Here is a 57,671-nt window from a genome sequence, read left to right on the forward strand (position 1 = left end):
ATAAGAATAGAGATAATTACGGTAAGGCTGTGCAGTAATCTGATCTTTCCACTGTCTGACTTCCTCCGAAGAGAGAGACGGTCTTCCGCCATAGTCAGTGACTTGCTGCAAAAAGTTGCCGGTTGACGTCATACGTTTCTCCTTTCATCGGGACTTAATAGGTAATCCGTTCTACAGGATGAACTCCCGGTAAGGTACATTCCAGACTGTTTCATGCGCGAGGCGGTGCCCTTCGTAGCCGTCTTCGCCGTAGGCTGTGCCATGATCCGAGAAGGCCATGCAAAAAACAGGGTTGCCGCGTTCCCGGAAACGGTCGAACAGGCGGCCCAGCTCCCTGTCGGCATAACGCAGCGCGGCACGCTGGCTGTCCACGGAATCCTTGCGGGCACCCGGCAGAAACATATGGTTGGGCCCGTGTATGGCCGACACGTTCAGGAACAGGAACAGCCGCTCATCCGGCGGTGTATTATCCAGCACCTTAAGGGCGTGGTTCACCTGATGCTCAGTGGACCGCGGGTTCGTTACTCCGAAGGTCATCCGCCAGTAGCTGTGCTGGAAATAAGCAGGCAGGATGCGGGCTAAGGGCACTTTTTTGGTGAAAAAAATAACACCCCCGATGCATACCGTATGATACCCCTCGGCAGCAAGCCCGGATACGAGATCCGGAGTGTCGAACAGCCAGGTGTGGGGATGGGTTTTCAGGCCGGTATTTCTGGAATGGAACAGCCGCACATGTGAAGCCTTATCTGTATTAGCAGGGGTCGGCAGAAAGCCGCCGAAGAAGGCGTGATGCGCTGCATAGGTAAAGCTGCCGGGGGTGTGTCTTTTCTCCCAGGAGCCGGTGCCGCACAGATTGGGACAGTTAGCCTCCTCTAGAACGGCAGCGTCGTAGCGCAGGGTATCAAGTGTAATCATCAGAATGTCGTGGGTGCCGACAATGTCATTCATATCCCTCATAACCGTTAATAGCACCCTTTCTAAGAGGATATAATCCGGTGTTCCATTAGTTTTTTCATTTCCCATTCATAAGTGCTGCAGCCTTCATATTCAACATCGTATAGCAGGTCGCCAAAAGGATTTACGTCAGCAACGTAGGTCCGGCGGCTGCTTCCTGAGGATACGAGAACATCAATCCCGGCGATTGCCGACCCGGGAAAAGCAGCGAGTGCCTGCACGGCTGTACGCCGTACCTGATGCTGCTCCTCGTCCGTCAGTCCGGCTTCAGCAGGTGTCATCCGCTTGCTGCGCAAATGCAGGTTGGTTATCGGTGTTGTGCTGACCCGGGCGACAGAGTGGCCGGCCTCTCCCAGGACGACAAGCTGGCGGATATCAAACGAGACCCCCGCTGATCCGGCCTTGGGAATCCACTGCTCAGTATAAGCGCCGTGGCTGTAGAGCCAGTTGATGATTCCGGATAAGACGGAGGAGCCGGTGTAGCGCCGCAGCTTCCCGGAGTTATAGTACACGGGAGGCCGGGTGATGTACTGCTCGACCCCGATGGTAGTTACGGCCAGCTCAGCCCCCGTGGCAGGATTGATCTGATAAGCGATGACGCCGGAGGCGGCAGAGCCGCAGGCCAGCTTGATAAAAACCCGGTGCATCCGCTCTGACAGCATCAGCCCCCGGAGGGATTCATAGTCCGCCGGGGGCTGTGCGCCGCCCAGCGGCCGCGGCACCGGGACGCCGGCAGCGGCAAGCAGCTGCTGCGTCCGGCGCTTGTCGGTCATCGCGGCAATATCGCCGGGATGATTCTGCCAGCGGGCAGCCGGTAGAATCCTGGCTGCTTCGCGCTGAACCCGGGCCAGCAGCCGGCAGTAGCCGCGGAACCACTGGGACGGATGATGCAGCACGCCGGGCAGCTCCTTCAGCCGGCCGGCAGCCTGGACGCTGAGCGGATAGGGATCATGCTGCTGTCCGAAGGGATGCAGCGAGTCATCCTGCTCCCCGGCATCCGGCGCGCCGAGGGCGATGAGCGCCTGCTCAAGCGCGAAGCTGCCGCCGGGTGATTCCAGCCGGAGCAGCGTCCGGCCCTCTGTCCTCTGCCGCTCCGGCCGCTCCGGCGTAAGTCCTGCCGTCTGGGTCCCCGTCATCGGCTGCTCCGGCACGCCGGAAGGCACAGCACCCGGCAACTGCCGCTCCAGCAGCTCACTGAGCGGGGCGCCCTCCAGCAGCTCCCGGTAAGGGACGATCAGGGCCGGCGGCAGCCCGAGCCTGCTCCGCGCCTGCTGGATGCCGGCCGTACGCTTGTCGCCGGGGCTGCACAGCAGAATCAGCGGCAGCGTACCGTGCATCATTCGGTGATGGAAGGATAACGCCAGTCTTCATCGTCATCGCTCTTTTGCTGGTCGCTGACGTCTACAGGCAAGCCGCTTTTTCTCCAGCGGTCCACCATTTCATCGGACATATAATGATAGCTCAGATTCAGGGCCTGCAGGCCTTTGATCCGTTCGCTGGCCAGCAGCGCTTCGGCACCCGTGTCACTGAGCGTTCCAAGTGATAAATCAAGCGTGTGAAGCTGATCCAGAACCTCTGCATCAGCCACCGCTGCTGCAATCTCATCCTGAATCTCACTGTTTTTCAGGCCCAGATAGGTCAGCTTGGGGAACTTTCCAGGCTGGATCAGCGGCAGAATATCCTCCAGGCTGCCGTCAAAGCCATAGTTATCGACGCCAAGATACAGCTCCAGCTTCCGCAGATTCGGCAAAGAACCGGCGGCAATCTGTGACAGCACTTTTTTGCCGAGGCCGCCTGTAATAATGATCAGTTCCTCCAGCTTGTCATGCTGCAGATTACTCAGTTCCAGGTTTGTTCCGCCTTGAATGGTGAGCGACTGAAGCTCAGGGTAAGCCGGGAGCAGAGGGGAGAGATCCGTCTGGTTAATCCACGAAATCTCACATTCCTCATAGCTCATCTCCCCGATAAAAAGCTTGCGCAAGGACGGAAAGCTTCCGCTGTACTTAACAAGCGCCTCTACAGCCTCTTCCGGGCTGTTCTCGTAGGCCTGTCCCCAATCCCCGATAATAAGACTGGTCAGCTGCGCAGCTTCAGGGCTGGCGCTAAGGCGCTCAATTTCCGTATTCATTCTCTGGCCGTCTTCATATTCGTCGTATCCGACAGCGAGCTTTACTTCCGTCATTAACAATCCCTCCCGGAAAATATTGGCTTCATTGTCACCCTAACATCTGCTGGGAGCGGAGTCAAATGACCTCAGAACGATCTTGCCGGAGGATATATTTTACCGGTAAGACCATAAGCACAAACACCCGGCTCCTCCTGTTATAGAAGAAGCCGGGTGCATAATTCAAGGGTCAGACCCAGCCGAACAGGCGGGCGAGCTGAGCAATAGCAAAGGTGACGGCAATGGCGATGCCAAGCGGAATAACGGCGGAGAGTACCGCCCATTTCAGACTTTTAGTTTCTTTATAAATATTGACCAGCGTAGTGCCGCATGGATAGTGAAGCAGTGAGAACAGCATCATATTCAGCGCGGTCAGCCAGGTCCAGCCGTGGCTCAGAAAAAGCTCCTTAATGCTGCCGATGCCCTGAACGTCAACCATGGCTCCTGAGGACATATAGCCCATAAGCAGGATCGGCAGCACAATTTCGTTGGCGGGCAGCCCAAGGATAAAGGCCATAATGATGAAGCCGTCCAGGCCGAGCAATTGGGCAAAAGGATCAAAAAACGCCGCCATATGGTTAAGTACGCTGTCTCCGCCTACCACTACGTTGCCCAGAATCCAGGTGAGAATCCCGGCCGGTGCGGCTACGATAATGGCACGGGTCAGCACGTTCAGCGATTTTTCCTTGGAGGAGCGGACAATCGTCTTCCAGATCTGCGGGCGCCGGTAGGGCGGCAGCTCAAGCGTGTAGTGGGTCGGGACGCCGCGCAGCATTGTTTTGGACATAACCCAGGACACAGTCAAGGTGACAGTGATGCCAACCAGTACAATCCCCATCAGCACAAGCGCAGTGGAAAAGGTGCGGAGTGCACCGGTTGCCGAGGCACCGACCATGAATAGTGAGGAGAGCAGAATCAGCGTCGGCCAGCGCCCGTTGCACGGAACGAAGTTGTTGGTCAGAATGGCCAGCATCCGCTCGCGCGGCGACTCGATAATCCGGGTAGAGAGAATGGCGGCGGCGTTGCAGCCGAAGCCCATTGACATGGTCAGGGCCTGCTTGCCGTGTCCGCCTGATTTTTTGAATAACCGGTCCATGTTAAAAGCAACCCGCGGCAGATAGCCAAAATTCTCCAGCAGCGCGAATACCGGGAAGAAAATCATCATCGGCGGCAGCATGACACTGATTACCCAGGAGGTGCCGCGGTACAGTCCGAGAACCAGTACGCCGTGCAGCCAGGAGGGCGCATTAACGGCTTCAAAGCCGGCGGTCAGATAACCCTCAATCCAGCTGAAAAAGGATGCCAGCCAGCCGGAAGGATAATTGGCCCCGGCAATAGTGATCCAGAAAACAAGGCCGAGTCCGGCCAGCATGATCGGGAAGCCCCATACTTTGGAGGTGACGATCCGGTCCAGCTTATAGGTGCTGCCCAGCTTCTTTTTATCCTGATAAGAGACAGCCTCCCGGCAGATGCCTGCCGATACCCCGTAGATGCCGGTGACAATCTCATCTCTGATTGCGCCCTTGTCGGCCAGATTCCTGGCTGCTGAGAGCAGGGAGCCCAGTGCGTCCGGACCTTTAATGACATGCGGGGACTCCATGACGGGCTACCTCCTTTGGTACAGGACTTGTGCCGGTTTCCAGATGGGCTTTGAGCGAGGACAGCAGGCTGCTGTCACCGTCCAGCAGGCGCAGGGCAATCCAGCGTGCCGGATAATGTGAGCCTACGGTTTGCTCTACCAGCGGCTGCAGCTCGGCAATGCCCTGCTCGATTTCAGCGCTGTAAATAATCTTCAGCGGCTTGCCGGTAAAGGCGCCGGTTGCCACCCGCTCAAGCTGATCCAGCAGCGCCCCGATTCCGATCTGGTTGCGTGCCGAAATCGCTACAACCGGAACACCGAGCTGTTTGGCGATAGCTTTTAGATTAATATCAATGCCCAGCTTCTTGGCCTCATCAATCAGGTTGATGCACACCACCGCACGTCCCGTTATTTCCAGTACCTGAAGGGCAAGGTTGAGGTTACGCTCAAGCGACGTGGCATCCAGTACCACCAGTGTCACATCCGGCTGCTCAAAAATAATATAGTCTCTGGCAGCTTCCTCATCGGCGGAATTAGAGTACAGCGAATACGTACCCGGAAGATCGACTGCACGGTAGACATGCTGATTGTGGGTGAATTCCCCCTCTGCGGTGGTAACCGTTTTGCCCGCCCAGTTACCGGTGTGCTGGCGCAGGCCGGTCAGGAGGTTGAAAAGCGTGCTCTTACCAGTGTTGGGATTGCCGGCAAAAGCAACCGTGTATCGGCTCATATCCCGTCACCTCCTACGGGTTCCCCGTAGATCAGCGAGCTTTCTTCCCGCCGCAGGGCGATCGTTGTGTTGCTTACCCGAAAAGCGATAGGATCTCCAAGCGGGCTGCGCCGCAGCACCTCCACGGCATTGCCGACCACAAAACCGAGATCAAGCAGCCTTCTGCGCAGCACGCCCTGGACTTCAATGCCGCTGATGCGCAGCGTGCTGCCGTTCGATGCTTCAGACAATGGAATAGCGGCTCCAGCCATAGCAGTTCCTTCTTTCCCTTTAAATATATTGGTATAGCGCTAGATTAAGCGGCTATTATGCACAGATGATAAATAATTGTTCCTTGCCACAATATTAGTATATGTAAACAACTTTGTCCTTGCAACAAAAAAGTTTCCTTAGGGAAAGAAGGGTTGTGAGCATGTAGAGGGAAAGCAGAAAAGTATGGGAGTGTGGCGGAGTGACGGGGTTGATGGGAGTGGAGGGCGGCGGGTTCCTGGTTTCGGGCTTGGTGGCGGAGTGGTTAGCTTAATGTGAGATGTCCGGGCGGGATTTGCAGGTCAGGGGCTACGCAGGCGTTCGGGCATTGGATATGTTCTTGGATAGAATATTAGCGGATATTAGTTGGAATTTCGCCAGCTAATTGTACTTAGGAACAGCGCCAATTGTATTTAGCTGGAAAAATGCCATCTGATTCGCACCAAATGCCGCACTTTGAGCAGATTCGGCGGATTTAAGCAGCAATTTTCCAACTAAAGTATTCAATCGGGCTGGTTTTGGTGATTTAGGTAGCGAATTTCCACTTAGATTGTGATGAGCCTCAGCCAGCGAAGAGGTAGGTTAGCTCTGAAAAGGGCGCGCTTCGTTAATAACCGCGGCCACAGGCTGGTTAGCCCGCAGCCCAAAGCCGGATAACCTTCCTGCCGTCAGCTGCCGAAATCCAGCGTTCTGCCGGTCTCCGCCAGCGTTTTGGTATTGCTGAGAATCTGCCACCACGCGCTGTCGCTCGGCCCGTAAGAGGGATCGTCCGGATGCCAGCCTTCGTGGATCAGCGTCAGCTTTGTGCACCCGCCGGCGGGTGCAAGCAGCCAGCAGATAACAGATTCATAATCTTTACCCTCCTGCACATAGGAAGGACCGGCGTGATGCGTAAAGCGCAGTACCTCCTGCGGCTTGTACTCAAGCACAGTACCATACACATGCACCGTCTCCTCACCGCCGGCACCGGGCCCGACATATTCAAGCTGCTCCCCTTCCTTGAAGCTGGAGCGGATGGTGCTGCCATAATAGATCTGTGCCACCTTGTCGGGCGATACGAGACAGTCCCAGACTGCGGCAGGTGCTGCGCCGATATAGAATTCATACTTCAATGCTTTCATTTGAATCCTCCTCCATTGTGCTCCGGTTGCCCCGGATTTCCGCATGTTCCTCGGTATACTTGCTGCTTGCCTGACTTACACTTACACGGACAATATACTACAAAATCACTGACAGCTGCGGTCAGTGATTCCATTCTTACGGCTCGGCATAATAAGCGGAAATATCGGCAGCAACAGCTGCAAGCTTTTGCTTCAATGCGGCAGGCTCACGGACCGTCAGCGAACGGCCGTAGGGCAGCAGGAAGTAAGGCGCGTAGCGGTACAGCATCGTTTCATCCAGCAGAAACGATGCCTCTCCCGGGATACGCTGCTCCAGCGAATGCCCGAACAGCCAGTGGCTGCACAGATCATTCAGCACCTCTTCGCCGGAGGCAATTACGACCCGGACAAGCACAGCCTGCTGATCCTGAGCGGGCAGAAGGCTGTCCAGCAGGAACTGCCGTGCGGAGAAGCCCGGCGGCCGGATAAAGACGCCTCCCGTCTGTTCAAGCTGTACAATCCGGTCCACCCGGAAGCTGCGGATCTCCCGGCGCAGGTGGCAGAAGCCGGCAAGGTACCAGCGCCCCTTCCAGAGCACCAGGCCGTAGGGATCAATGCTCCGGCTGGAAGCAGCATGCCCGCTGCTCTTGCGGTACTCCAGCTGCACAGTCAGCCCGGCGGCGGCACAGGCCTCCAGCTCCTCCAGCAGATGAGACAGAGGGGCCGGGGGTGCATGCAGCATCTCCATCCCGGATTCATGGCGCTGCATCTGCAGCAGCTGCTCGTCATTGCTGTAGCGCTTGAGCTTGGCGATGGCGCTGCCCAGGGCTTCGATGTACGGGTAGCCGCTGCCCTCGGCGAAGGCGGAGGCCTGTACCAGCGCGCGCCGTTCACCGTCATCGAAGAAGAGGGGGGCGGCGCTGAAATGCTCCGGCAGCCGGTAGCCGCCGCCCGGACCGGCATCGGCAATGACCGGCACGCCGCTGGCGCAGAGTGCATCAATATAGCGGTATACGGAGCGTACGCTGAGTTCAAGTGCCTCTGCCAGCTCGGCTGCGGTTCTTTTGTGCTGCTGCAGCATCCACAGGATGGACAGCATGTAATCGGCTTTGGACATCGGGCAGGCCTCCCGTAATAGAATCCGTTCATGCGGGTACAGTCGGGCTGTCCCGCTGTATCCGTGATGACCTATTATTCCACAGCGGCGCACAGAGTGTCAAAGCCTGCAGCAGCAGGCATGCAGGCATACCGGCCCCTCATTATGCGGAAGGCTTCCGGCTGCGGCTGCGCAGCAGAATCAGCAGAGCCAGCAGCAGCGGGACCGCTACCTGAAACAGCGGATCTAGCTTCAGGCTGGGCCCGAGGCCGACTGAGATATGCTGGGTATAGTCACGTTCCAGAAAGGACGCGCCGTAGATTACTATGCCTACAGGAAATACCCAGCGCTTCACGGATTTGCCGGTCAGCCCGCTGACCCCTTTTACCGCACAGAAATAGAACAGCATCATCTTGATGAGCAGCCCGATGAACAGCTGGATGGTGACCAGAATATCAAGCCGTTCGACAAATTGCAGATTCGATAACGTGCGGACTGTTTTCAGAAAAGGCAGCTGGCTGATTCCCGCAACCGTTGGTCCGAGAACCGCGGCATTGAGCGCATTCATAAAGATAAGGAACAGGCTGATGGTGATATAGGCTATAAGTGTGTTTTTTACCGGCACCCCGGGCTTCTCCCATAAGGACCACAGCATCAGGAATACAAGCATCTGCCCGAAGGGAAAAGAGACGATGTCCGGCAGCGCCGCATTTAGGATCGGCCTGATTCCGCCTTCAAAGACCGGGGCCAGGCGGATGAAATCAATGTTGCCCATGATGCCAAGCAGCAGCACCAGCACCCCATAGAAAAACAGCACCAGCGGCAGCAGCACCTCCGGCAGGCGGAACAGCACTGCTGCCCCTTTCCATATAGCATACAGCGCAATCAGGATAAAAATCAGCATCGTGACCGGCATCGGGGTGGTCTGCAGCAGTGTTAAGGAAGTCAGCTCTCCCAAGTCGCGGACATTGCGCATGGACTGATAAGCGAAATACAGGCAGTATATCCAGCCGATGCCTGAACCGGCGGTATGCCCGAAATAACGCTGCAGCATACCAATCAGGTCAAGCCCGGTTGAACGGTGCTGAATCCACAGCAGAAGCAGCAGCAGAACAAGGCCGGCCAGCGAACCGGCGCACATGGCCAGCCACGAGTCCTGCTTAGCCTTGCTGCCAAGCAGAAACAGCGGCGTGCTGCCGATTTCGAACAGCATGACCATAAAGGCGATTTGCAGGGCTGACACCTGCTCTTTTTTTGGCATAGTGTTTGTGTCACCCTCCCAACCAATCAATGATGACTCTGCCTGCCGGCTGAAACACAGAGGTATAGAATGAAGCAACGCTGATATGAGGCGTTCCGGTTATCCCGCAGATGTTCACGTAAGCGCACCAGGCAAGAATACACCCGTACCACAGCCGGTGCAGCCTGTACCCCTTATCCGTCAGCATCCGGCAGCCCAGGATAAAGGCAAGGATATACAGAAGAAGCGTGATGGCGATTTTCATGGCAATTCCTACTTTTGCTGAACGGACTTGAACGATTTGTTGCTGAGCCCGGTCCGCTCAATTTTGATGGAGACCTGCGGCCGGATTTCAATATCACGGAAGACGCTGTCCCAGCTCTTGTCCTGCTCAATTGTCTTCCAGCGCTTGCGGTCGCTGCGGTGAATCCGGACAGCAAATCCAGTGACATCGGCCCCCAGCTGCCTGACCTCGGTCCAGGAATTGTTGACAAGCTCCAGCACCTTTTGTTCAATGGATTGCTCCATTCCCGTTATGGAGGCCCGGTCATTGAGATCCATGGCACTGCCCAGCTCTGACAATACGCCGCTGCCCTTAATGCGGATATCCATAATATAGTGATCCTTATCCCATACGGGACGGACGGTGGTGCTGGCGTTCTGGAGGACGAATGAAGCATCCGGCGTATCGCCTGCCTTGGGATTGGAGGGGAAGGCGAGGGTGGCACTATTGACTTTGCCGGTCATAAAAGACAGCCCGAAGGCCTGCTCCTGGCTCAGCCAGCCGATAAGCTTGTCCCCTTTCAACACACCCAGCTTGCCAAGCGCCAGGCGTGAGGGCAGATCGGTCCGGCCCGTCTCACCGGTCTCATCCATGATTTGCTTGCCGGTCAGCTGGATCTCAGGCAGCACTGCGCTGCCTGACTCTGAGGCCAGCGCCATTGCCAGCTCATAGAGCCGTACGCCTGGATAGTAAGAGACCAGCCGGGATTCCTGCTCAATCATCAGCTGGATACCTGCGCCCTGGTTCTTAGTCAGCTGCATCAGCTGGTCCAGAATATCTCCGGCCCCATCCTGAGACAAGAAGACATACACTGTTTCCCGGGCGTCCTGCTTGCGCAGAAACATATCAATGAGTTGGTTGATGCCGTGCTTTGCCACCGATTCCCCCAGAACAGTAATTCGCGAGTGGGAAAAAAACATCTCCCGGGTGCTGGTCAGGTTAGTCCGCTCAATTGCCTCCATAATAGTTCTTCCTTTGACGGTAAAGGTGATGAACGGCGGAGAAGTCGTGCTGCCGCCGCCGCTGCCGCCCATGCCGCTGGCACCGGAGGAAGGATTAATGACCTGAAAGGTTGCCTTCCACTCATTATCTTCCCAGTCATAGGCCGAGCCGGAGGTAATGCCGAGCTCATTCAGCTCCCGGTCATCCCAGCAGCCGGTAAGCAGGGCTGAGAGCAGGGGGATGCAGAGCAGCAGCCAGGCGGTCTGCTTCCACAGCTTCATGTTTTACACTCCTTTGCTTTGGCTTTGGAGCGCCCGAACCGGTGAAGGAGAATTGCTGCCAGCGGCACGAGCACATTGAACAGAAAGAAGGTGACGAACCGCCCTTCCTTGTTATACAGGTTCAGCTTGTCCGTATTCTGCCAGGTGAACAGGCACTCCAGGGCAATCACCAGTCCAAGAGCGCCGATAAACGGCCGGCTGCTGCTTACCCGGAAGGTCTGCTTGAAGCATTCGACCGTTACAAACAGGAAGATGGCGAATTTGAGGTAGATGGACATCACCCAATAAGAAATGAACAGGATGTCCAGCTTCTCAAAAAACTTGCCGAAATGCACTACGCCGGCGGCCGAGAAGCCCGGATAGGCATTAAGCTTAATGAACTCAGGGCCGAATACCATCAGGGCGGTAACCAGCGAGAACATCATCAACAGGGATACAAAGAGAAGGCCCGTCCCTCCGGCCAGCCATGCTTTTTGCGGAAACCGGAGATAAGGCGCAAGGAACAGGAGCACAGCTACTTCGGACATCCAGGTGGTAGGCGTAATGCTGGCCAGTGTCAGTGCCGCCAGCGAATGGTCAAACATCGGCAGCAGCTGATGTACATCCATTTCCTGGATCAGGCCGAACAGGAACAGCGGCACGAAGAAAACATACAGCAGCATCACAATGGTGTTCACTCTGGCAATGGATTCGATCCCCTGTCTGACCATGTAGATGGTAATGACTACAATGAGGATGACCGTGACGGTTACGGGAGTGTTCAGCAGCACATTGTCTTTTATAAAATTAACGAACTCCCGCAGGATGGCGGAGGTGGTGTCCAGATAGAAATGCGTCAGAAGCAGGCCTAGTATAACGGCTGCCGCGGGCGAGCTTTTTTCCCCGACCCAAGGGATAAAGGGAGCGCCTTTATTCAGGCGGATCACAGTCCCCACAATAGCGGCAACGATCAGTCCGGCCAGGGTGGCCAGCATGATAGACAGGGGAGCATCCTGCTCGGCATAATTGCTGATAATGACCGGAAGCACCACTGTAGCCGTAGGGAGGATCGTGTTGATTACTAGCATAGCTGCCTGTGCAGTGCCGATTTTTCCGTTCATGGCGTGTCCTCCTCCTGCGGCCCGGTTTGCCGGCCGGTCAGCTGTGCTTTCTTTTGCTGCTCTTCGGGGGATTGCGGCTTCTGGCCCGGCGCCTGCCTGCGGGTTTCTTTACCGAGATATGTCTTGGGACGCAGCGGCATGCTCCAGAGCGGCACACGGATAAATATATCCTTGAGATAGCGGGGGATCATCGGTGCTACCGGAGACAGGTAAGGAACACCGAAGGAATACAGGCCGGCCATATGAATCAGCAGCACCATCATGAAGGACATGATTCCGAACAATCCGAGTGTAGCGGCAGTCAGCATCAGCATGAAGCGGATCAGCCGTATTGAGTTGGCGATGGCCAAGGACGGAATGACGAAGTTGGAGATTGCTGTAAAAGAGACAACAATAACCATCGCCGCCGATACCAGACCGGCAGACACTGCCGCCTGTCCCAGCACCAGCGCCCCGACAATGGAGATCGCAGGGCCGATTGTCCGCGGCATCCGCACTCCCGCCTCACGCAGCACATCGAACGTCAGCTCCATCAGCAGCGCTTCGGCCAGTGCAGGAAACGGTACACCTTCCCGCTGGGCAGCCAGGCTGATCAGCAGTGTGGTCGGCAGCATTTCCTGGTGAAAGGTAGTCACCGCAATATACAGGGCAGGCAGCAGCATGGATACGAAAAATGCGCCGTAGCGGATCAGCCGCAGGAAGGACGAGATGTCATAACGCTGGTAGTAATCCTCACTGGATTGAAAAAAGTTAAAGAAGGTGGAGGGCGCCAGCAGGGCAAAGGGAGTACCGTCAATAATAATCCCGATCTGGCCCTCCAGTATGCCGCCGGCCACCGCATCAGGGCGTTCGGTATTCTGAATCGTCGGAAAGGGGGTCAGTCCGCCGTCCTGGATGAATTCCTCAATATAATTGCTCTCCAGAATACTGTCGGTAATGATTCCGTTAAGCCGGCGGCGGATTTCAGCCAGCACCTCCGCGCTGGCCAGGCCCTCTAGGTAGACGAGGGCTACACCGGTCTGGGTGCGCTGTCCGATTTTGTATTCTTCTATTCTAAGATCAGAGGTTTTGAGCCGGCGTCTGAGCATAGAGGTGCCGACCCGCAGACTTTCGGTGAAGCCTTCCTTGGGGCCGCGGATAACACCCTGGGAGGTTGGCTCATTGATACTCCGCTTCTCCCAGCCTGAGGTATCGGCTGCCAGAGCTACCCTCAGCCCGCCGAACAGGATAAGCGTGTAGCCTTCGAACAGATAGGCCAGCATATGCTCAATGGTCTTGCCTTCCTTAACGCCGCCGACCGGCAGCATCCGGTCTTTGACGAGCGGATAGGCGTCATCTGCGGTGACGGAACTGTTCTCCGGTAAGACATAATCCATCAGCGGCTGCAGAACAGTCTGATTCACGAGATCCGCGTTCACCAGACCGTCGATATAGATGAAAGCGAGCGGGAGCGGGCTTAAGGATTCGTTGGTCAATCTGCGGATAACGATATCAGGGCTTGCGCCGGTTCTGCGGATGATCTCCTGCAGGCTTTCTTCAAGCGACGGGCTGAGCGGACAGGGGGCAGGGACAAGAGTATCGGCAGGGTCTTGGTCTTGCTCGCGGCCTTGCCTGGAACGGGCGGTCAAAAGCTTCTCCTCCTTTGTACCGGAAACTGGATAAGGTGGAAGTATTATCTCCTGAGCATACGTTCCTTATTCTGCCTGCATTGTAGGAATAGTGGCATGAACAAAAAAAGGTGTTCCGCCGTCTTGAATCAGACGGCGGAACACCTATTACAGGAAGCTATTCTTGTATTTGATTACTTGGTGACGACAAGCGCGTTGCTGATCAGTCGTCCCGGGCTGGTCAGATACTTACCGTTGAAGTACAGGCCGCTGGAGGCGCCGCCGTCCAGATTCATTGCCTGATAAGCGCCGGCCTGCTTCATAATCTGGGCCAGTTGCGGGATAGTAGCCCCGCCGGTCGTCAGCAGAATCAGCTTATGGTCACGGGTGATGCCCAGAGCACTGCGGGCACCGCCGCCGGTGAGGATTTTAGGGTCCTTGAAGCCTTCGGCGGCAACATTCAGAGATACCGCACCGTTGACCAGCAGCCTTGGGCCTGCCTGGATTGCACCCTCGATACTGCCGCTCTGATACCTCGCGCTGAATTCACTTCCCGGAATCAGCTCGGCAAGCAGATTGCGGTCGTAGGCAAAGACAGCCCGCTTGTCGCCGGGGCTGTTCTTCAGCATCTTGCCGCCGCTGACAATATATCCGTAGGGTGCTTTGTAGGCTCCGCTTGTATAGGCGTCGAAGAAGGTTCCGTTAATGGCCGCAACGGCTCCGCTGCGCTTGGCAATGCTGCCAAGTGCCTCTGTCTTGCCGACGGTGTTGCCAGCAAGCACGGCGTCCAGGCGGACGGAGGGATGCATCAGCGATACTGTTACAGTCTGTACACTGAAGGATCTGGAGCCAACCTTATATGTATGCTTGCCGCTGACTGCTGCAGGTGCATCCTGCTTGACCAGTGCGCCGCTTACCACCGGCAGGACGGCTTCTTCACCAGCTGCTGAGAGTGTAACGGAAGCTGTTTCTTTGTTCCATTTCAGACCGATTCCCATTGCCGTACTCACGGCAGACAGCGGTACATAGGTCGTGCCGTTCCCGCTGAAGGGCAGAGCGGTAAGAGTTACCGCTTTTCCGTTAACGGTAGCGGAGGCTTGGCCCATAGTAAGAAGAATGGAGCTATTTCCGCCGGAAATTTCAATTTCCTTTGTAGCCGGGTTCAGAACCGAGGTGATGCCGAACAGGCCGTTCAGGAAGCGCAGCGGAATGAACGACTGGCTGGATTTGTCCACGAACACGGCGTTTTTTGGGGCTGCTGAAGCGGAGGCCAGGGAACCAGGCTGCAGGGACGGCAGACCGGTTAGCAGAAGCAGCAGAATCAGACAGAGGGTGGAGCATTTTTTAAGCATGAACAGAATCTCCTTTAGCATAGTACGTATTTCCTGTATATCAGGATGAATATGGAACCTGCCCCAGAATGATGTACCGGAGTCATGGCTCTGCCAATATTTATCGTCAATTACCGGAGATTTCATTAGAGTGACCAGACACATGCGCCTTAAGGGCCGTTCGTATATAATTTAGTTATTCTATTTTATTTTGCACAAAGGCGGTTTGTATCCATGATAACAACTATAGGCCTGATCCGGCACGGCAGCACCTTATGGAATAAAGAAGGCCGTATTCAGGGCCGCACGGATAATCCGCTCGATGAAGAGGGCCTATTGCAGGCGGCAGAGCTTGCTGAACGGCTTAGCGGTGAGGAGTGGGAGCTGGTCTACTCGAGTGATATGATTAGAGCCAGGCAGACAGCAGAGGTAATTGCAGCCAGACTCGGCCTTACGGTGGCAGGTCTGCTGCCGGGAATCCGCGAGATGGACGGCGGACTGCTGGAAGGTACAACGGAGCAGGAACGGGTAAAGCGCTGGGGTCAGGAATGGAAAACGCTGGAGCTTGGACTGGAGAATAATGATTCGGGGCGTCTGAGAGGCTGCAAGGCTATTGAAGAGGTCGCTGCGCTGCATCCCGGCCAGCGTGTGCTGGTGGTCAGTCATGGCGCAATTCTGCGCAGTACGCTTGGCGGGCTTGTGCCCGGGCTTGATCTGAGCCGGCTGCTGAAGAACACGTCGCTCACCCGGATTGTGAAGGACGGGGAGACGTGGACCTGCGAGCTTTACAATTGTGTGAAGCATCACGGGGAATCCGCCGGATAACAGAACCGCCGGTTCAGCATATTCATTGCTGATCTGCCTGTATTGTCATCCAAAAGATTCCATTGAGAAACGGGCCTTACCTGCCGATAATAAGTGTAATACAGATACAAATCACATACGCGACAATGATCCTACTTATTTAGTAGCAAAAGGGAGTGCTCCTTAAATGGAAGAAGCGCGAAATTATATGTTTGCATTACTCTCTGTTCTGCTGGCGGCAGGTACAGCTTATTCCGTGCTGCGGGCCGGATACTATTTGGCGGACAAAGGCCCAAAGGCCCGTGCCCTGCGCACGAGCCTGGTCATTCTTATGCTCACCGGCGGGATATCGGGCATGCATATGTTTGGTGTACAAGCTGTACCGGGAATTAGCCTTACGGGCAGCGGTCTGCTAATCCCTTTGTCGCTTTATGCGCTGACCCTGGCCCTGATGATCTGGCTGTTCCACCGTATCAGCCAGATGCTGGCCGAGCGTGAACAGCTAAAGGAGCTGGCCTACAGGGACAGCCTGACCGGCCTGTTCAATAAGAACGGCATGGATCACTTCTGGAATCACTGCAAGTCCGGTGAGCAGCTTGCCGTGCTATATCTTGATCTGAACCGCTTCAAGTCGATCAACGACAAGCTCGGCCATCATATCGGCGATTTGCTGCTGCAGGCCGTAGGCGGTTCATTGCAGCAGTTCTCCAGCAAGGGAAAACGGCATATATTCCGGGTCGGCGGTGATGAATTCGTGATTATAGCGAAGCGATGCAGCTATAGGGAAGCTGAACAGCTGGCTTTAAAGGTGCTGGAGAGCACAACCCGTAACTACCAGCTTGAGCAGCACGAGTTATTCGTCTCAGCAAGCATCGGCATTACAGCGAGCCAGGGAACTGTCGATCCGATCCGCCTGCTGAAGGAAGCCGATTCAGCAATGTATACAGCCAAGCAGCTGGGCAGAGGGCGTTATGCAGTTCACAAGCAAAGCAATGTTATTCAGCCGGTGAACTGGCTGGGCAGAACCAAAGCGAATTAAGCAGCAAGCCATGTGCTGTGAAGTATAGTGCAGTCGCTGTTAAAACACAAAGAGTCCGGGAGCGCAGCCGTTGTACCGGCGCGGCCGCCCGGACTCTTTGTGCCGGATATTAAGCTTGTCTGCCAGCCAGCAGTCCGGCCAGCACATCCGGATAATCGGTAATGATACCGGCAACTCCGGCATCTATTAAATCGTTCATCCGCTGCGGATCATTGACGGTCCAGGGATGATAGGCCTTGCCCAGCTCCGCTGCTTCAGCAACAAACTCAGGCAGTACGGCAAAGTGATAAGCGTGCAGCGCATCGGCATTCAGGGTGGCGGCATAATTCCAAGGACGGAATAAGCCTTCCGAATATAGAATTCCCGTGCGGATCTCCGGTGCAAGCGATTTGCAGTGAGCCAATGAATAATGGTTGAAGCTCGACAGAACGACCCGCTCGCTCATACCGTAATCCCGCACGGCGGCGATAACCTTTTCTTCCATTCCCGGATACATAAAAATCCCGTTCTTCAGCTCAATGTTCAGCACCGTATCCCGGTCCTTCAGCAGATCCAGCAGCTCCTCCAGCACCGGCAGGCGTTCTCCCGCGAACTCCGGCCCGAACCACGAACCTGCATCCAGCTCCAGCAGCTGGCTAAGTGTCTTGTCCTTTACATAGCCATCAGCCCCGGTAGTGCGCTTAAGGCCCTCATCATGTATAATCACCAGCCCTCCGTCAAGTGACAGCTGGACATCCGTTTCAATTCCGGTTGCTCCCAGCTCCAGCCCCTTGCGGAATGCCGCCATCGTATTCTCCGGGCAGACTGCAGAGGCCCCGCGGTGTGCAAAGTTGATAATGCTGTTCATGTGACGTTTCCCTCCAGCTTATTGATTTCATTACTCCTGATTGTACAGGCGCCTGTTCACTAATTCCACATGAGGGCAGCAAACCCTGTCCGCTTAACGCAAAAGGATGCTGGCCGCTGCAAATTTTACACAGGGCTGACGGAATGGACTACAATAAGTTCAGACTGCTTATAACATACATAGAAAGAAGAGATGGATTTGAATTTTTGTCTGGAATGCGGAACCAAGCTGGTCTTGAAGGAATGTAACGGGGAGGGGGAGGTGCCTTTTTGCGGGGAATGCGGGGTGTTCAGATTCCCGGTGTTCAGTACGGCGATGAGCACTGCGGTCCTGAACCGCGAGATGAACAAAATTCTGCTGATCCAGCAGTATAACCGCAAACACTATATCCTGCTCGCAGGCTACGTGAATAAAGGGGAGAACGCCGAGGAGACCCTGATCCGCGAGGTGAAGGAAGAAGCCGGGCTGGATATCATCGCTTACGAATATATGCGGAGTGAATATTTTGCGCCGTCCAATACGCTTATGCTGAATTATATGAGTGTGGCGGACTCAGAGGATCTGAGCGGAATCAGCGAAGAGCTGGATCATGCGGCCTGGTTCACTCTGGAGGAAGCGGAGAAAGCCATTATGCAGGGCAGCCTGGCAGAGCGTTTTCTGCTCAACATTATCGCCAGGCTGCAGCAGGGTAAGACGCTCGATAGCCTGACCTTTCCGGTCCGCTGAACCAAGCCGGAGCTGACGGCATTTTACCTACGCTGAGAGGATCTTCAGGAGCGCTTCATGCACATGCTGAACCTCAGTGAATGCCTGAGAGTATTCCGGATCTGTTTTTTTGGAAGGAGCAAGGTTTGGCAGAAAAGGGATGGACAGGACCGGCGTATCGGCACTGCTGAGATAGATTCGGAGTGTGAGCTCCTTGATCTCCTCTGCATCTGGCGGGCTGGAGTCTGCGGGCGTTCCAGTATTTCGTGCAGCGTCATGACGGTTGAAGCCGTACCCGGGTTTACCAGCGCTGGTTGTAATCCGGCTTGTCTTGCTGGCCTTGGTGAGGGTGAGGGCATTCTCAACAATCTCTGATCCCAGTATCGTATCATACGTGTACAGCTGCGCGGTTGCATGCTCTGCCCTGCCTGGATTACAGCTGCCGATGGCCAGCGTTCTGCCGGCTTCATCAAGAGCGATCATATGTGACTGGTCAGGTGTGACATACCGCCGGGGGAAGGCCAGCTGATAGGAGCTGAGCGCCCGGGCCAGCCTGGTCAGATCGGATGAGGGATGGGAGAGCCGGAGCTTCAGCACCGCTGCTGCCAGCAGCAGGCCTATTCCCAGCGCGGCGAACATGTACATAAGGAAGATCAGCATTTTCTATCAAGCCTCCTAGACTGTTTAGTTGGATAGAGTCCACTTAATCCCAGCTTGCTTCAGCATTTACAACCATTAGATGGAACAACGCCATCTATTTTGGAGGATTTATCGCTCAGAAGCCCATATCACCGAAATTAGCTGGCGTTTTGCCCGCTAATTCACTTATGATCCGGTTCAGCGAAGAATTAGTTGGCGGATCTCCACCTAAATAGATTCAATAGCGGCGGGAACTTTCGGATAGCGGGGCTAATCGTCCTCATCGTCACTCTATTAAAAGAATATGCCGGGTAAGCGTGAACAAATGCATAGCTGCGGCGTATGGAATCCATTATTCTTTTTTGTATGCTGCAGTAGCGGCAATAAATCAGAGAATGCAGGAGATGATCGGCTTGATCGTAGACACACTGGGACATTTACTTGAGAATGAGGCAGCATACGGAGAGAAAATTAAGGCAGGGCTGCATTTTTTGCGGGACACGGATTTCAGCGGACAGGCCGCAGGACGCCATGAAGTCGATGAGAATATGTTCTACTTCATTAATGAATATGACACGAAGGCTGCCGGGGATTGCTTCTGGGAAGCGCACCGGATTAATCTGGACCTCCACTACATTCTGGAAGGCACAGAGCGGATCGGCTATGCGGCCATTGAACAGCTGGAGGTAAAAGAGGAATACAGTGCCGAGAAGGACGCAGTGTTCTTCACTGGTGAGCTGCAGTCTGCGGTAACCGCAGGCCCTGGAGCGCTGGTGGTCTGCTATCCGCAGGACGGCCACATGACCGGCATCGAAGCCGGGAGCAAGGAAGCGGTGCGAAAGGTTGTGCTGAAGATTAAGCTGTAGCAGCTCCTAATAAAGCGGTCAAGCTACTGTAAGGCGCTGCAAAGAAACCCGGGTCCTGTGGACTCCGGGCTTTTTGCGTTCGGAGGGGAACCCTGCATGGGCGCCGAGTAAGTATCTTGGCAAAGGCCTTGCCGCGTGCAATTTGTTTTTACTCACAGGGATAAGGTACGATTACCGTAACCGGTTCACGGATTACCATGATCCGGTAAAAGAACCACACGTAAGGAGCCGCGCTTATGAGCATCTATCTCGAGCTTCCGGATGTGGACAAGCATTTTCCTTTCCGTAGCCTGATCTGCGGCGGGGATGAGCTCTGCTATCCGCACTGGCATAAAGAAATTGAAATGATTTACGTAACTAAAGGAAGACTAAATCTGGGAATAAATGATACTCCAATCCGCATGGAGCAGGGGGAAGTGCAATTTATCAACGGGGGAGACGTGCATTATTTTCTTGCTTCGCCGGAGAGCGAACGGGTAGTTCTCCAGTTCGACCTGAATTTGTTTCAGGAGCTGGCGGCTACCTGCGGAACTGATTTCTCGCTGCGCGAGGTGTTTACGGCGATGGAGCATTCCAGCTCAGGCTGGCCTCAGGAGACGGCCGGGCGGATCATCGGACTGATTGAAAGTATATATGAAGAGGACACCCGGCGGGGGGAAGGCTATGCCTATCTGATCAAAGCCCGTCTATTTGAGCTGCTGACCGTGATTATGCGCGAGGTTCCCAGGAATAACGCAGGCAGGCTGCCGAAATTTTCAGAGGATACCCTGTCACAGTCCCGGGAAATGATGGAGCGTCTGGAACGGATTTTTATCTATGTTGAGCAGCATTACCAGGAGCAGATCACCCTTAATGAGGTAGCCGGTCATATGGGCTTCAGTCCGTATTATTTTACCAAGCTGTTCAAAAAGCACACCGGCATGACCTTCGTCGCCTTCCTCAATGAATACCGGCTGAACAAAGCCAAATGGATTCTGCTCAATGAGGATCTGCCGATGTCTGCTGTTGCTGAAGCCGCCGGGTTTGGCAGCGTGAAGACCTTTCATCATTTTTTTAAGTCGGCAACCGGTATTTCGCCGCTGAAATATCACAGGACAATATTCGGGAATAACAGGGCAAGAATGCAGGAAGAAAGCGCTTCGCAGGATTTGTATGATTAGAGGCAGAGAGTTCACAACATTCGTTGGAGGGAAATAGAGAATGACTTTAAAAGTGGGAATTATCGGCTGCGGGGGCATCGCAACCGGCAAGCATATGCCGGCTCTGAGCAAAGTGGAAGGCGCTGTCATGGTTGCTTTTTGCGATATCGTACCTGAACGGGCCGAGCAGGCCAAAGCAGAATTTGGAGATGCGGACGCAGCGGTCTACACAGACTATAAAGAGCTGCTGAAAGATACCAATATAGATGTAATCCATGTGTGTACACCGAACATTTCCCATGCGGAAATTTCGATCGCCTCGATGGAGGCCGGCAAGCACGTGATGTGCGAGAAGCCGATGGCAAAGACTACCGCTGAAGCACAGGCGATGATTGATGCAGCTAAGCGTACCGGCAAAAAGCTGACCATCGGCTACCAGAACCGTTTCAGATCGGATTCGGCTTACCTGCATAAGGTATGTGAAAATAACGACCTCGGCGAAATCTACTACGCCAAAGCCAAGGCGATCCGCCGACGTGCGGTGCCGACTTGGGGCGTATTCCTGGATGAGGAGGCCCAGGGTGGCGGTCCGCTGATCGATATCGGCACCCATGCGCTCGACCTGACGCTGTGGATGATGGATAATTACAAACCGAAATATGCGGTAGGCAATGCTTACCACAAGCTGTCAGGCCGCAAAAATGCCGCCAACGCCTGGGGCCCGTGGGACCCGGAGAAATTCACAGTAGAGGATTCGGCAATCGGCTTCATTACCATGCAGAACGGGGCGACCATTGTGCTCGAAGCCAGCTGGGCGCTGAATACCCTGGATGTCGGTGAAGCAAAGACAACGCTTTGCGGGACAGAGGGTGGAGCCGACATGGAAAAAGGCCTGCGCATCAATGGTGAAGAGTACGGCAAAACGTTCGAGAAGCACATCGGCCTGGATGCTGCCGGCGTTGACTTCTACGACGGTGCAGGCGAAGATCCGGCGCTGGTTGAAGCCACGCAGTGGATCGACAGCATCATTAATGATACAGAGCCGGTTGTTAAACCGGAGCAGGCGCTGGTGGTAACCCGGATTCTGGAGGCGATCTACAAGTCGTCCGAGACAGGGATGCCGGTATTTTTTGAGGAATAAGTAAGTTGAACTTGAACATTTAGTTTCATTAATAAAGATCCATTTAGGAGTGTGTCCTATAGTGACAAGAGTAACCGTATGGAATGAGTACCGTCATGAGCTGCAGGAAGAGCGTATCCGCCAGGTCTATCCGCTGGGCATCCATACCCAGATTGCCGGATTTCTGGAGGATGCCGGGTTCGATACAGCTACAGCGACACTGGATGAACCGGAGCACGGACTGACAGAAGAAGTGCTGGATAACACAGATGTACTGGTATGGTGGGGCCATATTGCCCATCAGGAGGTCAGCGACGAGATCGTAAGCCGGGTCTATAACCGTGTGCTGCAGGGAATGGGGCTGATTGTGCTGCACTCCGGCCATATGTCCAGAATCTTCATGAAGCTGATGGGCACCAGCTGTGATCTGAAATGGCGCGAAGCGGGCGAGAAGGAACGCCTCTGGGTGATGGACCCGAGCCATCCGATTGCCGAAGGCATCGGCGAATATATCGATCTGGAGCAGGAAGAGATGTACGGGGCGCATTTTGATGTACCGGCACCGGAGAGCCTGATCTTTGTCGGCTGGTTCGAGGGCGGCAACGTGTTCCCGAGCGGCTCGACCTACCGGCGCGGCAGCGGCAAAATCTTTTACTTCCAGCCGGGCCATGAATCTTATCCGACGTATTACCATAAAGAAATTCAACAGGTTATCATCAACGGCGTAAACTGGTGCGCACCAACCAAGCGCGATTATCCGGTGTACGGCCATTCCCAGGCTCTGGAGCCAATTCGCGAAAAGGTGGGCGTATAAATGAAATTAGGCGTATTTGATCCCGTATTCGGAAGTTTGACTCTTGATGAGATGCTCGATAAAATCGCGGCCGCCGGCCTGAATGCCGTAGAGATCGGCTCAGGCGGTAACCCTGGCAATCCGCACTGCCCGACTGACGAGCTGCTGGCTAGCGGAGAAGCACGCAAGGCTTACCTGGAAAAATTCACTAGCCGCGGTATTATGATCAGCGCATTCAGCTGTCACAACAACCCGATCTCACCTGACAAGGAAGAAGCCCGTCAGGGTGATGAAATTCTGCGCAAGTCAATCAAGCTGGCTTCGCTGATGGGGGTTCAGGTCGTTAATACGTTCTCCGGCACCGCCGGAGACAGCGAGGATGCCAAAGCGCCGAACTGGCCGGTATCGCCTTGGCCTACCGTGTACAGCGACATTCTGACCTGGCAGTGGGAGCAGAAGCTGATTCCGTACTGGAAGGAGATCGGCAAGCTGGCGGAGGAGCATGGCGTGAAGATTGGCATCGAGCTGCACGGCGGCTTCCTGTGCCATACGCCTTACACGATTCTGAAGCTGAGAGAAGCGACCTGTGACGCTATCGGGGCTAACCTTGATCCTAGCCATCTGTGGTGGCAGGGAATTGATCCGGTTGGCGCAATCAAGATTCTCGGCAAGGCCGGAGCGATCCATCACTTCCATGCCAAGGATACCTATCTCGATCAGGATAACATTAACATGTACGGCCTGACCGATATGCAGCCTTACGGCGATGTGCAGACCCGGGCGTGGACGTTCCGCTCCGTCGGCTGCGGTCACAGCCTGTCCGAGTGGTCGGATATGATGAGCGCACTGCGTACCTACGGCTATGATTATGTAGTAAGCATCGAGCATGAGGACCCGCTGATGTCAGTGGACGAAGGCTTCCAGCGTGCCGTTACCAACCTGCAGTCGATCCTGATCCGCGAGCAGCCCATTGACATGTGGTGGGCATAATCTATTGCTAGTCAAAAATCCGTTCCCGCATGGGAACGGATTTTTGGCGCCGGTTCGCATTGATATTAAATCCGCTTCCACACCTTCTCCGGCTGATGCTCAGGCTGCGTAAGCTGCACTTCGCCGTCTTCCAGCATAAGCCAGCTGCTGAAGGCAGCCCCGTTCTCCCGCAGTTGAATTACCCGCGTTCCCCGCGGAAATCCCTCGCGTCCATAACTGTTATAGCCGGTAGCCCGCCCATAATGCAGGCGGATGCCGTGCAGTTCTCCCCAGAAGTCATTCACGTGATCATGCCCGCAGAAGACCCCTTTGACATCCTGCCTTTCCACGAAGGCTGCGAATAAACCGGAGTTCACCTTGGCACAGCCCATCCCTTCGTAATTGTGTCCGTAACATACATTATAGTCCCACAATTCATTGTATTCCGGCAGGGGAATATGCAAAAAAGCAAGAGAGGGTACGCTCTGCCCGTTGTTCGCTTCTGCAAGCGCAGCCGAGTGCTCCAGATACCAGGCGATTTGCCCCTGGGTGATCCACTCGAAGCCCCCGGGCGGGTGTACTGCATTGCTCCCGGAATCAAATAAATAAAGGGCCGCAGACGGGGCTTCTTCGGCGGAATGCAGCAGGATAACCGTATGCCCTAAACGGTTGCCCAGCTCCGGTCCTTCCTCCGTCAGGCAATGCGGGCTGGCCTGCTGCAGGCGGAGCAGTTCATGCTTAACGGAGAGTGAGTGTCCGGCATCATGATTGCCGAAAACAGCCGCCCACGGTACGCCGGCTTCAATAACAGCGGCTACTGCATGGCTGTAGGCTGTAACCGGATCGGGGCAATCCTCATAATGGATAACGTCCCCTGTAAACAGTACCAAATCCGGCCTTATGTTATGTAAAATATCCTTCATTAACAGTGCAGTGCGTTTATCGTGCTCCGTTTCGCTCCAGTGCAAATCGGTAAACTGGACGATGGTGAATGTTCCGTCCGGGCGGAATGACAGGTTGTTCATGGAGAGACCTCCTTATTCTTCAGCAAATCAATTGTTTATTTTTTTTAGCTGTGAGTTAATCCGAAATTGATATGGAGTAAGGGACACATTTTTTTTGAAAACAATGCAAAATTGTGAAGATGTCAAATAGCCGACGGCTTTGCCGATATCACAGACAGAAAGTTTGGTATCGATTAACAGCTCTTGAGCTTTTTTTATACGAACGGATTGTAAAAAGCGTAACGGCGACACTTTAAATATTTTTGTGAATTTATTGCTTAGATAGACCGGATTATAAGTGACAAGGTTCGCTAATAAGTCTAGAGTCAACGGTTCGTTATAATGCTTACGGATGTACCGGTACACATAGACCATCCTGACATCCAGACTCTTGTCCTCGCTCCAGTGCTCCGTCAGCGGTGGGGGCGGCAGGCAAGATTCTGAACACTGCCGGATAAGCAAGGCAAGCTTATCCTCAGCTTCAATATTCTCGGGTATGAGCGGGGAATGGAGAATGTCCAACGCCAGCTCACGAAGGAGAGGGGAGGGCAACGACAACAGAAAAATGGAAGGATGCAAGAGAAAATTATACACAGAGAAGGTGATGCCGATCAGCTTTAAGTATTGCGAACTATGATTTGTAAATTCACAATCCTTGCAGAACATTAAAGTGCCGGCTTCCATTAAAAATGCCTTTCTTCCTTTTGCATTTACATGCAAATCTGAGAATGTGTATACAAGCGTGACAGTGTTCTGGCCCCAGGAACAGCAACTGAATGATTCTTCGGGGGGTAAAATACGCTCAAACTTAGAATATATTAATATTTTCATATTTCACCACTAAAAAGTAATATTTTCCATACTATAGCAGGATAAAAATGACTTCTCAACTGTATCAATTTCAAATAATAAATCTTTAGACGTTTTAGCGTAATTACTAATATATTTACATATAATTTCTAATTTTACAGAGGTTATAGATTACTATGTAAATTTATTGTAAACTACAGCTGACTAAATTTGGTTAAAATAACAATTATAAAAGGTGGATGAAATGTGGCAGAACCTCGATCATACTCTATGAAATTTATGGATTCTGTTTTGGGCATTGATGTGGATACGGAATGTATCCCGCTGATGGAGAACATTTTCCGGTTTTTCACGACCCATTTAAGCCTGACTCCCGGCCGGCCGGCCTCGGCAGAAGCATCTGTATTTGTGCATTCTTATGCAGAGCTTAATATCAAGAACCTGGAATGGGAAGAAGTACTGATCCGTAGAAACAAGTATCCGGAATTCCATCTCTATGGATTAAGAGGCCTGCCGGAGGCAGGGAAGGAAATGATACTGTCGGAGCATACAGGGACAGCTATTTTGTTTGAGGAACATCACCGCAGGATTCATTTATATATCTCTGAACGATCGTACATTCAAGTCATTGACTTGATCCGTGACCTTTTTATTCGTCTGGAGGAGTACAGGGGTACGCTGGTTTTACATGCATCTGCTGCCAGCGACGGTGAGAAGATAATAGCGGTAGTAGGAAGAAAGGGCGCCGGAAAGTCCACCTTCCTGCTGGAGCTTCTTGTGGATCACCAATACAAATTTGTTTCCGGCGACAAATTGTTTTTGCGTATCAATGATGGAGAAATTCAAGCGTACGGCTGGCCGGATTATCCGAGTCTGGGCTTTGGAACGATATTAAAGTACCCTCGGTTAGCAGAAATGTTAAAGGCAGAAGGTTATGAATTGGATCCTGCCAAGCCGGAGGCAAAGATATTATTCTCTCCGCATCTTCTCGAGAAGGTATTTGATTTTCAGTTTATTGCGGGGCCCATGCCTCTGCAGGCAGTTTTATTGCCGGATGTTCTTGCTTCGGAGGAAACGGGTGTCATTCAGGAGTCGGATCCAAGGCTTGTGACCGAGCATGTAGAAATAACAGCAAATAACCCTTTAAACGGCTGGAATCACTTTATTAAACCGGCAAGTTCTGATGTTATGCTGCCAAAAATTCAGCAGCTGTCAGATGCACTATCAACATGTCGTATGGTTTCTGTCAGAGGTAAAGGTATCTTGGATTCCGAACTGCTGTCCCGGATCACAGATTCTTCAGCCAGGGCTCTGGTATAAGTAACCTTAGCGATTGAAGGGGGAAGAATCGTGGTTGCCTTTGGAACGAAGTCTGAAACATTAGAGAGATTGTCCAGTACATTGAGTTCTGTAACCATTCTGCCGCAGATTAAGGTATCTGCGAAAGACTGGCCTATGGGCAAGCAGAATCTGTTAAAACTGATAAATGAACGGTCATGGCTATCTACTCCTCTAATTGTTCGCAGTAGCGCAAAAAATGAAGACGGCTTCAATCAATCGCTTGCCGGCAATTATTTGTCTGTACTTAATGTGGTAGGACTGGAGCCAATGGAGCAGGCAATAAGCCGGGTTTTTCAGTCTTACGGCCAAGTCCATGCTGATGATCAGGTCTTTATTCAGCCTATGCTGCAAGATGTCATTCATAGCGGGGTAGCTTTCAGCAAAGATCCCAATACAGGGGGCTCCTACTTCGTAGTCAATTATGATACTCATTCAGGCTCCACCAGTTCTGTTACTTCAGGAAGTTCTAACGAACTGGAGACTTTTTATTGCTTTAACACAGCCGAGCCGCGTGATCCCGTGATGTCACGGGTCATTGGAATGATGAGAGAGTTAATGCTGCTGCTCCAGACAGATACGCTTGATATAGAATATGCAATGACCTCAGATCATGAGCTATATCTGCTTCAGGTGAGGCCTCTGGTCTTAAAGTTTAATCATAATTCTGAAATAAAGCAGCAGCAGCAGGCTCTGTTAGAAATTGATTCAAGGCTCGAATGTCTGTTGCGGGCACATCCTCCGCTTCTGGGGCAGAAGAGCATTTTTGCTGTAATGCCGGATTGGAATCCCGCTGAAATTATCGGAACCAGACCCCGGCCTCTGGCCCTGTCCTTATACAAGGAATTGATAACGGATCATATTTGGGCCACCCAGCGTTTTCATTACGGCTACCGTGACGTACAGGGCCAGCCGCTGCTTGTGAATTTTGGATGCTTTCCTTATGTTGATGTCAGAGCCAGTTTCACATCGTTTATTCCGGCCGATGTACCGGAGCCTCTGGCTGAGCGATTATGTGAATTTTACTTGGATAAGCTCTCGTCCAATCCATCACTGCACGATAAAGTAGAGTTCGAGATTGTGTATTCATGCTATACATTTGATTTGGACCGGAGATTAGCTGAATTACAGGATGCAGGGCTTTCTGAGCAAGAACTGAGTGTGCTGAGTTCCAGCCTGCGTGAATTGACGAACCGGATTATCAATAATAATGACGGCCTTTGGCTGCATGAATTTCATATGCTGAAGGAGTTTGAGAAACGCAGAGCACAGGTATTAAACAGCCGGATGGACATCGTTTCAACTATTTATTGGCTGATCGAGGATTGCAAGACTTACGGAGCACTTCCGTTCGCTGGATTGGCGCGCTCTGCTTTTATTGCAATGCAGATGTTGCGGTCGTTGCTGGATTTGGAGATTCTCAATACAGCAGAGTACAGTGCTTTTATGGAGAGTCTGGACACGGTTAGCTCCAGAATGAAACGCGACTTCGGACAAATGTCCAGAGAAGAATTTCTGCTTCAGTATGGGCATCTGAGACCTGGTACTTATGATATTTTATCTCCGCGTTATGATGAACAGCCAGAAAGATATTTTACATGGGAATGCGCAGAGGCCGAAGATGGGGTTGTACACGAACCTTTCATTTTTAAATTGCCTGAGCATAAAATGAACAGAATATCGGAGTTGCTTGAGAAGCACCGCATACAGCTGGATGCCCCCGGTTTATTCAAATTTATCAGGGGTGCCATTGAAGGAAGAGAATATTCGAAATTTATTTTCACTCGAAGTCTCAGTGATGCGATCTCTTTAATCAAGCAGTTAGGAGCTACAACGGGGTTATCGGAGGATGACTGCTCCTTCCTTAATTACAATATTCTGAAGCAGCTTTATGCGTCCAGCGCAGCGGCATCCACTGCGATGCGGCAATCTGTTAAAGAGGGTAGAGAAAGCTACTGTATTTCCAGGCAAATCTGTCTTCCGCCCATTATTGTTGACATTAACGATGTATGGGAATTTTCACTGCCTGTGTTTGAACCGAATTTTATTACTCAAAAAACGGTGTGTGGAAATCTTGCATCAATCGGTGCAGAGAAGACTGAGCTTAAGGACAGCATTCTAATGATTCCTAATGCAGATCCCGGATATGATTGGATCTTTTCCCATCAGATCGGAGGTTTTATTACGATGTATGGCGGGGTGAATTCTCATATGGCAATCAGGGCAGGTGAATTAGGGATTCCTGCGATCATCGGAGCGGGGGAAGCGCTGTATAGAAAATGGTCATGCGGAAGTATTCTTGAGATTAATTGTGAAAATAAAAGTGTAAAAATAATCCGGTAATCATGACTAAGCACAGGGTAGGGGGAAATATATGTATAGCGCAGAAGAACAGCTTATTATTACAGCTTCCCAAGTACATCTCACCGGCAGAGAGCAAGAAATGATGGTGCAACTTGTGAGAGAAGAGCTGGACTGGGGATTCGTGTTGTATCAATGTGCCCATCACAGAGTGATTCCGCTTGTTTGGAACCATTTTCAAAATTTAGGTTTGACCCGGTTTATGGAGAAGTATGTGCGATATATATTTGAGCATGAATCCGCGCGTATCGCAGAACACAATGCTATTGTCCTAACCGAACTTAAATATGTATATCAGGCGTTTCAAAAAAGCGGAATAAGAGCGGTCTTGCTAAAAGGAGCGCTCTTGGCACCGACGGTGTACCAGAATATCGGGCTAAGAGAATTTCATGACGTTGACTTTTTAATAGGACAGGAGGAGTTGTCCAAAGTCACAAAAGTGCTGGCCGGGCTAGGTTATATACAGGGGCATTATGATGTTAGTACCAATACCATTACGCCGGCATCGAGAGAAGAGAAGATGTTGCACCGAATGAATACGCATGAGCTCACTGAGTTTCTAAAGCCTACAGGCCAAAGCGCTTGTAAAGCGGTTGAAATTGATGTGAACTTTGAGCTGGCGTGGAAGGGCCATAGCAATGCCTCCAATCAATACAGGCTCCCGGCGGCTGAATTTATTGCACAGGCTGAACAGGTGAATTCCCATGAAATGAACATTTACCGGTTGAAGCCGGAGCATCAGCTGATTCAATTATGTGCGCACTTGTACAGTGAAGCTGTCTTTTTCTGCTTTGAGTCCAGATGGCTGCGGGATAAGTTTGATTTAAACCTGATAAAATTCTGTGACATTAACGAGTTTCTTAAGCAGCAGGCGATTCATTGGGGCGAGCTTAAAAATATACTTGAAGCCATACCCAACGCCGGTGTGCCTGTCTTTTATACGTTATCTTTGCTTAACAAACTTTACCCGGATAGGGTACCTGTCGATTTCTTGGATGATCTGAACGGCAGGAAAGATCTGTTGGATATATTTTACGACAGAAACGGTGAGACACGGCAATGGGGAACCGGTTTTACAGAACGGATGTTTAACATTACGGACAAAGTGGGACAAGCTTTGGCAATGAATATAATCTGACTACGCAAAGGGGAGTTTTACAATGTGCTCTGACAATTTTTCATTCCACATGAAAGGTTACACCGCCTTGGGAGCTGAAGGATACGAATGGATGACACAGCTGGATCAGCTTTTTAAACGTTTTTTACAGGACAAAGAATATGAAGAATACCACATTCCTGCCTTGATCGATGAGGACGTATTACAAAAATGCGGATACTTCAGCTCATTTCCTCATCAGCTGACGGTGGCGGCGATTGCTGATCAGAGCCATTATGAAGCCATAGCTGCTGAAAAGACGATCCGGGCTGAGTATCTGGCCACTGATCATCAATATCTGACACCGGCAGCCTGTCTGCATATTTATCCCATGTTAAAGGCATGCAGTTATCCAAAAATCGTTACAACCAAAGCGAGAGTTTATCGCTATGAAGGAGACCGGTTAAAGCCATTTACGCGTTTGTGGGATTTTACGGTAAGAGAGCTGGTATTTGTTGGTGGGGCTGAATTTGTAGAGCGCCAGTTGAATGAAGTTAAGGCCTTTGCGCTTGACCTGGCGCAGCAAATTTGTCCTGAAGCTTACATCACGAATGCAAATGATCCCTTTTATAACTCACAGCAAAATAAAATCAAATCGAAGCTACAGCGGGCGAATGCACTTAAAGCGGAACTGGTCATACCCATTAAGGGTGAAGAAGTGGCGGTAGCTTCGTTTAATTCTCACGGCACTCATTTTAGCGGTCCGTTTGAATTTGACAGAAGCGGAGAGGTCGTTACAGCCTGCACGGGCTTTGGGGTTGAACGCTGGATAGCAGCCTGTCTGGAATATAACTATAATCCGGTTCGACAGGCTGCTCAGTTCCACACAGTATGATGATGTAATGCATGGGAGGAAAGAAGAGATGACTGAAGAGCAGATTGAGAAAAAAGTTGTTGATACTATGGTAAACAACAAGCTATTGGCACAGGATGAGTCGATAACGCGTGACGCCTTGTTGCGGGAGGATTATGGATTTGACTCTATTAATATTGTTCAGCTTATCGTGCTGCTGGAAACAGAGTTCGAGATCGAGTTCGATGATGCAGAACTGACGATGGATCATTTCAGCAGCATAGGGACAGTGATTCGACTGGTACAGCAGCATCTGTTAAGAGAATCATTCAATGTGTGAACTACTTGGAATTAGTCTGGCCCAAGAAAAAGATACATCCGGTGAAATAAGAAATTTCTTTAACCGCAGTATGTTTAATCCCCATGGATGGGGACTGGGCTACTACCCGGATGACCGGGCCCCTTGTGCCCGCTTGTTTAAGGATGCAGGGAAGGCCTCCAGATCGGATATGGCACAATGGCTTAGCGGGAGACCCTTTCCCGTTAAGCTGCTTGCCGGTCATGTTAGGTTTGCCACAGAAGGTCTAACGGCTTACAGGAATACCCATCCTTTTGTCAGGGAATGCGGCGGAACAGATTATATTTTTGTGCACAACGGCAAAATAAATCCGCTCTCTTCGTCTGAAGAAGGCCGATTTACAGCGATCGGGGATACCGACAGTGAGTCACTTTTTTGTAGTCTAATGAACTGGATAGACCAAAGCGGCTTTGGAGGTGCAACGGACAGGTTTGATTCATTGCACCATAAACTGCAGGTGTTGAATCAACAGGGTCAGTTAAATTGTATCTTCTCGGACGGCGTTCACTTGTTCTGTTACTACGGGCTGTCTGAGCACATGGGGCTGGGCTATACAAGGGTTGACCCGCAGGACGGATACATTGTGTCATCGTATCCTATCATTAAAGCTGGTGATTTCAAGACATTCTCTCCTGGACAGCTTATCGTATTTAAAGATGGAACTATGGTCTACTCATAAACGGGCACTAATCCAGACTGCCGCTTCCAGCAGATCCTGAACGATCAGGCCGGGTGCAAGCCCTAACGTTGTAAGTTTTTGCTGCGCTTCGGCTCCTGCGCCGGTCATTACCAGTATGGAGAATGCTCCAACAGCAGATGCTGCCGCTATGTCACTCCACCTGTCACCGATAACGGCACAGTCTTTCAGATCAAGCCGGTGCTTCAGGCCGGCTTCCAGCAGCATGCCTGTTTGCGGTTTTCTGCACTGGCAGCGGCTGTCCTCGCGATGGGGACAGATATAGGCATAATCAAAACCCCAAAGAGACAATTCTTGCTCAAATTGCTGCACAGTAGCTTTTCCCTCTTCGATGCCTGGCTGATTTGTAAAAGCAAACAACGGTATAGATGTCTTCTTCAGCAGGTTGAGCGCCGTGGCAGCGGAGGGATAGAGTTTGAAATCGCCCGGGTATATAACAGATTCTCCTTCGCCGCCCAGTGTTCCGTCTCTATCAATAAAAATGCCTGACCATTTCATATGGATTAGCTCCTTTTTTGCATTTGTTGTGTACATTTTAGAATGGAGAAGATGTATATTATGGAACCTGTTAGTAAGCCTAAGCGTCTTATCATGATTGGCGGATGGACTGATATTTATAAAAAAGCCAATATCTGCGGAATCTCAGTAACTTTGGTTCAAGAAAAACAAAAAATTACAATGGAAGACATGGAATATATTGATCAATTGTATACCTTTCAGCTGGATGATCCAATACTTCCGGAATTATTTGCTTTATTACATGCTAAGGAGCCTTTCGATTGCGTAGTCTCCTTTCAGGAGTTTGGCTTATTGACCGCAGCTGCTATCAAAGAGAAGCTGGGATTGTTCGGAAATCCGATGGAGCCTGTACTGCTTACAAGAGATAAACACAGAATGAGAGATGTAATGGATAAGCATCAGTTTCCTTCTTTGCCTTATTCTATCGTAACAAGTGAGCAAGATGTTACCGGGTTTATCCGGAAGCAGGGCCTTCCGGTTATTCTTAAGCCGGTTTATGGTTCCGGCAGTTTTCAAATCTATAAAATCAGCGAGTCTGCACAAATCCCCCAAGCCATTAAATCCATTAAAGAAGTCTATAAACGGGAAGAGATTCTGGTGGAAAAATTCATTGAAGGAAAAGAAATCAGTGTCGAGGGCTTTACCTGGGATGGTAAACATACAATGATAGCCGTTACAGACAAGTTTACGACGGGTGCTCCCCATTTTGTTGAGACTGGCCATAATATGCCCTCTTCTCTGCCTGAGTCCATTCAAAGTGCCGCCAGGCAATTAGCCTTCGATTTTATGGACTTGATCGGACACAAATTTGGCCCGTCCCATACAGAGATAATGGTGTCGGATGGTCATTTGTATATTATTGAATCCCATACGCGAACAGGAGGCGATTATATCTTTGAAATGGTCAACCAGGTGTATGGATTTGATATGTTTCTCGAGACACTTAAGGGATTTGCAGGGATAAATCCTAATACTGAACCTGCTTCTATGGAGGCGGCTGCGGCAATCCGCTACCTAAAATTAGAGGACGGATGGATCAGCAGGGTGGAGGGTATCGACAGCGCCCGTCAAATCCCAGGTGTCCTAAAATGTGATATTTCCCTGCAGGTGGGGCAGAGGGTTAAATCATTCTGCAAATCCTCGGAGCGTAATGGCTCCGTTCTTGCCAGAGGCGAATCCATGGAAGCGGCGCTTAACTCAATTCATGCTGCGCTTAATACCATCTCTATTGAAGTGAGCGAATCCGTTTGAACAAATTATACAGCGGTTATTCATGGAGAGCCGGTAGTGATCAATTACCCAAGTACATAGCTGCCACTTTTATTACCGCGGTCGGAACAGGTATGCAGTATATAGGATTAACCTTGCTGCTGTATCATTCCACCGGTGCTGCCTCTTCAATCGGTTGGTTATTCGTAGTGGATAGCTTACCTGGATTGTTGTTCTCGCCCTGGATCGGTGTGCTGGTTGATCGCTGGAGTCATAAAAATATATGTCTGGTCAGTGATCTGGGAAGGGCGCTTATCCTTTGTCTGCTTCCGGTTTTTTATTTGAACGGCCAGCTTCCGGTATGGATTATTTATGCTGTGGAATTTGTAGTGGCAACGTTTGACCGGTTTTTTCGGCCGGCGTCATTAGGGCTTATCCGCAGTCTCGTGAACACAGAGAAGCTGCTTAAGGCCAACTCCTATCAAAGCATCGCCAATCAGCTGGGAATGCTTGTGGGAACTGCGCTTGGAGGTTTTTTGGTAGCCGTATCCTCAGCTATAGTGGTCATTGAACTAAATATTTTTTCCTTTATTTTATCGGGAGCTCTGATATTGTGGATATCTGTTCAGCGGTCCCAATCAAATGGAAACAGGCAGAGGCGGCATAAGGTCAGTACGGACTGGATTACAGGCTTGAAGTATATGAAATCCAATAAAAAAATCATTGAAATCTGCATCTACAATGGAATGATATACATTACGCTGTACGTGTGCAATACATTATTGCCTGTGTTTACGGAAAGAGAGCTGGGGGTCGGCTCCAGAGGCTTCGGTTACATAGAAGCAGCGTGGGCTGCTGGTGCAATAATAGGTGTATTCATTCTGTTGCCGGCGCTTCGATTTATAAATCAGAGTCATTTTAGCCGTTACGGGATGTTTTTTATCGCTGCATCTCTATTATTGTTTTCGATCTCTGATTTTCTTCCTCAGGCTATGATCGGCTATTGTCTTACCGGGCTTGGAATTGTGTGCAGCCGAATTCACAACGACACGCTGATTCAAAGGGACGTAGACCCCGGATTTCTTGGCAGGGTCAATAGTGTCATATTACTATTCACCTCTTATTGCAGCCTTTTTATTTATCTTGGTGTTGGTTATCTTGGGGATGTTATATCCGTCCGTTGGATTTACTTTATAGTGAGTTTACTGATTGCCGGCACTACGCTCATCGCGATTCTCTTGTTCAAGGCTGATCATACGGAATTAGCACACAGACCGGAAAGGAGATTTACTGATTGATAAATATGACTGTACCTCTTCAGAAACTGGACCCGGCCGAGAATTACCTCAATTGTCATAAAAATCAGCTGCTTGCTTATCTTATATCCCATGAATTTCCAGCCGAGTTATTGTTTTATGACTGTTATGAATGTACGGATAAAATAAAACATCATTTTAACAATCCGGGGGCTAACCGGTTTAATTATCGTACTAATGCTTTGAAGGATGCAGATTTGCATGAACTTCCAGGGTTCAGGTACCATTCGGTATCTTGTGGCAGTGCTGATGAGGTAATGGATTTAATGCTTACAGTGCTTGATAAGGGTATTGATGTATTCGTATATGGAGATCTCTACTATATTCCGCATAGATTGGACCGTTATATGACCGTGCATAGTCATCATTCCTTAATGATTAGAGGAGCAGCAGGCTTAAAATCACGAAATAGATTAAAGGTTACAGATGATGTGTTCGACAGGGTTCATTTCACCTTTGGAAGATCTTATACGGATTACGAATATCCGGCTGAAACAATCCGGGACTTTGTTGCCGGTGATGGCACATTTAAGGTTATCTATTTCGAAAAAGACAAGCAGCAATCCTGCGAGAAGCTGCTGGTGCATTACTGGTCCAAGTTTAGGGAATGGGTCCAATTAAGCAATGATAATTTTGTGCTCTATGAGACTATTGCAGGATTCATGAACATCCCGTATTGTACGGAGAATGAGCATTTATTACGTGTGATTTATGGATCACGCCATTTCTTCAGACGATTTCTAATGTATGTTCAACAATATTACCCGACGGTAACTATAGCTGCTGAGCATGTGGTGAATGGCTTGGGGGAAATTGAGCGATGCCTCGAAATGATTATCAATTTATATCTTAAATATAACATTAGCGGCAGAAGCAGCCGGCAGTTCCAGGAACATATTCATACCTTGGCATCACTGGAAACTACATTTTTAAATGAGCTGAAGAAGATCTAGCAAACGGCTGGACGATGCTGCATTCGACATGAAATACACATCGTCCAACAAAAGCCTGGTATCGGTCCTCATCTAATGTACTCCCCTAATGTACTCCCCGAAATTTTTCTGCGAATACAGCGAATTAATGTCCTCGCGCAAATGTCAGCGGAAATGGAGAAATCCGGAATTCGCCTGCTGTAAAAATGACCCAAACAAGACACTAGCGCTCCTTCACAAACCTGCTGCGAAAAGCCGAAGGGGAGAGCCCCTCTTTCTTGGCGAAGCTGGAAGAGTAATGAGATACATGGTGAAAGCCGACTTCCTCGGCGATTCGTGCGACAGGCCAGGAGGTCTGGAGCAGCAGCCGCTTGGACTGCTCGATCCGGTAATATTGCAGGTAGGCTATCGGCGTCATGCCGAAGACCTTCAGCATGCTTTTGGCCAGATAGTTAGGGTGGTAGTTCAGCTCTTTTTGCAGAATGGGGTTGGTAAGCTCGTGCATGTAATTATTCCGGATGTACAGCTCGATCTGCTCGGCCAGATGGATCGCGGTTGCATCGCTTGGTGAGGCCAGATCCCGGTCCAAATGCTGCAAAAAGGCTTGAAAGCTGGCCTGGCGCCGCCAGTTGCGCAGTGATTTCGGCTCCGATTCCTGTTCGAAAAATAACTCCAGCAGCTCCATTGCTTTGGCGGAAATCTTCAGGAGCCTCGGCAGAAAGATCGAGCAGAGATCGGTGTGATGGACATAGGCTTTATTCTTATGCTCTTCAAACAAGATCTGCTGGTTAAGCAGACACTCGCTCATATCGGCACATTCCTGCCAGCTGCCAAAGGTCTGAAAATGAATCCAGATGATTTGGGTCGGCACTGTACAGGGGGCGAATCCGTAATGATGGCCGTCCGGCAGGAGAATCACGCCTTCACCTTCACCCAGCTCGCGCAAAATACCATTTTCCCCGACCGGCAGAAGGCCTTTGACGACCACGATTAAATCAAACACCCCTATGCAGTTGCGGTCAATATGATAATCACCAATGTCGTACGATGCATGCCCGCAGTCCACAAAATAGGGAATCGGCGGCGAAATAAAATGCAGGATGGGTGTATTCATATCATAAGCTCCTCCATCTTAAAGGTTGCAATTATGAAAAAGCATTCCGCTATGCCTTGCCGGTTGCACCCAATGTATCCCAACTTCCGGTATAAGTAAAGAGCTATGATGAACAGTGAAAATATATAATCATTTATTCTTTTTTTGAACTATTTATTTACGGGCAGGCTCTTCCAGCCTCCAGAGCACATCCCGTCAGCGTAAAAAGATTGAAATTATATAAATATAGGTTGTAATATCGGTTTTTCAATTGAAATAGCGGGTGCTACAATTAGGTAAGCGCTTCCTTAACGGGAGGGGAAGAGCTGTAACAATCCATTAAACCAGGGGAGATCACGAAGCTTGGATTCTTTGTTAAACGATTATCTTAAAGCTTGAGCCGTTATAAGGGGGGAGGAATTTAACCTGAGATCAGGTTAGCTGCGGTTTGAAGTTGCGAATTTCCGGTTTCTTTTGATAATTGCGTTATAAAGATCAGACTTGTAAATATACTTTAGGGGAAAAGTGACAGGGCTTGTGAAGCTGAAGAAGGGTCTTTGCTTTCGATTTGATTTAAACGTTTAACAAAAGGTTATAGGAATGATTTCGTTACCTTTTAAGTTAATCAAGCCCATGAAGTAAACGATGAGGGGAGATCAACAGCAATGAAAACAGCTAAAAAACTTGCAGCAGGCCTGATCCTGACTGCCTTAATGGTGAGCGCCGCAGGCTGCGGAAACAGCACGTCAAACACAGAAAGCTCAGGAAATAAAGCGAACACGGGAAATACGCCAACTAAAAGTACAGAGCCGGCCAAAACCTCTGAAGCTTCTGCTGAAAAGGTCAAAATTATCTACTCGATGTGGGGAAGCGCTGCAGAAGGCAATACAACCCAGAAGGTGGCTGACCGGTTCAATGCCTCGCAGGACACCATCGAGGTCGAGGTGCAGGCGATCCCTTGGGAGAACTACATGACCAAGCTGAATACGCTCGCAACGGCAGGCCAATTGCCGGATACTGGGATGCTGAAGGAAGACGGTGTTATCCAGTGGTCCTCCGAAGGCATGCTTAATGATGTAAGCGCTATGTATGAGGGCAGTGACAGCAAGCCGCTCGACAGTCTGGCCTACAAGCACAAGGGCAATACCGTGGCCTACGCTGCCGCCAACGAAATTCTTCTGCTCTACTACAACAAAGATATGTTCGATAAGGCGGGTGTTGCGTACCCTCCGGCTGTGCTGGATCAGGCCTGGACCTGGGAGCAGTTCGTAGATACAGCTAAGAAGCTGACCATCGACAAGAACGGCAAGCATCCCGGTGAGGACGGCTTTGATGAACAGGGTATCATCCAGTTCGGCGCTTCTGTTGAGAACCTTCCATGGCAGCTGGAAGCCTGGGCGCTCAGCAACGGCGGCGGCTTCTACTCCGAAGATGGAGCAGAGGTCCGGATCGGAGAAGATTCCAGCATGGAAGCCATTCAGCGGGTGGCTGACCTGTATCTCAAGGATCATGTAGCCCCGCTGTCTGTCGGACAGACCGATGACGGCATCCAGCGTACAGTGATTGCCGGTACAGTCGCTATGGCGACAAACGGCCAGTGGAATGTGGGAACGAGCCTGAACTCGGCCAAGGAGGAAGGGCTGAATTATGGTGTAGCCGTTCTGCCATATATGAAGGATAAGGTAACGATCAGCACAGGCGGCGCCAATGTCGTCTTCTCCCAGACCAAGCATCCGAAGGAAGCAATGGAATGGCTGAAATGGTATAACTCGGAAGAAAACAACTGGGAGCTGATCTCCTCGGGCATCTGGATGCCGACGCTGGATAAATGGTATAAGGATGAGACGCTCACCCGCAAATGGGTTGAAAATCCGAACTTCCCGCCATACGACGAATACAAGTCCGCGGTAGTTGATTATGCCCAGTCCCCGGCCGCAAGACCGGCCGCATGGTTCTATACGAACTATACAACGGACTTCAACACGCTGCTCGGCTCCGTTCTGGGTGATGTCTGGACCGGAAAAACGACCGCCAAAGAAGCGATCACCAAAAATCTCGAAGCGCTGAAAGCCGTGCACGCAGGCAGCAATTAATAGAGAAGGGAGATGACCGCCGGTATCGCTGTAAAAGCAGCTACGGCGGTCAGCCCCCAACTGTGAGGGAGAGCGAGATATGGAAACCGTTACTAAGCTGCAGAAACGCCGTCCCCGTAAGCCTTCCCGTATTCATGCAAGCGAGGCACGCACCGCATATATCTGTCTGATTCCTGCTTTTCTGGGCTTGATCTTTCTGACCTATCTGCCGCTTGCCGGAGTGCTGGGAATCAGCCTGACGAATTGGACCGGGCTGAAGAGCCCGGAATTTATCGGGCTGGATAACTATATCAAGCTGTTTACAACCGATCCTTATATCAAGGATTCGATCCTGGCGACGCTTTATTTTGCAGGCTTATCGGTGGCTGGAAGCATGGTCTATTCGCTGTTCATCGCCATGCTGCTTAACCGTAAAATTCCGGCGCGGAGTTTTTTCAGAGCTGTGTTTTATGTGCCGTATGTGTTGCCTGCCACTGCCATCTACGTTGGCTGGTCCTGGCTGTATGAGGGGAACTTCGGCTTCTTTAACTACCTGCTCTCCGAGCTGGGCCTGAATAAAATCCTCTTCATCGCCGATTCCAGCTATGTCGTGCCTTCGCTCTCCCTGATATCAGTCTGGCTTGCCGGGAATCTGATCGTTATCTTCCTGGCCGGGCTGCAGAATGTGCCGGTGGTATACCATGAAGCCGCAGAGATGGATGGAGCAAATGGTTGGAAGCGCTTCCTGCATATCACCCTGCCTTGTATGACACCGATCATTTTTTATAATCTGCTGATGAGCCTGATTGCCAATCTCCAGATCGTTACACCGGCGCTGGCCTTAACCAATGGGGGGCCGGGTAACTCGTCGCGGTTCCTGACTTATCTGATGTATGACCAGGCCTTTGTAAACTATAAGCTCGGTTACGCCTGCGCGACCACGCTGATTATCTTTGCTATTCTTGCTGTCTTTACCACCGTGCTGTTCAAGACGTCCGGACGGTGGATTTTTAACGAGGGAGGCGACGACAAATGAGCGTAGCTGCATACGGCAGACTAAAAAGCAAAAAACGCAGAACCAGAACTATGAACATCCTAACCTTTGCCGTCGTCGTTGTATTTGCGCTGATTGCCTTTTTCCCGATTTGGTGGATTTTCCGCACCTCACTTATGACGAATGCTGAAATCTATCGGTACCCTCCTTCACTAATACCGGACAAATGGCTGTTTTCCAACTATGAAAAGACGCTGGAGGTCTTTAAGTTCTGGAAGTACCTGTGGAACACGATGGTTATTATCACTCCCTCCTGCCTGGCAGGCACATTTACGGCTACCCTATGCGGATATGCCTTTGCAAGGCTGCGGTTTAGAGGGAAAAGCCTGCTCTGGGCGCTTTGCGTAGGCTCCATGCTTTTGCCGGCAATGGTCACCCTTATTCCGCTCTATATCGGCTGGACGCGGGGACTGGGGTTTAATGACAGCTATTGGCCGCTCATTCTGCCCTATTTCTGCGGGGGAGGCGCCTTTAACATCTTCCTGATCCGCCAGTTTATTGTGTCGATTCCGCGTGAGCTTGATCAGGCGGGAACCATTGACGGCGCCGGCTATTTCCGGATTCTGTTCAGCATCATTATGCCGGCGATCCGGCCAGCCATGATCGTTGTTGCGCTCTTTATTTTCATCGGGCTATGGAATGATCTGCTCCAGCAGATGATCTACATCAACTCCAGCGATAAATATACGATTGCGCTCGGTCTGACCAACTTTAGAGGCCAGCTCAAAAGTGACTGGCCGCTGACAATGGCCGCGACTTGTCTTTCCTTTGCTCCAGGCGTCATCTTCTACCTGATCGGTCAAAAATATTTTGTAGAGGGAATCACGCTTACCGGATTAAAAAATTAGTCCGAACGGGAGGTTATGATGGGAATGATTACACGAAAACTGAAGCCGCTGGCGGTTGCGCTGCTGATGCTTGTCCAGACAGTGCCGCTGTATGCAGGTGCAGAATCTGCGGCAGGTGCAGAGCTGCTGGCAGCCGCAGTAAAGAATGATATCTCTAATGCCAGCCTGTCTGCTAAAGTCGGTGACCTGGGCCAGATTGAGGAGCTGTATATCAACAATAACCCCGCCAATAAAAAAGGTGCGCCGATCAATTTTGTGCTGCCGAACACGACCTCACCGCAGAATGATGTCCAGCACCAGTGGATGGGTGAGATGATTTTTGCTTACCGCACGGGTGACAGTGCACAATTCCCCGACAACAGAGACGGCTTTACAGAGGTGGATACCAATAAAACGCTGGCCGCGGGCGGATCAACGAGAGTTTCCACCATTAACCCGGATAACCCTTATATCAAAAAAACAGCTTCAGCAGACGGTAAAAAGGTAGAAGTCAGCTTCACAGGACAGAGCCTGGATTCCACAGCCCAGCGGGTGATGAAGGGCTTTGACGTCAAGTCGGTATTCGATATGGATACCGAAGACGGTTCGCTGCTGTGGGAAATCACGCTGAAGAACAAGAGCAGTAAATTTATTGAATTCGGTGATATCGGTCTGCCGATGCCCTGGAACAACAAATACCGGACCTTATCCGATACTTACGATGACCGTGTAACCGTGCATAATTTTGCCGGCGCCGACAGCGGATATTCCTATGCAATCCGCACCAGCGGCGAAGGTAACTTCATGCTGTTTACCCCTGTGCCGGAAAGCGGCGCGCGGATCGAATATGTGGACTACTGGATGCAGGAAAGCGGAGAGCTGCGTGCCGGCAATACCTTCGCGAACTGGACCGGCGACAGCGGCGGCTGGTACCCGGGGCTGAATGTGCTGTACATTCACTCGAAGGACATCCAGAAGACCGGACGGGGCTATTACACCGATGCCTCCAGCCTGGTGCTGGGACCGGATCAGGAGAAGACCTACAAGTTCAAATTCTCCGCCGTCCGGGCAGGCGACAACACGCCGCAGGCTAATGCCCAGAGCCCCAACAACAGCTCCACCTCGATGGAAGACCGTGAGGCCAATCTGCGGTCCATCCTGTACAAGTCAGGCATGATCGATGCTGTGGCGGTGCCAGGTTTCCAGACAGCCATTAACATGCCAGCTAAGCTGGATCTGCACTATGATGACAGCCTGATCGATATACAGTCGATTGATATTCAGAATGTTGACGAGAATGATCCGTTTGATGAAGAGCATATCCCGGACATCAAGCCCGGCAAGACGAGAGCGGAGATGGTCAACAACTCCCGGACCGGCCGCGGCCTGGCTGACGGGAATCCGGGCTACGATGAATCGTACGAGTTCATAGAGACAAAGGTAGTTGACGGTGAACAGCATCACATCTATTCTCTGCAGTTTGGTTCGATCGGCAATAACAGCGTACGGGTGAATTATAAGCTGAAGGTTGGCGATGAATGGGTCGATAAATTTACCCAGTATGAATTCAATGTGCTGGCTGAGCTGGAGCAGACGTCGGAGGCTCATTCCACGTTTATGGTGGAGCAGACGCAGGATAAGGACCCGAACAGTCCGACTTACGGCAACTATTTCGACTGGTATCTCACCGGCGGTCTCGATAAGAACACCAGCCACTGGGGGGACGACTGGAGCCACGATAATATCAATTTCATGACGATGAAAAATGTGCTTGATCCTGATCCTGCTGAAATCCGGTCTATTGAAACCTACCTGATCGACTTCATGTGGGAACGTTATATGAAAAATACACAGAAAAGCTACACGGTAGCGAACTATCTCAGAGATTCGGGGGCTTTTACGGATAAAGAGCAGCCGTATACCCGGGCATTCTCGGAAATGATGGAAGCGACCGGCTTCTTCAACATGTACCGGATTCAGAAGGCCTACCCGAGCCTGATTGAGTACCGTGAGTCCCCGCAATATTATCTGGAAAAAGCCTACGGCATCTACTACAACCGGGTGTCCAGCGGAGCCATCGGATTCTACGGCGAGCAGCAGATCCCGGATATGATCGAGGCGCTGAAGGAAGAGGGCATGCTGACTGAGTCAGCTAATCTGCAGCGGAAATTCGCCCTGGACAAAGGCCGGAATATGACCAATGCCAATTATCCTTACGGCTCCGAGTTTGAGTATGATAACACCGGCGAGGAAGGGGCATACGCGGCAGCCAAGGCGCTGCGCACATACTATCCGAACGACGGACGTGCAGCTGCCGCTGAACAAAGCATGGAGATGGCGGACTGGAAGACCCGCGCCATGCGCGGCATCCAGCCGACCTGGTTCCATTATTCCGTACCGGTATTCCGCGGCGGTGAAGGCTGGTGGAATTTCCAGTACACCGCTTCACTGGCAGGCTATATTATGGATGACTGGCTGCGCTATGAGGATGACGGAAGATCGGAGGAGCAGACCGCGATCGCCCAGCAGCGCAACTATGCAGCGAAGATTTCCAACTTTAACGCCGTCAACATGGGGCAGATAGCCGCGCAGTCTGTGGGCAGCACCTCCTGGAGATATTCCATGTACAAGGGAGGAACCGGCACCAAGGACGTCTTCGACGGCGGCTCGCGGGTGATGAATAACGGCTGGAATGATTTTTCCGGCGAAGCGGAGGAAGGCCTGTACGGCTCCCTGCTCAGCATCAGCGCCGATATTGTGACTGATCCGGTATTCGGGCTGTTCGGATACGGCGCCCTGGTTACGGACGGAGGAGACAGCTATCAGATCACGACAAAGGACGGGTTCGGCAGACGGATCAATCTGCTGGATGAGAAGATGTATCTGGTCTCCGGGAACGATAAGGTGACAAGAGCGGACATCCGTAAGGACGGTACAGCCTTTGTCCTGCAGCTTGAGAATAAGACGGAGAAGGAGCATGCATCGCGGATTACCTTTGACGGGGCGGGCATCGGGAACGGCTACTATACAATTAAGCTGGATGGTGCAGACGCCGGACAGTTCTATGTGCAGAACAACAAAGGGACCGCCATGTTCCCTATGAGCAGTGCAAGGACGGCTGAGCTGGTTATCGAAAAGGCGGATACCGGCGAAAATGAAGCTCCTCAGGTGACTGCAAAAGTTGCGGTGCAAAATCCGCAGGCGCTGATTCCGTTTATGCTGAACGGCATTGTAACCGATGACGGCGCGCCGGACGGCTCCCTCACCTATCAATGGGAAATTGTCAGCACGCCGGAAGGCGGCAAGCTTACCTTTAATCATCCGAAGGCAAACATTACACAGGCTACGGGTTCAAAAGAAGGCACCTATACGCTCCGCCTTACCGCAGGTGACGGGGCGAAGACCGGCTCCGGCGAGGTAACCTTCCAGCTGGCTGCGCCGCCTGAGAAGCAGCCTCCGGTGATCAGCCAGGTGACTGCTGTTCAGGATGTGGCGAACAACAGCATAGTCATATTGTCCGGCAAGGCCATTCCCGATCCGGTGCATAGCGCCGTATTTGAGCCGGAGCTGACCTATGCGTGGACGGTTAAGCAGAAGCCGGAAGGTGCGAATGAGGTCGCTTTTGTGGACGGTAACAAGGAAACAGCCTATGCACGCGTCAGCAAGGCAGGCACTTATGTGTTTACCTTTACGGCGGCAGACGATGACAAACAAGGCAGCAAGGATGTCACGATTGAGATTCAAGCGGACACTGTGGACGCTTACCGGGCACTCAGCACAGTGACCAAAAAGGGCACAGCCCCGGTTCTTCCGGGTAAGGTGAATGTCCTGTCGGAAGACGGCTACGGGGAGCGGGACATTCAGTGGGAGGCTATTGATCCGGCCAGCTATGGAGCTGCGGGCCAGTTTGAAGCCAAAGGCACAGTCAAGGGTAGTGATATTGAGGTCCGTGCTACTGTGTATGTCGTGAATTCGGGGCTGTCAAATGCCGCGCTGACCGCCAAGCCGTCCGCCAGCTTCTCCGGCGGCGACGGTTATCCTGAAGCGATGAACAACGGCATCGAGCCAAAGAGCTCAGGTGATTTCTCGCCGAACCGCGGGGCATCGAACAGCGCCTGGCATAACTGGGGCAGGGAAGGAGATCCGGCCTGGGTCACATATGAATGGGATCAGCCGTTTCTCGCCTCCTCCATGGATGTCTACGTATTCCAGGACGGCGGCGGAAACTTCCGTCCGAAGGAGATGCAGCTGATGCTCCGTGCCGGGGACGGCAAATGGTATACCCCGAGAGCCGTGAAGGGGCTTGGCAATGAGCTTAACAAATACAACACAACCACCTTTGAGCCTGCTTATATTACAGGCGTGCGGATGGATATGAAGCCAACCGCCAATGGAAGCGGGATTCTGGAATGGAAGGTCTACGGCTATACAGGTGCGGTGGATAAGGCAGAGCTGATCAAGCTGTATAACTACGTTAATACCTTGAACGCTGCGAACTTTAACGAACCGGGTCTTGCGCCGGTTGAGGCTGCGAAGGCCGATGCTTCCGTTGTCATTAAAAACCTGACAGCCACAGACGGAGATGTTACCCTAGCGCTTGAAAAGCTGCTGACAGACTTGCGTCTGCTCAGCCCGCGTGATAACAATATGGCCTATCTGGCCAATGTATCATCCAGCTACACCTCGCCTTGGGAAAGTCTTGCCGCGGTGAATGACGGCAAAAAAACAGGCACTAACCTGTCGCACTGGGGAACCTGGGGCAATGCAGGGTCAGCGGAATGGGTGCAGTATGACTGGCCGCAGGGCGCCGCCCTCCAAAGCTCCAATCTGGTGCTGTGGTCGGATGCAGGCGGAATCACACCGCCTACCAAATACGTCTATTCCTACATTCCGTTAGACAGCGTAACGAATGAATGGGTCACCGCCGGAACAGTCACCGAGGGCATCAAGGTGGTTGAGCATAACCCGGCAGAATCCGTGAACCCTTATGCGTTCGATCCGGTGCTTGAGGTTAAGGCGCTGCGGGTTACGATGACGAAGCAGTCAGCCGCAGGCGACAACGGAGTGGGCTTATGGGAATGGGAGGTAAGCCGTCCGGAAGGGCAGAAGCAGGAACAGGAGCCGCCGTCTGCTGCAGAGGTTAAAGGTGTGGATGTCAGTGTAGCTGATGCTAAGGACGGGAAGATCACCGGCGTAAGCTCCGCGATGGAATACCGGAAACAGGGGGCCGATACGGAGCTCTGGACGGCCATCACAGGAGCGGAGGTCACAGGACTTGACGCAGGCACCTATGAAGTAAGAATCAAGGAAACGGCAACGCATTATGCGAGTCCATTCCTTGAAGTTGTTATTGGCAGTCCGGCAGTAGAACCGACGCCGGAGCCGACAGCGACACCAGCGCCGACGGCAACACCGGAGCCGACAGCGACGCCAACGCCGACGGCAACACCGGAGCCGACAGCGACGCCGGGGCCGACGATGACGCCGAAGCCGACAGTGACGCCGGAGCCGACGGTGACGCCGAAGCCGACAGCGATACCAACGCCGAAAGCGACGCCAGCGCCGACAGCGACGCCAGCGCCGACAGCGACGCCAGCGCCGACAGCGCCGACAGCGACGCCAACACCAACAGCGACGTCAACACCAACAGCGACGCCAGCGCCACCAGCGACACCAACGCCAGCAGTGTATGCACCGGCACCTGTGACCAACACAGTTGAAGGAGCTGTGATCAAGGTGTCAGCACTGCAGCTTGATCCGGTGACCGGCATAGCTGCCGGGCTATCAATCAGTCAGGAGGACATCAATAAAGCATTGGCCAACGCCAAAGCTGACAGTGATGGTGTAAAGACTGTGAGAGTGGAAATGCCGGTTATGGAAGGCGCAAGCGGATATACAGTTGAGCTTCCTGCCGCTGCATTGCGCTCGGATACAGCAAATATGCTAGTAGAGTTCATAACAGGCTTCGGTACAATACAGGTGCCTTCCTCAATGCTAAATCAGGCGGAAGGGGATGCCAGACGTGTTGAACTGACTATTGGCAGTGCCGGCACCACTACACTTGATCCTGTTACCCAAAGCATGTCCGGCAGCAGACCAGTAATCAGTGTGGCTGTCAAAATAGACGGAACAGCAGTAGCAGAGGATAGCCTAAATGCACCAGTGGAGGTGCGGATTCCATATATTGCAGCTCTTAATGAACTGGCAACCTCCGCATACCTGACTGTCTGGCACGTTGATGCAGACGGCAAACCGGCTCAGATCAGGCATGCCAAATATGATGCCGTCAAAAAAGCTGTAGTATTTACCACTACACAGTCTGGGACGTATGCTGTTGCCTACACCAAAAAGAGCTTTAATGACGTAGCGCAAAACGCATGGTATCAGCCGGCGGTGGAAATGATGGCTTCCAGGGGCATCATAGACGGCACCTCGTCTACAAGCTTTAGCCCGGACAGCACAGTTACAAGAATGGAGTATCTGGCATGGCTTGTACGGACACTGGAGCTAAAAGCGGAATTTGATACAAACTTCAGTGATATTCAGGAGACAAACACGTATTACCAAGAAATCGGAATCGCCAGAGCGCTTGGCATAACGGCAGGTACGAATGGCATTTTTAATGCTGAAGCAGAGATCACCAGACAGGATCTGGCCGTGCTGACCATGAGAGCGCTGCGGGCAGCAGGTCTGGCATTACAGGCCGGTATCTCCGGAGACCTCAAGGAATTCAAGGATAGCGGCCAAGTCGCAGCTTATGCAGCAGAAGATCTGGCTGCAATGATTGAGCTCGGCTTGATGAACGGGCAGGGCAATGCAGCCCTGAATCCTAAAGGCGCGACAACCAGAGCACAGGCTGCGCAGGTGCTGTATAAGCTGTATCGGCAGCAATATTAACTGGCACCAGAAATAAATGAAGCGGTCATGGTCCTGCGTGTTACAGGACCATGGCTGCTTTTTATTTGGGATTATTGAAGTAAGGACAGAAATAATATCGCTCAAATAATTGTTGCATCGGTGTTATTTAAGTTTACAAATATATTTTTTTGATAGTGAATTGATGATACATCTGTGTCAAATATAAAGGTGGTTGTAACGGGCTTTTTCACTCTCTGGCCGCTTAGCTGAAAGGGGAGTACGAGAGATTTTCAGTGATTTTCCCCATGCAGGTCCTGAACTTATCCCTTATAATAAATGAAATTTAAAGCCTTCTGAGGGGGATGGAGAATGCGGCGGTGGAATAATCTCACTTATCAGAGTAAGCTGATGCTCGCCTTCTTCCTGTTAGGTATTATACCGTCAATGGTGATTGGCACGATGGCTTATTTCAAATCAGTCGGGACATTGGAAGCGCGGGTGAATGAGGATTTGGGTGTTATCGCCGGACAGCTGAATGAAGCGATCCGGAGGCAGGTTGAGGATGTGGACCGGTTTAGCACCTTCCCTTATTTTACACCGGAAATCTTTCAGATTCTGAATCAGCCGTATGTGCCGCGTGACCAGTGGAGCTATCAGGAGATTGAGAGCCAGCAGCAGTTTGCCAAGCTTCTTGTCACGTATCCTTCGATCTTTTCCACGATTCAGGGTCTCGTCTTCTACAGCAGCACGGGTAACACTTACGGATACAGGGTCAGCGACAGGTCTTCCATCAATGAGGCAGTCAGTCCGGAGAATGAAGAGTGGTACCGGGAGACGCTGAGCCGTGACGGAGGAATCGCTATATCCGGATTGCGGCTGGAAAAGCAGTTCAACAGCGCCCCTTTTCAGACGATTACGGCTTCGCGCGTACTGCTGAATGATGATTTTACGCCTGCGGGTGTGGTGGCGGTGGATATCCGGCCGGATTTTATGGACAAGATCGTCCGTTCCTTTCAGCTGAAAAGCATGCATGTGATGGTGGCTGATGAAAAAGGGGAGCTGATCTACTCGACTAAGTCTGCCGACAATCAGCGGTTCCTCAGTGCTGCTGCCGGACAGGCGGCGCAAAAGGGTGCGGTGCGCGGCATGATTACCGTGCCTGCGCTAGGGGACGGATTGGATGCGGCCACCGGTGTATATGCCTACAGCGAATATCTCGGCTGGACCAGCTATTTGCTGATTGACCGCGGGGAGCTGCTGGGCGATGCCAATGTTATCCGGAACTTTACGATTGTTCTGGTGCTGATTATTACTGCGCTTGCGGGCTTGCTGTCGCTGCTGCTGGCCAGGGGGCTGGCGAAGCCGATCCGCAGCCTGATCTCCTCTATGCGTGATGTGGAACGCGGGCTGTTCGTGGCTCCGGCTGCTCCGCCCATGAGGGGCGAGATCGGCCAGCTTCATCTTAGCTACGTAACCATGGTGAAACGGCTGGGGATGCTGATCGAGTCGATCGAAGAGAAGGAGCGGCAAAAAAGAGAAGCAGAGCTGTACGCACTCCGGGCACGGATTACACCGCATTTTCTGTTCAATACGATTAACTCCATACGTATGCTTGCTGTGCTGCAGCAGTCCGAAGGAATAGCCCGCCTGCTGCAGTCACTGAACAAGCTGCTGCAGGCCAATATGAAGCTGGACAGTGAACAGGTTCCGCTGGAAGCAGAGCTTGAGCTGCTGCGGCATTATATGCGGCTTATGGAGCTTCGGTATACGAACCGTTTTGAGGTGGAATGGAAGGTGGACGAGGACCTGCTGGGAGCGAAGGTGCCGCCGATGATTCTGCAGCCGCTGGCGGAAAATGCGATTTTTCACGGGTCCCTGCACAGCGGCGGCGGAATGCTGCAGATTGAGGTCGGAGCTGAAGTGAATACGGAGGGGACGGAGCTGCTGATCTGGATCAGTGACAACGGGCAAGGCATTGAGCCGGAAACGCTGGATATGCTGAACGGCGGGGGAGTGCCGCCATCGTCCGGCAGATCCGGTGACAGCATCGGCATCTCCAATGTGCGCGACCGTATCCGGCTCCGCTACGGTGAGCCGTACACGCTGAAGCTTACGAGCACACCCGGAGCAGGAACGAGGGCGGTGCTGCATCTGCCGTACTTGGCGGAGAACGGTCAGGACAGTCTAAGCAGATTGGGGGAGTGACAATGAGGTGGAATTTGCTTGTGGTGGAGGATGAGACCATAGTCCGGCTGGGTCTTAGATATATGCTGAACTGGGATGAGCTGGAGATCGTCTGGAAGGCAGAGGCCTCGAACGGCCTTGAAGCGCTCAAGGTGCTTGCGGAGGAGGAGATCCATATCGTAATGACCGATATCCGCATGCCGGGTATGGACGGCCTTGAGCTGGCGCGCCGGATTAAAGAGCAGTACGGCAAGGTGCAGATTATTTTTTTCAGCAGCTTTGAGGATTTCCCTTATGTCAAAGAAGCTGTACGGATCGGAGTCGTGGATTATCTGCATAAGCCGACGATGGCGGAGGAGGAGATTGCGGCTGCCCTGCGCAAAGCGGCGGCGACGCTGGAGGAGCTGCACCAGCAGGAGCAGCCGCAGGGCTATACAGACAAAGACCGTGAGAGTCTGCTGCTGGAGCTGCTAACAGCAGGCGAGCCGCCGGCTGATTGCGCCCGGAGATGGCAGCAGCTCCAGCTGGATCAGCGTTACAGCCGGGGCTGGCAGCTGGCTGTGCTGCGTATGGCTGAGGGGAATACGGCAGAACCGGCTGGCCTGGCCCGCTTTATGTCCTTCCGTTATTACCTGGAAGAATACATCTCCCGTGAATGGGGCGGCCAGCTGCTTAACGTGGAAGACAGGGAGCTGGTCTGGCTGCTGCCGCTGGATGCAGAGCAGGCGGATGCCGGGGCGATGCGGAAGAATCTGGAGCAGCTCCATCAGGGACTGGATAAAATGCTCGGCATTCGCCTCGCCTACACCTGGAGCGGGATTCACCGGACAGCGCGTGAGCTGCCGGAAGCGTACAGGGCTGCTGCCGCGCAGGAACCGGAAACCGGCGGAAGGCTTAGCGGAGTGATCCGGCTGGCGACGGCTTTTATTGATGAGCATCTGCTGGAGGATCTTACGCTTGCCCGTACGGCGGAGCAGATTCACGTCAGTGTCAGTCACCTGAGCCGTCTGTTTCTGAAGGAGACCGGACAGCATTTCAATGAATATGTTACGGCCAAAAAAATGCTGCTGGCCCGCAGGCTGCTGCGGGAGAGCAACGACAAGGTGTACGAGGTGGCGGAAAAGCTGGGCTATGCGAATCCGCATTATTTCAGTAAATTATTCAAAGATGACACGGGGTTGACACCGCTGGAGTACCGCAATCAGTAACCGCTCAACAGCGGATAGCAAATCATTGCGTTAAAAAGCAATTATCATCTATTTTTCCGCCGGATTTAGCCCGGAGAGCATCCGAATCCTATAAAGTAAGCAATTAATAGCGATAAAGCAGCAAATCGGCACGGTATTTAACCTGACGCATAAACGGTAATATTGGCTTAGGAAATATACTTTATGTCAGGGAGGCTAACATATGAGTAGAAAAAAAGGGTTCTGGCGGTCATCGGTATGGAGTCTCAGTCTATTGGCCGTTCTTGCCGGCTGCGGCAGCAATGCTGCATCGGACAGCAACGGCGCAGCGGCTGGCACGGCAACTAATGCCGCAGGCAGCGGGGCTGAGAAGGAGCCGGTTGTGCTGAAGCTGACAACCTGGAACCCGATCAGCCAGACGGTTGTTGATAAATTCCAGGAGAAATACCCTTACATCACGATTGAGCACGACAAGGTATATGACCAATTCCGTGAGATCATCCGTACCCGGATTGTCTCAAAGTCCGATATGGATATGCTCTGGCTGTTCCCTAACCAGGTAGCCGAGTTCTCCAAAGAAGATGTTCTGATGGACATTACAGGCAGCCCTTGGCTGGATAATTATCTGGAAGCAGCGGTGAAGCTGGGCACGGTGGACGGTAAAACCTACGGGGTTCCGTACAACAGCCAGCCAATCGTAATGTTCTATAATAAAACACTGTTCGGTGAGCTGGGCCTTGAAATACCGCAGACCTGGGATGAGCTGCTTGCGGTAAGCGAACAGATTAAGGCCAGCGGTACCGCACCAATGGTTATCGGCAGCAAGGATGGCTGGGCTACCCAGTTCATCACTACCGCCCAGTTCGGCTTATATCAGCACGACAATCCGGATGTATTCGCACAAGTGGCCAGCGGGGAAAAGAAGTGGACCGATCCGGAGTTCAGCACTTATTTTGACGGGATGAAGGAGCTGGCGGATAAAGGCTATCTGCTGGAGAACTCCGTCGGGCTAAGCTACGACCAGGTGGCACAGGTGTTCAAGGAAGGCAAGGCGGCAATGTGGCCGATGGGCGAATGGGGCTACAGCGAGAACTTTGATGCTGACTTCTCCGCCTTTGAGCTGGGTGCGTTCCCGATTCCGGTTAACCGCGGCGATCAGCCGCTCGTAACGAGTCTGGTATCTGATAATCTGCTGGTCGGCGTATCCTGGAGTAAGCATCAGGAGGAGATCAAGCTGTTCATGGAATTTGTCGCTGACCCGGAAATCGCCAAAATCTGGTCCGATGAAACGAAGCAGGCCGTAACAGTCAAGGGAGGCACCTCTGAAACCTACAGCCCGCTTGCCGCATCGCTGCAGCCGCTGGTGGATGCGAGTGAAGCACAGATTTTCCCGAGCATGACCTCATCCATCGAGCCGGTGATGTTCCCGATCTTTCAGCAGATTCTGCTGAAGCAGGATGTGGATACGTCCAAGCTGCTGGAGCAGCTGCAGGCTGCACAGAATAAGGATATCTAGAGTCTTTTAGACAACTGAAATCAACACACAAACAGAAAAGAATAGGCGAAGGCTCAGAACAAGGACGACTCTGTCTTTCGCCTGCTTTTCTTTTTTTTACCCATTTTGGGGTAAGAAACGGAGGCGCAACATGAAATTCATGAATTTCCGCAACTATATAATGTTCATTCTACCAGCGCTTCTCATCTATCTGCTGTTTTTTGCCGGACCGATCTTCAGCGGCTTGTATTACGGGTTCACGGACTGGAACGGCTTTTCGTTCAAGGCAGACTGGGTGGGGCTGGAGAACTTCCGCGAGGCTTTCCGTGATCCGCTGCTGCTGACTGCGCTGAAAAATATGCTCATTCTCTCAGTCGTCGTTATCGTGCTGCAGCACAGCTTTTCGATTCTGCTGGCCGTGCTGCTTGACCAGAAGCTTAAAGGGATTGTCTGGATGCGGGCGGTTATTTTCTTCCCGGTCATTCTGAACACCGTCGTAATCGGGTATGTGTGGAGTTACATGTACGCGCCGATGGTCGGGTTTCTGCCGAAGTTTTTTGACGCAATCGGTTTACACGGACTGGCTGCGCTGGACTGGCTCGGTGACCCTTCCTTAGCGATTTATGCCATTGCACTCGTCATGGTCTGGCAGTACACAGGCTACTCGATGATGATCTATCTGGCGGGCCTGCAATCCGTTTCGGGTGAAATCTATGAGGCTGCGAGCATTGACGGTGCCGGGCCGTGGAACAAATTTTGGCGGGTCACCCTGCCGCTGCTGATTCCCTCCGTTATTGTGAACACCGTGCTGTCGGTCATCGGCTGCATGAAAATGTTCGAGCATGTGTTCATCATGACCCAGGGCGGACCGGCCAACTCGACTCAGACCTTCGGTATTATGATCTACCAGTATGCCTTCAAAACCTCGCAAATGGGCTACGGCACCGCGATGGCAATGATTCTGTCTGTAATGATTCTGGCTGTGACCTATGTACAGATTAAACTGCTCAGCCGTATGGAGGTGGCGAATTGACAACAACCCTGCAAAAGACCTCAATATATACCGTGCTCATTATCGCCCTGATTATCGTGCTGGTGCCGATGGCTGTGATGGTCTCCGTCTCGCTTCAGACCCCATCGACGGTTAATCCGCTGAGTCTGCCTAAAGATCCGCAGTGGAGCAATTATTTGGAGGCCTTCAAGACCGGGAATCTGCTGCCCTACTTCGGCAATAGTATTCTCGTATTGGTTATGACCACCACCGCCGCAATCGGCGTTTCGGTACTGGCCGCTTACGGCCTGCACCACGGCAAACGCTACAAATCGGATGCCATGTCAACCTTTTTCCTGATGGGCCTCATTCTGCCGGCTTTCTCCGGAACGATTCCGGCATTTCTGGTGCTGCGCCAGGTGAATCTGCTAAATACGCATATCGGGCTTTCCCTGATCCAGATTGCTTCGGGACTGGCCCTGCCGATCTTCCTGTATGTGAATTTCTTCAAAACCGTTCCGGCTGAGATTGAAGAGGCGGCGCTGGTGGACGGCTGCGGGCCTTGGCGGACGTTTGTGCAGATTATTTTTCCGCTGACCCTGCCGATTACGGCTACCTGCGTGATTGTGGTGGCGATCAACTCATGGAACGACTTCTTCAATCCGCTGGTCTACCTGTCCTCGCCGGAAATGCGTACGCTGCCCGTCGGCCTGATGGCCTTCAAAAGCCAATACAACACCAACTGGCCGCAGATGTTCGCCGGTGCCGCGCTGGTGGCGCTGCCGATCATCATCCTGTATCTGTTCGTACAGCGGTTTATTATTAAGGGTCTGGTGGGCGGTGCTGTTAAGGGGTAGAGGGTGAAGAGCGGATGGAGTAGGAGTAGGTTAGGCTGTTCGGATGAACCGGAATTGTTCGGGAGGCTGCAAGGAGTGGCGGAAATGGCGGATGTGGTGGAAATGCCACATGTGGCGGATACGGCGGAAATGGCAGATGTAGCGGATATGCCGGAAATGGCAGTACGGCAGATATGGTAGATATGGTAGATATGGTAGATATGTCGGAAACGGCGGAAATGGCGGAAATGGCAGAAATGGCGGATGTGGCGGATACGGCGGAAATGTCAGAAATGCAGTAATGCCGGGCATGCCGCTAGTAGATTTAGGTGGATTTATGCTAGTTAATTCTGCTGTTTTTGGTGAAACTCAGGGGTTATATGGAAAAAAGCAACCTAATCTTGACCTTAATACCCTTTTCGTACTGTAACGGAGGAATTAAGTGACATTTTTCCAGCTAAAGTTCCTTTAGGCGCATATAGAGTGGAATTAGGTTGCCTTTTTCGACCTAAAGAAAGTCTTCATTCATAAGGATGAACTGGAGTTGTACGGGAGGCTGGAAGGAATGGCAGAAATGGCGGATATGGCGGATATGGCGGATACGGCGGAAATGGCAGAAATGCCGTAATGCCGTAATGCCGGGCATATCGCGAGTATATTTAGGTGGATTTATGCTGCTTAATTCTAATGTTTTCGGTGAGATTCAAGGATTATATGGAAAAGAGCAACCTAATCTTGACCTTAACACCAATTTCGTACTGTAACGGAGGAATTAAGTGACATTTTTCCAGCTAAAGTCTCTTTAGGCGCATATAGAGTGGAATTAGGTTGCCTTTTTCGACCTAAAGAAAGTCTTCATTCATAAAGTAGTTTGAAACAGCCGGCCGTTCCCCGCTTAGCTCGATCAGTAACACCCGCAGCGCCCTGGAGATTTACTCGGCTTGCACAGCAAGGAGTTTGGTGTACAGCGTGCAATCAGATTACAATACTTATCCACTTTACCGCAGATAAAAGCTACGGCTTATAGTACGACGTATAGAGGAATTTCAGGCTTAAACCGATGACTAAGGGGTGAGGCTTAATGAACGCTGGAAAAAAGGCAGCAATCCCCCTGCATGGACTGGTCGTCTCCTGCCAGGCGCTGGAGCATGAGCCGCTTCACGGCAGCCATCACATGGCGGCTATGGCGAGAGCGGCTAAGGAGGCGGGAGCTGCAGGCATTCGTGCCGGCGGGGTTGCTGATATTAAGGTCATTAAGGCGGAGACGGGCCTGCCGGTAATCGGGCTGATCAAAAAGCAGACCGAAGGCTGTGAGGTCTATATCACGCCGACACTGGAGGATGCGCTGGACATCCATGCCGCGGGTGCGGATATTGTAGCCATCGACGGCACAGGACGGCCGCGGCCGGACGGGCGTTCCCTGCAGGAGACGATTGCAGGACTGAAGCAGTCGGGAGTGACCGTAATGGCTGATATTGCAACGTTTGAGGAAGGTGTGCAGGCGGCGGCATGGGGGGCGGACTATGTCTCTACTACGTTGAGCGGCTATACCCGGGAGACCGCAGGTACAGAGCTTCCGAACCTTTCACTGCTGAAAAAGCTGGCCGCTGCGCTTCCGGTTCCGGTTGTAGCCGAAGGCGGAATCTGCCGGCCGGAGCAGGCGGCGGAGGCGCTGCGCCTGGGGGCGGCCTTCGTCGTGGTCGGCTCGGCCATTACCCGCCCGCAGTGGATCGCCGGGCGGTATGTAGAGGCGCTGCGCAGCGCGGCGCCTGCCGGGGATGAGTCGTGAGCCGGTATTATATCGGCGCCGACCTCGGGGGCACGGGCATCAAGGCTGCGCTGATTGATGCTGAGGGTGTTATTGCCGCCCGCAGCAGGGCGGCAACTCCGGTCACTGAAGGCGCGGCAGGCATTCTGCGCGCGCTGAAGGACGTCATCCGCACCCTGCTGGCCGAAGGCGCGGAGGTGCGGGGCATCGGCGTCGGCAGCGCCGGGCGGATCGACGCCGCGGAAGGGATTGTCCGCTATGCGACGGACAATCTGCCGGGCTGGACCGGCATGCGGCTGGCAGAGGCGCTGACAGCCGAATTTGCCCTGCCCGCCGCGGCGGAGAACGATGCCAACGCTGCGGCGGTTGGCGAGGGCTGGCTCGGCGCTGCCGCCGGGCTGGGCAGCTTTGCGATGCTGACGCTGGGCACCGGCGTCGGCGGAGCGTTCCTTCACCGCGGCGTGCCGGTGTCCGGCAGCCAAGGGGCCGCCGGGGAGTTCGGCCACGCCGTACTCTATCCCGGCGGGCTGCTCTGCAACTGCGGGCAGCGCGGCTGCGCCGAGCAGTATCTCAGCGGCACGGCGCTGAGCCGCCGGGCAGCGGAGGTCTTTCCCGGCTGGGACGGGCGCCGGCTGCTGGAGGCTTTTGCGGCCGGGCATCCGCTGGCGGCGGGCGCAGTCGAGGCTTATCTGGATGATCTCATCTATGCTGTGCATAACATCCAGTCGTATCTTGATCCTGCCGCTGTTATTATCGGCGGCGGGGTGGCTGACTCTCACTCTATCTGGTGGGAGACGTGGCTAAGCAGACTGGCTGCAATATCGCCGCTGTCAATAACGGTACTGCCCGCCAAGCTCGGCAATGAGGCCGGGATGCTTGGGGCGGCCAAGCTGATTATGGATAGGGAGCAAGGCTAGGGAGTGCCGGGGTGATTTTAACGGAAGAAGAATGGGAATGAGGATGAGGATGTTGCGGATAGCCGGGCGGTTCTGTGCATGACGAGATGACCGGGAGGCTCTGCCGGGTGTAGTATGGGTGGAAAAAGGGTTTTGCCGAGAGCCGGATAGAATGGTCATGGAGAGAGAACGGAGACGTTTTACCGGCCTGCCAGGCTGGCCCAAAACAAGGAGCGAAAATATAAGATGCTGTTAGAGGTTATCGCCACAACTGTAAAGGATGCAGTCACCGCCGAGCGCCACGGCGCTGACCGGATTGAACTGATTACTGGCATTCTTG

50 protein-coding genes (2 of these 50 cut by a window edge) are annotated in these 57,671 nt (G+C 52.3%); 29 read left to right on the top strand and 21 right to left on the bottom strand.

Going from position 1 to position 57,671, the window contains the following annotated elements; translation table 11 throughout:
* The 15 genes from R70331_RS04910 to R70331_RS04980 all read right to left on the bottom strand — a co-directional run.
* Positions 1-132: the 5' portion of an STM4012 family radical SAM protein gene (locus tag R70331_RS04910; RefSeq protein WP_081947467.1), read on the bottom strand. The gene continues 1,380 nt to the left of window position 1, outside the view; 132 of the gene's 1,512 nt are visible here — the first part of the coding sequence; it begins with the start codon at positions 130-132; the stop codon falls past the left edge of the window.
* A gap of 39 nt (positions 133-171) precedes the next feature.
* A complete protein-coding gene (locus R70331_RS04915; protein WP_042173373.1) occupies positions 172-957 on the bottom strand; it encodes an STM4013/SEN3800 family hydrolase in 786 nt (261 codons plus the stop codon).
* 20 nt (positions 958-977) lie between these two features.
* A complete protein-coding gene (locus tag R70331_RS04920; RefSeq protein WP_231576406.1) occupies positions 978-2,294 on the bottom strand; it encodes an STM4014 family protein in 1,317 nt (438 codons plus the stop codon).
* Complete coding sequence (locus tag R70331_RS04925) at positions 2,291-3,136, bottom strand: STM4015 family protein (protein WP_042173377.1); 846 nt, start codon at positions 3,134-3,136, stop codon at positions 2,291-2,293. The genes R70331_RS04920 and R70331_RS04925 overlap by 4 nt, the downstream gene beginning before the upstream one ends.
* Before the next feature lie 172 nt (positions 3,137-3,308).
* Positions 3,309-4,718 carry a nucleoside recognition domain-containing protein gene (locus tag R70331_RS04930; protein WP_042173379.1) on the bottom strand — a complete coding sequence of 470 codons (1,410 nt, stop codon included), beginning with the start codon at positions 4,716-4,718 and terminating at the stop codon, positions 3,309-3,311.
* Entirely contained in the window at positions 4,696-5,427 is a 732-nt protein-coding gene (locus R70331_RS04935; RefSeq protein WP_042173381.1) for a FeoB small GTPase domain-containing protein, read from the bottom strand. The genes R70331_RS04930 and R70331_RS04935 overlap by 23 nt, the downstream gene beginning before the upstream one ends.
* Positions 5,424-5,678, bottom strand: a complete 255-nt coding sequence (locus R70331_RS04940; RefSeq protein ID WP_042173383.1) for a FeoA family protein — start codon at positions 5,676-5,678, stop codon at positions 5,424-5,426. The genes R70331_RS04935 and R70331_RS04940 overlap by 4 nt, the downstream gene beginning before the upstream one ends.
* 666 nt (positions 5,679-6,344) lie before the next feature.
* Positions 6,345-6,797 carry an SRPBCC domain-containing protein gene (locus tag R70331_RS04945; protein WP_042173385.1) on the bottom strand — a complete coding sequence of 151 codons (453 nt, stop codon included), beginning with the start codon at positions 6,795-6,797 and terminating at the stop codon, positions 6,345-6,347.
* Positions 6,798-6,933: 136 nt separating this feature from the next.
* Positions 6,934-7,893 (bottom strand): helix-turn-helix transcriptional regulator, encoded by a 960-nt coding sequence (locus R70331_RS04950; RefSeq protein WP_042173387.1) that lies wholly within the window; start codon positions 7,891-7,893, stop codon positions 6,934-6,936.
* 142 nt (positions 7,894-8,035) lie between these two features.
* Positions 8,036-9,133, bottom strand: a complete 1,098-nt coding sequence (locus tag R70331_RS04955) for a GerAB/ArcD/ProY family transporter (RefSeq protein WP_042173389.1) — start codon at positions 9,131-9,133, stop codon at positions 8,036-8,038.
* Between the two features lie 10 nt (positions 9,134-9,143).
* Positions 9,144-9,377 carry a hypothetical protein gene (locus R70331_RS04960; RefSeq protein ID WP_042173391.1) on the bottom strand — a complete coding sequence of 78 codons (234 nt, stop codon included), beginning with the start codon at positions 9,375-9,377 and terminating at the stop codon, positions 9,144-9,146.
* Between the two features lie 8 nt (positions 9,378-9,385).
* Positions 9,386-10,618: a Ger(x)C family spore germination protein gene (locus R70331_RS04965; protein ID WP_042173392.1), complete on the bottom strand. Its 1,233-nt coding sequence runs from the start codon at positions 10,616-10,618 to the stop codon at positions 9,386-9,388.
* A complete protein-coding gene (locus R70331_RS04970) occupies positions 10,615-11,718 on the bottom strand; it encodes a GerAB/ArcD/ProY family transporter (RefSeq protein WP_042173394.1) in 1,104 nt (367 codons plus the stop codon). Before R70331_RS04970 ends, R70331_RS04965 begins: the two co-directional genes overlap by 4 nt.
* Positions 11,715-13,346 carry a spore germination protein gene (locus R70331_RS04975; protein WP_052418918.1) on the bottom strand — a complete coding sequence of 544 codons (1,632 nt, stop codon included), beginning with the start codon at positions 13,344-13,346 and terminating at the stop codon, positions 11,715-11,717. Before R70331_RS04975 ends, R70331_RS04970 begins: the two co-directional genes overlap by 4 nt.
* A gap of 173 nt (positions 13,347-13,519) precedes the next feature.
* A complete protein-coding gene (locus tag R70331_RS04980; RefSeq protein ID WP_042182165.1) occupies positions 13,520-14,677 on the bottom strand; it encodes a phosphodiester glycosidase family protein in 1,158 nt (385 codons plus the stop codon).
* A 213-nt stretch (positions 14,678-14,890) separates the two neighbouring features.
* Here R70331_RS04980 and R70331_RS04985 point away from each other — a divergent pair, with 213 nt between their 5' ends.
* Positions 14,891-15,481, top strand: coding sequence for a histidine phosphatase family protein (locus R70331_RS04985; RefSeq protein WP_442950566.1), 591 nt, complete (start codon positions 14,891-14,893; stop codon positions 15,479-15,481).
* Positions 15,482-15,647: 166 nt separating this feature from the next.
* Positions 15,648-16,499 (top strand): GGDEF domain-containing protein, encoded by an 852-nt coding sequence (locus R70331_RS30315; RefSeq protein WP_052418919.1) that lies wholly within the window; start codon positions 15,648-15,650, stop codon positions 16,497-16,499.
* 109 nt (positions 16,500-16,608) lie between these two features.
* Here the strand turns inward: R70331_RS30315 and R70331_RS04995 are convergent, their stop codons facing one another.
* Complete coding sequence (locus R70331_RS04995; protein WP_042173397.1) at positions 16,609-17,346, bottom strand: glycerophosphodiester phosphodiesterase; 738 nt, start codon at positions 17,344-17,346, stop codon at positions 16,609-16,611.
* A 192-nt stretch (positions 17,347-17,538) separates the two neighbouring features.
* On the opposite strand from R70331_RS04995, the gene R70331_RS05000 reads away from it, so the two are divergent.
* Positions 17,539-18,072, top strand: a complete 534-nt coding sequence (locus tag R70331_RS05000; protein WP_231576407.1) for an NUDIX domain-containing protein — start codon at positions 17,539-17,541, stop codon at positions 18,070-18,072.
* Positions 18,073-18,099: 27 nt separating this feature from the next.
* Here R70331_RS05000 and R70331_RS05005 read toward each other — a convergent pair whose 3' ends face one another.
* Positions 18,100-18,711 (bottom strand): hypothetical protein, encoded by a 612-nt coding sequence (locus R70331_RS05005; protein WP_042173400.1) that lies wholly within the window; start codon positions 18,709-18,711, stop codon positions 18,100-18,102.
* A 383-nt stretch (positions 18,712-19,094) separates the two neighbouring features.
* Between R70331_RS05005 and R70331_RS05010 the strand changes: the two genes are divergently transcribed.
* From R70331_RS05010 to R70331_RS05030, 5 genes are all read left to right on the top strand, one after another.
* On the top strand, positions 19,095-19,556 hold the full coding sequence (locus R70331_RS05010; RefSeq protein WP_231576486.1) for a NanQ anomerase/TabA/YiaL family protein: 462 nt from the start codon (positions 19,095-19,097) through the stop codon (positions 19,554-19,556).
* A gap of 236 nt (positions 19,557-19,792) precedes the next feature.
* Positions 19,793-20,716 carry a helix-turn-helix transcriptional regulator gene (locus R70331_RS05015; protein WP_042173404.1) on the top strand — a complete coding sequence of 308 codons (924 nt, stop codon included), beginning with the start codon at positions 19,793-19,795 and terminating at the stop codon, positions 20,714-20,716.
* Positions 20,717-20,756: 40 nt separating this feature from the next.
* Positions 20,757-21,836: a Gfo/Idh/MocA family protein gene (locus tag R70331_RS05020; RefSeq protein ID WP_042173406.1), complete on the top strand. Its 1,080-nt coding sequence runs from the start codon at positions 20,757-20,759 to the stop codon at positions 21,834-21,836.
* A 61-nt stretch (positions 21,837-21,897) separates the two neighbouring features.
* Positions 21,898-22,629 carry a ThuA domain-containing protein gene (locus R70331_RS05025; protein WP_042173408.1) on the top strand — a complete coding sequence of 244 codons (732 nt, stop codon included), beginning with the start codon at positions 21,898-21,900 and terminating at the stop codon, positions 22,627-22,629.
* Complete coding sequence (locus R70331_RS05030) at positions 22,630-23,598, top strand: sugar phosphate isomerase/epimerase family protein (protein ID WP_042173410.1); 969 nt, start codon at positions 22,630-22,632, stop codon at positions 23,596-23,598. It abuts the gene before it with no gap.
* A 65-nt stretch (positions 23,599-23,663) separates the two neighbouring features.
* Here the strand turns inward: R70331_RS05030 and R70331_RS05035 are convergent, their stop codons facing one another.
* The gene (locus R70331_RS05035) at positions 23,664-24,602 is read right to left on the bottom strand and encodes a metallophosphoesterase family protein (protein ID WP_042173412.1); all 939 of its coding nucleotides are present in this window, start codon (positions 24,600-24,602) and stop codon (positions 23,664-23,666) included.
* Positions 24,603-24,629: 27 nt separating this feature from the next.
* Entirely contained in the window at positions 24,630-25,265 is a 636-nt protein-coding gene (locus tag R70331_RS30320) for a helix-turn-helix transcriptional regulator (RefSeq protein ID WP_052418920.1), read from the bottom strand.
* Between the two features lie 453 nt (positions 25,266-25,718).
* On the opposite strand from R70331_RS30320, the gene R70331_RS30325 reads away from it, so the two are divergent.
* The 6 genes from R70331_RS30325 to R70331_RS30330 are packed head-to-tail and all read left to right on the top strand — an operon-like array spanning position 25,719 to position 32,076.
* On the top strand, positions 25,719-26,711 hold the full coding sequence (locus tag R70331_RS30325; protein ID WP_156131077.1) for a hypothetical protein: 993 nt from the start codon (positions 25,719-25,721) through the stop codon (positions 26,709-26,711).
* A 30-nt stretch (positions 26,712-26,741) separates the two neighbouring features.
* Positions 26,742-29,072, top strand: coding sequence for a PEP/pyruvate-binding domain-containing protein (locus R70331_RS05050; RefSeq protein WP_052418922.1), 2,331 nt, complete (start codon positions 26,742-26,744; stop codon positions 29,070-29,072).
* Between the two features lie 31 nt (positions 29,073-29,103).
* Positions 29,104-30,228, top strand: a complete 1,125-nt coding sequence (locus R70331_RS05055; RefSeq protein ID WP_042173415.1) for a nucleotidyltransferase domain-containing protein — start codon at positions 29,104-29,106, stop codon at positions 30,226-30,228.
* 22 nt (positions 30,229-30,250) lie between these two features.
* Complete coding sequence (locus R70331_RS05060; protein ID WP_052418923.1) at positions 30,251-31,081, top strand: class-II aminoacyl-tRNA synthetase family protein; 831 nt, start codon at positions 30,251-30,253, stop codon at positions 31,079-31,081.
* Positions 31,082-31,109: 28 nt separating this feature from the next.
* Positions 31,110-31,379, top strand: a complete 270-nt coding sequence (locus R70331_RS05065; protein ID WP_042173416.1) for an acyl carrier protein — start codon at positions 31,110-31,112, stop codon at positions 31,377-31,379.
* Positions 31,372-32,076 (top strand): class II glutamine amidotransferase, encoded by a 705-nt coding sequence (locus tag R70331_RS30330; RefSeq protein WP_052418924.1) that lies wholly within the window; start codon positions 31,372-31,374, stop codon positions 32,074-32,076. The genes R70331_RS05065 and R70331_RS30330 overlap by 8 nt, the downstream gene beginning before the upstream one ends.
* Here the strand turns inward: R70331_RS30330 and R70331_RS05075 are convergent.
* Complete coding sequence (locus R70331_RS05075) at positions 32,071-32,592, bottom strand: HAD-IIIA family hydrolase (RefSeq protein ID WP_042173417.1); 522 nt, start codon at positions 32,590-32,592, stop codon at positions 32,071-32,073. The genes R70331_RS30330 and R70331_RS05075 overlap by 6 nt on opposite strands.
* Positions 32,593-32,652: 60 nt before the next feature.
* On the opposite strand from R70331_RS05075, the gene R70331_RS05080 reads away from it, so the two are divergent.
* From R70331_RS05080 to R70331_RS05090, 3 genes are read left to right on the top strand one after another with little or no spacing between them, the layout of a single operon-like run.
* Positions 32,653-33,864, top strand: a complete 1,212-nt coding sequence (locus tag R70331_RS05080; protein WP_052418926.1) for an ATP-grasp domain-containing protein — start codon at positions 32,653-32,655, stop codon at positions 33,862-33,864.
* Positions 33,861-35,120: an MFS transporter gene (locus tag R70331_RS05085; RefSeq protein ID WP_042173418.1), complete on the top strand. Its 1,260-nt coding sequence runs from the start codon at positions 33,861-33,863 to the stop codon at positions 35,118-35,120. The genes R70331_RS05080 and R70331_RS05085 overlap by 4 nt, the downstream gene beginning before the upstream one ends.
* The gene (locus R70331_RS05090; protein ID WP_042173420.1) at positions 35,117-36,091 is read left to right on the top strand and encodes a hypothetical protein; all 975 of its coding nucleotides are present in this window, start codon (positions 35,117-35,119) and stop codon (positions 36,089-36,091) included. The genes R70331_RS05085 and R70331_RS05090 overlap by 4 nt, the downstream gene beginning before the upstream one ends.
* Positions 36,092-36,293: 202 nt before the next feature.
* Here R70331_RS05090 and R70331_RS05095 read toward each other — a convergent pair whose 3' ends face one another.
* The gene (locus tag R70331_RS05095; protein ID WP_042173422.1) at positions 36,294-37,184 is read right to left on the bottom strand and encodes a helix-turn-helix transcriptional regulator; all 891 of its coding nucleotides are present in this window, start codon (positions 37,182-37,184) and stop codon (positions 36,294-36,296) included.
* Positions 37,185-37,828: 644 nt separating this feature from the next.
* Between R70331_RS05095 and R70331_RS05100 the strand changes: the two genes are divergently transcribed.
* The 12 genes from R70331_RS05100 to R70331_RS05155 all read left to right on the top strand — a co-directional run.
* Positions 37,829-39,256 (top strand): ABC transporter substrate-binding protein, encoded by a 1,428-nt coding sequence (locus tag R70331_RS05100; RefSeq protein WP_042173424.1) that lies wholly within the window; start codon positions 37,829-37,831, stop codon positions 39,254-39,256.
* A 79-nt stretch (positions 39,257-39,335) separates the two neighbouring features.
* Positions 39,336-40,271 (top strand): carbohydrate ABC transporter permease, encoded by a 936-nt coding sequence (locus R70331_RS05105; protein WP_052380722.1) that lies wholly within the window; start codon positions 39,336-39,338, stop codon positions 40,269-40,271.
* Positions 40,268-41,137: a carbohydrate ABC transporter permease gene (locus tag R70331_RS05110; RefSeq protein WP_052418927.1), complete on the top strand. Its 870-nt coding sequence runs from the start codon at positions 40,268-40,270 to the stop codon at positions 41,135-41,137. The genes R70331_RS05105 and R70331_RS05110 overlap by 4 nt, the downstream gene beginning before the upstream one ends.
* A 24-nt stretch (positions 41,138-41,161) precedes the next feature.
* On the top strand, positions 41,162-48,013 hold the full coding sequence (locus tag R70331_RS05115; protein ID WP_197071391.1) for a DUF5695 domain-containing protein: 6,852 nt from the start codon (positions 41,162-41,164) through the stop codon (positions 48,011-48,013).
* 330 nt (positions 48,014-48,343) lie between these two features.
* On the top strand, positions 48,344-50,179 hold the full coding sequence (locus R70331_RS05120) for a cache domain-containing sensor histidine kinase (RefSeq protein ID WP_042173428.1): 1,836 nt from the start codon (positions 48,344-48,346) through the stop codon (positions 50,177-50,179).
* Positions 50,180-50,181: 2 nt separating this feature from the next.
* Entirely contained in the window at positions 50,182-51,366 is a 1,185-nt protein-coding gene (locus tag R70331_RS05125; RefSeq protein WP_042173430.1) for a response regulator, read from the top strand.
* Between the two features lie 202 nt (positions 51,367-51,568).
* Positions 51,569-52,861, top strand: coding sequence for an ABC transporter substrate-binding protein (locus R70331_RS05130; RefSeq protein WP_042173432.1), 1,293 nt, complete (start codon positions 51,569-51,571; stop codon positions 52,859-52,861).
* A gap of 130 nt (positions 52,862-52,991) precedes the next feature.
* Positions 52,992-53,873 (top strand): carbohydrate ABC transporter permease, encoded by an 882-nt coding sequence (locus R70331_RS05135; protein WP_052380724.1) that lies wholly within the window; start codon positions 52,992-52,994, stop codon positions 53,871-53,873.
* Positions 53,870-54,688 carry a carbohydrate ABC transporter permease gene (locus R70331_RS05140; RefSeq protein WP_042173437.1) on the top strand — a complete coding sequence of 273 codons (819 nt, stop codon included), beginning with the start codon at positions 53,870-53,872 and terminating at the stop codon, positions 54,686-54,688. Before R70331_RS05135 ends, R70331_RS05140 begins: the two co-directional genes overlap by 4 nt.
* A gap of 1,060 nt (positions 54,689-55,748) precedes the next feature.
* Positions 55,749-56,456 carry an N-acetylmannosamine-6-phosphate 2-epimerase gene (locus tag R70331_RS05145; RefSeq protein ID WP_042173440.1) on the top strand — a complete coding sequence of 236 codons (708 nt, stop codon included), beginning with the start codon at positions 55,749-55,751 and terminating at the stop codon, positions 56,454-56,456.
* On the top strand, positions 56,453-57,352 hold the full coding sequence (locus R70331_RS05150) for an ROK family protein (RefSeq protein ID WP_042173442.1): 900 nt from the start codon (positions 56,453-56,455) through the stop codon (positions 57,350-57,352). Before R70331_RS05145 ends, R70331_RS05150 begins: the two co-directional genes overlap by 4 nt.
* A 225-nt stretch (positions 57,353-57,577) precedes the next feature.
* Positions 57,578-57,671 carry the 5' end (the start) of a copper homeostasis protein CutC gene (locus R70331_RS05155; protein ID WP_042173443.1) on the top strand. The gene runs 605 nt beyond the window's last position, so the window shows 94 of its 699 coding nt (coding positions 1-94); the start codon lies at positions 57,578-57,580; its stop codon lies beyond the right edge, outside the window.

This window comes from Paenibacillus sp. FSL R7-0331, from assembly GCF_000758645.1.
Classification (GTDB): Bacteria; Bacillota; Bacilli; order Paenibacillales; family Paenibacillaceae; genus Paenibacillus_AQ; species Paenibacillus_AQ camerounensis.

Bases quoted from the DNA above. Each gene is read 5' to 3' on its own strand.
- R70331_RS04915 (WP_042173373.1), bottom strand. From the start codon at position 957: ATGAGGGATATGAATGACATTGTCGGCACCCACGACATTCTGATGATT.
- R70331_RS04920 (WP_231576406.1), bottom strand. From the start codon at position 2,294: ATGATGCACGGTACGCTGCCGCTGATTCTGCTGTGCAGCCCCGGCGAC.
- R70331_RS04925 (WP_042173377.1), bottom strand. From the start codon at position 3,136: ATGACGGAAGTAAAGCTCGCTGTCGGATACGACGAATATGAAGACGGC.
- R70331_RS04930 (WP_042173379.1), bottom strand. From the start codon at position 4,718: ATGGAGTCCCCGCATGTCATTAAAGGTCCGGACGCACTGGGCTCCCTG.
- R70331_RS04935 (WP_042173381.1), bottom strand. From the start codon at position 5,427: ATGAGCCGATACACGGTTGCTTTTGCCGGCAATCCCAACACTGGTAAG.
- R70331_RS04940 (WP_042173383.1), bottom strand. From the start codon at position 5,678: ATGGCTGGAGCCGCTATTCCATTGTCTGAAGCATCGAACGGCAGCACG.
- R70331_RS04945 (WP_042173385.1), bottom strand. From the start codon at position 6,797: ATGAAAGCATTGAAGTATGAATTCTATATCGGCGCAGCACCTGCCGCA.
- R70331_RS04950 (WP_042173387.1), bottom strand. From the start codon at position 7,893: ATGTCCAAAGCCGATTACATGCTGTCCATCCTGTGGATGCTGCAGCAG.
- R70331_RS04955 (WP_042173389.1), bottom strand. From the start codon at position 9,133: ATGCCAAAAAAAGAGCAGGTGTCAGCCCTGCAAATCGCCTTTATGGTC.
- R70331_RS04960 (WP_042173391.1), bottom strand. From the start codon at position 9,377: ATGAAAATCGCCATCACGCTTCTTCTGTATATCCTTGCCTTTATCCTG.
- R70331_RS04965 (WP_042173392.1), bottom strand. From the start codon at position 10,618: ATGAAGCTGTGGAAGCAGACCGCCTGGCTGCTGCTCTGCATCCCCCTG.
- R70331_RS04970 (WP_042173394.1), bottom strand. From the start codon at position 11,718: ATGAACGGAAAAATCGGCACTGCACAGGCAGCTATGCTAGTAATCAAC.
- R70331_RS04980 (WP_042182165.1), bottom strand. From the start codon at position 14,677: ATGCTTAAAAAATGCTCCACCCTCTGTCTGATTCTGCTGCTTCTGCTA.
- R70331_RS04985 (WP_442950566.1), top strand. From the start codon at position 14,891: ATGATAACAACTATAGGCCTGATCCGGCACGGCAGCACCTTATGGAAT.
- R70331_RS30315 (WP_052418919.1), top strand. From the start codon at position 15,648: ATGGAAGAAGCGCGAAATTATATGTTTGCATTACTCTCTGTTCTGCTG.
- R70331_RS04995 (WP_042173397.1), bottom strand. From the start codon at position 17,346: ATGAACAGCATTATCAACTTTGCACACCGCGGGGCCTCTGCAGTCTGC.
- R70331_RS05000 (WP_231576407.1), top strand. From the start codon at position 17,539: ATGGATTTGAATTTTTGTCTGGAATGCGGAACCAAGCTGGTCTTGAAG.
- R70331_RS05005 (WP_042173400.1), bottom strand. From the start codon at position 18,711: ATGCTGATCTTCCTTATGTACATGTTCGCCGCGCTGGGAATAGGCCTG.
- R70331_RS05010 (WP_231576486.1), top strand. From the start codon at position 19,095: ATGATCGGCTTGATCGTAGACACACTGGGACATTTACTTGAGAATGAG.
- R70331_RS05015 (WP_042173404.1), top strand. From the start codon at position 19,793: ATGAGCATCTATCTCGAGCTTCCGGATGTGGACAAGCATTTTCCTTTC.
- R70331_RS05020 (WP_042173406.1), top strand. From the start codon at position 20,757: ATGACTTTAAAAGTGGGAATTATCGGCTGCGGGGGCATCGCAACCGGC.
- R70331_RS05030 (WP_042173410.1), top strand. From the start codon at position 22,630: ATGAAATTAGGCGTATTTGATCCCGTATTCGGAAGTTTGACTCTTGAT.
- R70331_RS05035 (WP_042173412.1), bottom strand. From the start codon at position 24,602: ATGAACAACCTGTCATTCCGCCCGGACGGAACATTCACCATCGTCCAG.
- R70331_RS30320 (WP_052418920.1), bottom strand. From the start codon at position 25,265: ATGGAAGCCGGCACTTTAATGTTCTGCAAGGATTGTGAATTTACAAAT.
- R70331_RS30325 (WP_156131077.1), top strand. From the start codon at position 25,719: ATGGAGAACATTTTCCGGTTTTTCACGACCCATTTAAGCCTGACTCCC.
- R70331_RS05055 (WP_042173415.1), top strand. From the start codon at position 29,104: ATGTATAGCGCAGAAGAACAGCTTATTATTACAGCTTCCCAAGTACAT.
- R70331_RS05060 (WP_052418923.1), top strand. From the start codon at position 30,251: ATGTGCTCTGACAATTTTTCATTCCACATGAAAGGTTACACCGCCTTG.
- R70331_RS05065 (WP_042173416.1), top strand. From the start codon at position 31,110: ATGACTGAAGAGCAGATTGAGAAAAAAGTTGTTGATACTATGGTAAAC.
- R70331_RS30330 (WP_052418924.1), top strand. From the start codon at position 31,372: ATGTGTGAACTACTTGGAATTAGTCTGGCCCAAGAAAAAGATACATCC.
- R70331_RS05075 (WP_042173417.1), bottom strand. From the start codon at position 32,592: ATGAAATGGTCAGGCATTTTTATTGATAGAGACGGAACACTGGGCGGC.
- R70331_RS05080 (WP_052418926.1), top strand. From the start codon at position 32,653: ATGGAACCTGTTAGTAAGCCTAAGCGTCTTATCATGATTGGCGGATGG.
- R70331_RS05095 (WP_042173422.1), bottom strand. From the start codon at position 37,184: ATGAATACACCCATCCTGCATTTTATTTCGCCGCCGATTCCCTATTTT.
- R70331_RS05100 (WP_042173424.1), top strand. From the start codon at position 37,829: ATGAAAACAGCTAAAAAACTTGCAGCAGGCCTGATCCTGACTGCCTTA.
- R70331_RS05105 (WP_052380722.1), top strand. From the start codon at position 39,336: ATGGAAACCGTTACTAAGCTGCAGAAACGCCGTCCCCGTAAGCCTTCC.
- R70331_RS05110 (WP_052418927.1), top strand. From the start codon at position 40,268: ATGAGCGTAGCTGCATACGGCAGACTAAAAAGCAAAAAACGCAGAACC.
- R70331_RS05115 (WP_197071391.1), top strand. From the start codon at position 41,162: ATGATTACACGAAAACTGAAGCCGCTGGCGGTTGCGCTGCTGATGCTT.
- R70331_RS05120 (WP_042173428.1), top strand. From the start codon at position 48,344: ATGCGGCGGTGGAATAATCTCACTTATCAGAGTAAGCTGATGCTCGCC.
- R70331_RS05125 (WP_042173430.1), top strand. From the start codon at position 50,182: ATGAGGTGGAATTTGCTTGTGGTGGAGGATGAGACCATAGTCCGGCTG.
- R70331_RS05130 (WP_042173432.1), top strand. From the start codon at position 51,569: ATGAGTAGAAAAAAAGGGTTCTGGCGGTCATCGGTATGGAGTCTCAGT.
- R70331_RS05135 (WP_052380724.1), top strand. From the start codon at position 52,992: ATGAAATTCATGAATTTCCGCAACTATATAATGTTCATTCTACCAGCG.
- R70331_RS05145 (WP_042173440.1), top strand. From the start codon at position 55,749: ATGAACGCTGGAAAAAAGGCAGCAATCCCCCTGCATGGACTGGTCGTC.